General features: G+C 69.8%; 49 protein-coding genes and 7 tRNA genes (1 of these 56 cut by a window edge). 24 read left to right on the top strand and 32 right to left on the bottom strand.

Features of this window, described 5'->3' with window-relative positions:
* From C6V83_RS10010 to C6V83_RS09970, 9 genes are all read right to left on the bottom strand, one after another.
* Positions 1–528, bottom strand: the 5' portion of a protein-coding gene (locus C6V83_RS10010) for a PP2C family protein-serine/threonine phosphatase (protein WP_105942283.1). The gene continues 255 nt to the left of window position 1, outside the view; only the first 528 of its 783 coding nucleotides appear in the window; the start codon lies at positions 526–528; its stop codon lies off the left edge, out of view.
* Between the two features lie 26 nt (positions 529–554).
* On the bottom strand, positions 555–1,460 hold the full coding sequence (gene pdxS / locus C6V83_RS10005; protein WP_105942282.1) for a pyridoxal 5'-phosphate synthase lyase subunit PdxS: 906 nt from the start codon (positions 1,458–1,460) through the stop codon (positions 555–557).
* Positions 1,461–1,565: 105 nt separating this feature from the next.
* The gene (locus C6V83_RS10000) at positions 1,566–2,111 is read right to left on the bottom strand and encodes a LemA family protein (RefSeq protein WP_199832486.1); all 546 of its coding nucleotides are present in this window, start codon (positions 2,109–2,111) and stop codon (positions 1,566–1,568) included.
* Between the two features lie 10 nt (positions 2,112–2,121).
* Complete coding sequence (locus C6V83_RS09995) at positions 2,122–3,246, bottom strand: glycosyltransferase family 4 protein (RefSeq protein ID WP_105942281.1); 1,125 nt, start codon at positions 3,244–3,246, stop codon at positions 2,122–2,124.
* The gene (locus C6V83_RS09990) at positions 3,243–4,142 is read right to left on the bottom strand and encodes a phosphatidylinositol mannoside acyltransferase (protein WP_105942280.1); all 900 of its coding nucleotides are present in this window, start codon (positions 4,140–4,142) and stop codon (positions 3,243–3,245) included. The genes C6V83_RS09995 and C6V83_RS09990 overlap by 4 nt, the downstream gene beginning before the upstream one ends.
* A gap of 3 nt (positions 4,143–4,145) precedes the next feature.
* Complete coding sequence (gene pgsA, locus C6V83_RS09985) at positions 4,146–4,832, bottom strand: phosphatidylinositol phosphate synthase (protein WP_105942279.1); 687 nt, start codon at positions 4,830–4,832, stop codon at positions 4,146–4,148.
* A complete protein-coding gene (locus C6V83_RS09980) occupies positions 4,829–5,386 on the bottom strand; it encodes an HIT family protein (protein ID WP_105942278.1) in 558 nt (185 codons plus the stop codon). Before C6V83_RS09980 ends, pgsA begins: the two co-directional genes overlap by 4 nt.
* Entirely contained in the window at positions 5,383–7,461 is a 2,079-nt protein-coding gene (gene thrS, locus C6V83_RS09975; protein WP_234353671.1) for a threonine--tRNA ligase, read from the bottom strand. Before thrS ends, C6V83_RS09980 begins: the two co-directional genes overlap by 4 nt.
* Before the next feature lie 39 nt (positions 7,462–7,500).
* Complete coding sequence (locus tag C6V83_RS09970; protein WP_234353670.1) at positions 7,501–8,820, bottom strand: glycosyltransferase 87 family protein; 1,320 nt, start codon at positions 8,818–8,820, stop codon at positions 7,501–7,503.
* 127 nt (positions 8,821–8,947) lie between these two features.
* Here C6V83_RS09970 and C6V83_RS09965 point away from each other — a divergent pair, with 127 nt between their 5' ends.
* Positions 8,948–10,057, top strand: coding sequence for an alpha/beta hydrolase fold domain-containing protein (locus C6V83_RS09965; protein ID WP_105942277.1), 1,110 nt, complete (start codon positions 8,948–8,950; stop codon positions 10,055–10,057).
* Positions 10,058–10,093: 36 nt separating this feature from the next.
* On the opposite strand, the gene C6V83_RS09960 is transcribed toward C6V83_RS09965, so the two are convergent.
* Positions 10,094–10,525 (bottom strand): TIGR02611 family protein, encoded by a 432-nt coding sequence (locus tag C6V83_RS09960; protein WP_159067489.1) that lies wholly within the window; start codon positions 10,523–10,525, stop codon positions 10,094–10,096.
* A 127-nt stretch (positions 10,526–10,652) separates the two neighbouring features.
* On the opposite strand from C6V83_RS09960, the gene C6V83_RS09955 reads away from it, so the two are divergent.
* Both C6V83_RS09955 and C6V83_RS09950 read left to right on the top strand, forming a co-directional pair.
* Positions 10,653–11,744 carry an alpha/beta hydrolase gene (locus C6V83_RS09955; protein ID WP_105942275.1) on the top strand — a complete coding sequence of 364 codons (1,092 nt, stop codon included), beginning with the start codon at positions 10,653–10,655 and terminating at the stop codon, positions 11,742–11,744.
* Between the two features lie 90 nt (positions 11,745–11,834).
* Positions 11,835–12,860: a hypothetical protein gene (locus C6V83_RS09950; RefSeq protein WP_105942274.1), complete on the top strand. Its 1,026-nt coding sequence runs from the start codon at positions 11,835–11,837 to the stop codon at positions 12,858–12,860.
* On the opposite strand, the gene C6V83_RS09945 is transcribed toward C6V83_RS09950, so the two are convergent.
* The 7 genes from C6V83_RS09945 to C6V83_RS09915 all read right to left on the bottom strand — a co-directional run bounded on the left by C6V83_RS09945 (position 12,791) and on the right by C6V83_RS09915 (position 14,300).
* Entirely contained in the window at positions 12,791–13,417 is a 627-nt protein-coding gene (locus C6V83_RS09945) for a DUF1990 domain-containing protein (protein ID WP_105942273.1), read from the bottom strand. The genes C6V83_RS09950 and C6V83_RS09945 overlap by 70 nt on opposite strands.
* Positions 13,418–13,507: 90 nt before the next feature.
* Positions 13,508–13,582: transfer RNA gene (locus tag C6V83_RS09940), tRNA-Val, on the bottom strand.
* Positions 13,583–13,608: 26 nt separating this feature from the next.
* Positions 13,609–13,682, bottom strand: a tRNA-Cys gene (locus C6V83_RS09935).
* Positions 13,683–13,729: 47 nt separating this feature from the next.
* Positions 13,730–13,802, bottom strand: a tRNA-Gly gene (locus C6V83_RS09930).
* Positions 13,803–13,993: 191 nt separating this feature from the next.
* Positions 13,994–14,068: transfer RNA gene (locus tag C6V83_RS09925), tRNA-Val, on the bottom strand.
* Between the two features lie 37 nt (positions 14,069–14,105).
* Positions 14,106–14,179: transfer RNA gene (locus tag C6V83_RS09920), tRNA-Cys, on the bottom strand.
* A 48-nt stretch (positions 14,180–14,227) separates the two neighbouring features.
* Positions 14,228–14,300 (bottom strand) — tRNA-Gly (locus tag C6V83_RS09915).
* Between the two features lie 253 nt (positions 14,301–14,553).
* On the opposite strand from C6V83_RS09915, the gene C6V83_RS09910 reads away from it, so the two are divergent.
* A tRNA-Val gene (locus tag C6V83_RS09910) sits at positions 14,554–14,625 on the top strand.
* Between the two features lie 155 nt (positions 14,626–14,780).
* On the top strand, positions 14,781–16,010 hold the full coding sequence (locus C6V83_RS09905; protein WP_105942272.1) for an esterase/lipase family protein: 1,230 nt from the start codon (positions 14,781–14,783) through the stop codon (positions 16,008–16,010).
* 185 nt (positions 16,011–16,195) lie between these two features.
* Here the strand turns inward: C6V83_RS09905 and C6V83_RS09900 are convergent, their stop codons facing one another.
* Entirely contained in the window at positions 16,196–17,758 is a 1,563-nt protein-coding gene (locus C6V83_RS09900; RefSeq protein WP_325027148.1) for an HNH endonuclease signature motif containing protein, read from the bottom strand.
* A gap of 223 nt (positions 17,759–17,981) precedes the next feature.
* Between C6V83_RS09900 and C6V83_RS09895 the strand changes: the two genes are divergently transcribed.
* From C6V83_RS09895 to C6V83_RS09885, 3 genes are all read left to right on the top strand, one after another.
* A complete protein-coding gene (locus C6V83_RS09895) occupies positions 17,982–21,695 on the top strand; it encodes a helicase-related protein (protein WP_234353984.1) in 3,714 nt (1,237 codons plus the stop codon).
* Between the two features lie 136 nt (positions 21,696–21,831).
* Positions 21,832–24,603, top strand: a complete 2,772-nt coding sequence (locus C6V83_RS09890; RefSeq protein ID WP_105942270.1) for a DUF1156 domain-containing protein — start codon at positions 21,832–21,834, stop codon at positions 24,601–24,603.
* Between the two features lie 169 nt (positions 24,604–24,772).
* Positions 24,773–28,138 (top strand): DUF499 domain-containing protein, encoded by a 3,366-nt coding sequence (locus C6V83_RS09885; protein ID WP_105942269.1) that lies wholly within the window; start codon positions 24,773–24,775, stop codon positions 28,136–28,138.
* Positions 28,139–28,478: 340 nt separating this feature from the next.
* Here the strand turns inward: C6V83_RS09885 and C6V83_RS09880 are convergent, their stop codons facing one another.
* The gene (locus C6V83_RS09880) at positions 28,479–29,465 is read right to left on the bottom strand and encodes an NADP-dependent oxidoreductase (RefSeq protein ID WP_199832484.1); all 987 of its coding nucleotides are present in this window, start codon (positions 29,463–29,465) and stop codon (positions 28,479–28,481) included.
* 106 nt (positions 29,466–29,571) lie between these two features.
* On the opposite strand from C6V83_RS09880, the gene C6V83_RS09875 reads away from it, so the two are divergent.
* Both C6V83_RS09875 and C6V83_RS09870 read left to right on the top strand, forming a co-directional pair.
* Positions 29,572–30,531: a GlxA family transcriptional regulator gene (locus C6V83_RS09875; protein ID WP_105942268.1), complete on the top strand. Its 960-nt coding sequence runs from the start codon at positions 29,572–29,574 to the stop codon at positions 30,529–30,531.
* 46 nt (positions 30,532–30,577) lie between these two features.
* Positions 30,578–31,186, top strand: a complete 609-nt coding sequence (locus C6V83_RS09870; protein ID WP_105942267.1) for a GNAT family N-acetyltransferase — start codon at positions 30,578–30,580, stop codon at positions 31,184–31,186.
* A 224-nt stretch (positions 31,187–31,410) separates the two neighbouring features.
* Here C6V83_RS09870 and zapE read toward each other — a convergent pair whose 3' ends face one another.
* Entirely contained in the window at positions 31,411–32,427 is a 1,017-nt protein-coding gene (zapE, locus tag C6V83_RS09865; RefSeq protein ID WP_105942266.1) for a cell division protein ZapE, read from the bottom strand.
* A gap of 35 nt (positions 32,428–32,462) precedes the next feature.
* Here zapE and C6V83_RS09860 point away from each other — a divergent pair, with 35 nt between their 5' ends.
* Genes C6V83_RS09860 through C6V83_RS09850 form a run of 3 tightly spaced genes read left to right on the top strand, consistent with a single transcriptional unit; the run spans position 32,463 to position 36,064 of the window.
* The gene (locus C6V83_RS09860; protein ID WP_105942265.1) at positions 32,463–33,233 is read left to right on the top strand and encodes a dihydrofolate reductase family protein; all 771 of its coding nucleotides are present in this window, start codon (positions 32,463–32,465) and stop codon (positions 33,231–33,233) included.
* 10 nt (positions 33,234–33,243) lie between these two features.
* A complete protein-coding gene (locus C6V83_RS09855; RefSeq protein WP_105942264.1) occupies positions 33,244–34,800 on the top strand; it encodes an alpha/beta hydrolase in 1,557 nt (518 codons plus the stop codon).
* A gap of 31 nt (positions 34,801–34,831) precedes the next feature.
* Entirely contained in the window at positions 34,832–36,064 is a 1,233-nt protein-coding gene (locus tag C6V83_RS09850) for a glycosyltransferase family 87 protein (RefSeq protein WP_105942263.1), read from the top strand.
* A 34-nt stretch (positions 36,065–36,098) separates the two neighbouring features.
* On the opposite strand, the gene C6V83_RS09845 is transcribed toward C6V83_RS09850, so the two are convergent.
* Entirely contained in the window at positions 36,099–36,890 is a 792-nt protein-coding gene (locus C6V83_RS09845) for a thioesterase family protein (protein WP_105942262.1), read from the bottom strand.
* A 68-nt stretch (positions 36,891–36,958) separates the two neighbouring features.
* Here C6V83_RS09845 and msrB point away from each other — a divergent pair, with 68 nt between their 5' ends.
* On the top strand, positions 36,959–37,390 hold the full coding sequence (gene msrB / locus C6V83_RS09840) for a peptide-methionine (R)-S-oxide reductase MsrB (RefSeq protein WP_105942261.1): 432 nt from the start codon (positions 36,959–36,961) through the stop codon (positions 37,388–37,390).
* A gap of 124 nt (positions 37,391–37,514) precedes the next feature.
* On the opposite strand, the gene hemQ is transcribed toward msrB, so the two are convergent.
* From hemQ to hemE, 3 genes are all read right to left on the bottom strand, one after another.
* On the bottom strand, positions 37,515–38,210 hold the full coding sequence (hemQ, locus tag C6V83_RS09835; protein WP_105942260.1) for a hydrogen peroxide-dependent heme synthase: 696 nt from the start codon (positions 38,208–38,210) through the stop codon (positions 37,515–37,517).
* 406 nt (positions 38,211–38,616) lie between these two features.
* Complete coding sequence (gene hemG / locus C6V83_RS09830; RefSeq protein WP_105942259.1) at positions 38,617–39,987, bottom strand: protoporphyrinogen oxidase; 1,371 nt, start codon at positions 39,985–39,987, stop codon at positions 38,617–38,619.
* Positions 39,984–41,009: a uroporphyrinogen decarboxylase gene (gene hemE, locus C6V83_RS09825; RefSeq protein WP_105943852.1), complete on the bottom strand. Its 1,026-nt coding sequence runs from the start codon at positions 41,007–41,009 to the stop codon at positions 39,984–39,986. The genes hemG and hemE overlap by 4 nt, the downstream gene beginning before the upstream one ends.
* A 153-nt stretch (positions 41,010–41,162) precedes the next feature.
* Between hemE and C6V83_RS09820 the strand changes: the two genes are divergently transcribed.
* Both C6V83_RS09820 and C6V83_RS09815 read left to right on the top strand, forming a co-directional pair.
* Complete coding sequence (locus C6V83_RS09820) at positions 41,163–41,801, top strand: DUF3000 domain-containing protein (protein ID WP_105942258.1); 639 nt, start codon at positions 41,163–41,165, stop codon at positions 41,799–41,801.
* On the top strand, positions 41,798–43,066 hold the full coding sequence (locus C6V83_RS09815) for an HRDC domain-containing protein (RefSeq protein ID WP_105942257.1): 1,269 nt from the start codon (positions 41,798–41,800) through the stop codon (positions 43,064–43,066). Before C6V83_RS09820 ends, C6V83_RS09815 begins: the two co-directional genes overlap by 4 nt.
* Here the strand turns inward: C6V83_RS09815 and dxs are convergent.
* The 3 genes from dxs to C6V83_RS09800 all read right to left on the bottom strand — a co-directional run bounded on the left by dxs (position 43,032) and on the right by C6V83_RS09800 (position 48,288).
* On the bottom strand, positions 43,032–44,909 hold the full coding sequence (gene dxs, locus C6V83_RS09810; RefSeq protein WP_105942256.1) for a 1-deoxy-D-xylulose-5-phosphate synthase: 1,878 nt from the start codon (positions 44,907–44,909) through the stop codon (positions 43,032–43,034). The two genes, C6V83_RS09815 and dxs, sit on opposite strands and share 35 nt — an antisense overlap.
* 68 nt (positions 44,910–44,977) lie before the next feature.
* The gene (locus tag C6V83_RS09805; RefSeq protein WP_105942255.1) at positions 44,978–46,252 is read right to left on the bottom strand and encodes a class I SAM-dependent RNA methyltransferase; all 1,275 of its coding nucleotides are present in this window, start codon (positions 46,250–46,252) and stop codon (positions 44,978–44,980) included.
* Entirely contained in the window at positions 46,249–48,288 is a 2,040-nt protein-coding gene (locus C6V83_RS09800; RefSeq protein WP_407646147.1) for an APC family permease, read from the bottom strand. The genes C6V83_RS09805 and C6V83_RS09800 overlap by 4 nt, the downstream gene beginning before the upstream one ends.
* Positions 48,289–48,328: 40 nt before the next feature.
* Between C6V83_RS09800 and C6V83_RS09795 the strand changes: the two genes are divergently transcribed.
* The 5 genes from C6V83_RS09795 to C6V83_RS09775 all read left to right on the top strand — a co-directional run bounded on the left by C6V83_RS09795 (position 48,329) and on the right by C6V83_RS09775 (position 51,923).
* Positions 48,329–49,000: a potassium channel family protein gene (locus tag C6V83_RS09795; RefSeq protein ID WP_105942254.1), complete on the top strand. Its 672-nt coding sequence runs from the start codon at positions 48,329–48,331 to the stop codon at positions 48,998–49,000.
* A complete protein-coding gene (locus C6V83_RS09790) occupies positions 48,997–49,659 on the top strand; it encodes a potassium channel family protein (protein ID WP_105942253.1) in 663 nt (220 codons plus the stop codon). The genes C6V83_RS09795 and C6V83_RS09790 overlap by 4 nt, the downstream gene beginning before the upstream one ends.
* Positions 49,660–49,777: 118 nt before the next feature.
* Positions 49,778–50,317 (top strand): RrF2 family transcriptional regulator, encoded by a 540-nt coding sequence (locus tag C6V83_RS09785; protein ID WP_105942252.1) that lies wholly within the window; start codon positions 49,778–49,780, stop codon positions 50,315–50,317.
* Complete coding sequence (locus tag C6V83_RS09780; protein ID WP_105942251.1) at positions 50,314–51,492, top strand: globin domain-containing protein; 1,179 nt, start codon at positions 50,314–50,316, stop codon at positions 51,490–51,492. Before C6V83_RS09785 ends, C6V83_RS09780 begins: the two co-directional genes overlap by 4 nt.
* Complete coding sequence (locus C6V83_RS09775; protein WP_105942250.1) at positions 51,489–51,923, top strand: hypothetical protein; 435 nt, start codon at positions 51,489–51,491, stop codon at positions 51,921–51,923. The genes C6V83_RS09780 and C6V83_RS09775 overlap by 4 nt, the downstream gene beginning before the upstream one ends.
* Here the strand turns inward: C6V83_RS09775 and C6V83_RS09770 are convergent.
* Entirely contained in the window at positions 51,909–52,307 is a 399-nt protein-coding gene (locus C6V83_RS09770; RefSeq protein ID WP_105943850.1) for an OB-fold nucleic acid binding domain-containing protein, read from the bottom strand. The two genes, C6V83_RS09775 and C6V83_RS09770, sit on opposite strands and share 15 nt — an antisense overlap.
* 63 nt (positions 52,308–52,370) lie before the next feature.
* Here C6V83_RS09770 and C6V83_RS09765 point away from each other — a divergent pair, with 63 nt between their 5' ends.
* Positions 52,371–53,084, top strand: coding sequence for an alpha/beta fold hydrolase (locus tag C6V83_RS09765; protein WP_105942249.1), 714 nt, complete (start codon positions 52,371–52,373; stop codon positions 53,082–53,084).
* Positions 53,085–53,120: 36 nt separating this feature from the next.
* Here C6V83_RS09765 and C6V83_RS09760 read toward each other — a convergent pair whose 3' ends face one another.
* The gene (locus tag C6V83_RS09760) at positions 53,121–53,975 is read right to left on the bottom strand and encodes a DUF3710 domain-containing protein (protein WP_105942248.1); all 855 of its coding nucleotides are present in this window, start codon (positions 53,973–53,975) and stop codon (positions 53,121–53,123) included.
* A gap of 3 nt (positions 53,976–53,978) precedes the next feature.
* Complete coding sequence (dut, locus tag C6V83_RS09755; protein WP_105943849.1) at positions 53,979–54,494, bottom strand: dUTP diphosphatase; 516 nt, start codon at positions 54,492–54,494, stop codon at positions 53,979–53,981.
* Positions 54,495–54,605: 111 nt separating this feature from the next.
* On the opposite strand from dut, the gene C6V83_RS09750 reads away from it, so the two are divergent.
* On the top strand, positions 54,606–55,136 hold the full coding sequence (locus C6V83_RS09750) for a DUF3093 domain-containing protein (RefSeq protein WP_105942247.1): 531 nt from the start codon (positions 54,606–54,608) through the stop codon (positions 55,134–55,136).
* Between the two features lie 133 nt (positions 55,137–55,269).
* Here the strand turns inward: C6V83_RS09750 and C6V83_RS09745 are convergent, their stop codons facing one another.
* Positions 55,270–55,569 (bottom strand): DUF4193 domain-containing protein, encoded by a 300-nt coding sequence (locus C6V83_RS09745; protein ID WP_105942246.1) that lies wholly within the window; start codon positions 55,567–55,569, stop codon positions 55,270–55,272.
* A gap of 210 nt (positions 55,570–55,779) precedes the next feature.
* On the opposite strand from C6V83_RS09745, the gene cei reads away from it, so the two are divergent.
* Positions 55,780–56,436, top strand: a complete 657-nt coding sequence (gene cei / locus C6V83_RS09740) for an envelope integrity protein Cei (protein ID WP_105942245.1) — start codon at positions 55,780–55,782, stop codon at positions 56,434–56,436.
* A 41-nt stretch (positions 56,437–56,477) separates the two neighbouring features.
* Here the strand turns inward: cei and C6V83_RS09735 are convergent, their stop codons facing one another.
* A complete protein-coding gene (locus C6V83_RS09735; RefSeq protein ID WP_105942244.1) occupies positions 56,478–57,347 on the bottom strand; it encodes an inositol monophosphatase family protein in 870 nt (289 codons plus the stop codon).
* Between the last annotated feature and the right edge of the window lie 27 nt (positions 57,348–57,374).

Below are 57,374 nucleotides of genomic sequence, written 5' to 3'. Positions count from 1 at the left end.
GCGGCGCGGGTCGACACGAGCTTGTTCGGCGGTGAGGAAGCCGCCGTCGACCAGTTCCTGAACCTGCGAATGGTCGACGCTGACCGGACGCAGCCGACCGCCCGACACCAGGTAGGTGCGCGAGTCGCCGATGTTGAACGCCACCCAGTGCGGAGTACCGCTCTCGGCGGCGAGCACCACGCCCGTCGCGGTGGTGCCGGCCCGGCGCGCCGAATCGCCTTCCAGGGAACCGATCCGGTCCTGAGCTTCGACGAGCAGACCCTCCAGCGCGCCCGAGGTCTGCGCCAGAGACGCGCCGACCGGGGCGGCGGCGAGCGTCAGCAGGGCGGCCTCGCTGGCCAGTTCGCCGCTCTCGTGCCCGCCCATCCCGTCGGCGAGCAGATAGCGCCCGGGCTGGACGAGCGCCGCGTCCTCGTTGGCCGGTCGCACGTTGCCGACATGGCAGGCGACGGCCCACTGGACCGTCAGCCCCTCCACCTCGTCGCTGCCCGCGGTCAGGGTGTCTCGCAGAATCACCGACTCGCTCATGTGCGCCTCCTCGCCCGGCCGGGGAGTCACCAGCCGCGTTCTGCCAGCCGATGCGGCTGCGGGATGTCGTCGACGTTGATGCCGACCATCGCCTCGCCGAGCCCGCGTGAGACCGTGGCCAACACGTCGGGGTCGTCGTAGAAGGTCGTCGCCTTGACGATCGCAGCGGCACGCTGTGCCGGATTTCCCGACTTGAAGATACCCGATCCGACGAACACGCCCTCGGCACCGAGCTGCATCATCATCGCGGCGTCCGCCGGGGTGGCGATGCCGCCGGCGGTGAACAGCGTCACCGGCAGCTTGCCCTCCCGGGCCACCTCGACCACCAGGTCGTACGGCGCCTGCAATTCCTTGGCCGCGACGTACAGCTCATCCTCGGGCAGGGAACCGAGCCAGCGGATCTGATCGCGCAGCTTCCGCATGTGGGTGGTGGCGTTGGACACGTCCCCGGTGCCGGCTTCGCCCTTGGAGCGGATCATCGCCGCCCCCTCGGTGATCCGGCGCAGCGCCTCGCCCAGATTGGTCGCGCCGCACACGAAGGGCACGGTGAACGCCCACTTGTCGATGTGGTTGGTGTAGTCGGCCGGGGTCAGCACCTCGGACTCGTCGATGTAGTCGACGCCCAGGCTCTGCAGTACCTGCGCCTCGACGAAGTGGCCGATACGCGCCTTGGCCATCACCGGGATCGAGACGGCCTCGATGATGCCGTCGATCATGTCGGGATCGCTCATCCGGGAGACGCCGCCCTGCGCACGGATGTCGGCCGGGACGCGTTCGAGCGCCATGACGGCCACCGCGCCGGAATCCTCGGCGATCTTGGCCTGCTCGGGCGTCACGACGTCCATGATCACGCCACCCTTGAGCATCTCTGCCATGCCGCGCTTCACGCGTGCGGTGCCGGTGGTCGGACTGTTCGTGGACTCGCTGGTCACTCGGGTCTCCCTGGTATCGATGCTGCGGCCGCGGCGGCCCTGGCAGTGCTCACGAGGGCGCGGGTCTGCTACCCCCGTCAGCGTGAACGAGAACAGTATTCCCGATCAATCCCCCTCCGCTGGAGCCGGGTCGGAATTGGGGGGTTCTTGTGTCACACGTTCGCTGATCTCGAAGTAGTCCGGCGCACCGGCATGTCCGCCCAGGCGCAACCAGCGGACCATGCGGCGGGACCCGAGGGTCCGGGCGTCGCGCACCGAGTCGTTGTAGAAGCGTCGCGCGATGCTGACTCGGGCCTGCGCGTCGGCGAGTTCGGCGGTGAGCGCCGCGGGCCGGTCTGCCGTGTCGCTGCCGGCGAGGACCGTCGTCAGGTGGTTCTCGGCCGCCTCCCGTTCGTCCGGGTCCGCGTCCTCCGCGGCGGTGGCGGCCGAGGCCAGCGCCGCCGCGAAGGCCGGATCCGACGACGACGCCGCGATGGCCCGGGCCACCACGGCGCGCCGGTCCAGCGCAGCGAGCAGCGACGTGCGTGTGAGATCGACCCGGATGTGCAGACGATTCAAGCGGCTCGCCCGGGTGGCGGCCAGCACGGCCAGCCAGATCAAGGCGGCGCCGACGACGACGCCTGCCAGCACGGCCTCTTCGATGACAGTCATCTCCCGGGGCCTAATCGGAGACCACCACCGGGCCGGCGCCCAGTGTGACGGTCTCGTACACCTTGAGGATCTGGTCGGCGACCTGCGACCAGTCGTACCGTGCGGCCCGGCGGCGACCACGCGCCACCAGTTCCTCGCGCGCCTCGTCGTCGTCGAGCAGTTCGATCACCGCATCGGCGAGCGAGCCCGGCGATCCGGTCTCCACCAGCCGGCCGGCCGCGCCGTCGTCGAGCACCCGGGAGAAGGCGACCAAGTCGCTGGCCACCACCGCGGCGCCGGCGGCCATCGCCTCCACCAGCACGATGCCGAAGCTCTCCCCTCCCAGGTTCGGGGCGACGTAGACGTCCGCGCTGCGCAGCGCCCGGGCCTTGGTCTCGTCGTCGACCATGCCGAGGAAGCGGAGATGTCCGGCGAGATCGCCGGCCCGCCTGCGCAGGGCCGCCTCGTTGCCGCCGCCCACCACCAGCACGGTGAGGTCCGGATAGCACTCGACGATGCGCGGCAGCGCCCGCATGAGGATGTCGATGCCCTTGCGCGGCTCGTCGAACCGGCCGAGGAACACCAGGGTGCGGCCCGCCCGCGGGAATCCCGCCAGCGGCTCGGCCTGCGCGAACTGCGCCACGTTGATGCCGTTGGGGATCTCCACCGCGTCGTTCCCCAGCGACTCCATCTGCCAGCGCCGGGCGAGCTCAGAGACGGCGATCTTGCCCGCGATGCGTTCTCGGTACTGCCGCAGCATGCTGTCGAAGGTCGAGAGCCACAGCGACTTCGTGGTCGCGGTGTGGAACGTCGTCACGATCGGGCCGGTGGCGACCATCAGGGAGAGCATCGACAGGCTCGGCGAGTTCGGCTCGTGCACGTGCAGGACGTCGAACTCGTGATCGGCGATCCAACGGCGCAGGCGGCGCAGTCCCTTCGGCGAGAAGTTCACCCGCGACACCGAGCCGTTGTACGGGATCGCCAGCGCCGGGCCCGCCGAGTCGACGTAGTCGGCCAGGTCGGTGTCCAGCGCCGCGGGCGCGAGCACACGCACCTCGTGGCCGCGGCTGATGAAGACCTCGGCCAACTCGATCACGTGCGCCTGCACGCCCCCGGGCACGTCGAACGAGTAGGGGCAGATCATCCCGATCTTCATGCCAGGCGCTCCTTCCGTTCCTGCGACCAGTCTGCCTCCCAGAGCGGTTGGAGCATGTGCCAGTCCGCGGGCGCTCCGGCGATGCCCGCCTCGAAGGCGTCGGCGACCCGCTGGGTGGTGGCGGCGACGTCGTCGACCTCGACGTCGGTGACCCGGATGAGTGAACTGTCCGGACCGGTGTAACTGTGGTGGATCGCCAGGAGTGCGGCACCGGTCTCGAGCGCGAGTTTTGCCGGGCCGGCAGGCATCCGGGTCGGCTCGCCGAAGAAGGTGACCGGGACCCCGTGCCGCGACAGGTCGCGATCGCCGAGCAGGCACACCATGCCGCCCGATCGGAGCCGCTGCGCGAGCGCCGTGAACGGCGGCTCCTCTCCTCCGGTCAGCGGGAAGACCTCGAAACCGAGAGATTCGCGGTAGGCGACGAAGCGCTCGAACAGCGACTCCGGCTTCAATCGTTCGGCGACGGTGGCGAACTGCCCGTGGTGCGCCACCAGCCATACCCCGCAGGTGTCCCAGTTCCCCGAGTGCGGAAGCGTGAAGACGATGCCGCGCCCTTCCGCCACGAGTTCGGCGACCCGTTCGGCACCGCCCGGCGACAGCGTGGTCTGCTCCACGATCCGCGCCGGATCGGTCGCCGGGAGGCGGAAGGCCTCCCGCCAGTATCGCGCGTACGACCGCATCGCCTCGGCCATGAGCTCGTCCGGGACGTCGGCCGGACTGCACCCGAGGACGCGACCGAGGTTCTTGCGCAACTGCGCCGGTCCGCCGTTGCGGGTGCCGGCCACCGTCCCGACACCGTCGAACAGGGTGCGCGCCAGCGACTCGGGAGCCGCTTTGACCAGGCTCCAGCCCGCGCGGTAGCCGAGATCGGCTGCCGTCTCCTGCCAGCCGCCCATGCCTCAGCTTTCCGTCGCGGAATCGCCGGGGCGGCCGCCGGCGTTCCCGCCGGGTCTGGCCGGCGGCGGAATCAGGTCACGCGCACCCGGCGAGCAGTAGATGGACCACATGCGCTGACACACCGTGACGACCGACAGCACCGCCAGGGCCCACATCGCGACGTGAATCGCCCACCACCAGTGCAGACCCGGAAAGGTGGTGAAGCCGGCGCCGACCAGCACGATGATCAGCCGCTCCGGGCGCTCGATCAGGCCGCCGTCGCCGTGCAGTCCGGCCGCCTCCGCACGGGCCTTGGCGTAGGAGATCACCTGGGAGGTGACCAGGCAGATCAGTGTGGCGATCAGCAGCAGAGCGTGCGGGCGGGTCACCGCCGCCCAGTACGCCAGCGCGCCGAAGATCGCGCCGTCGGCGATCCGGTCGCACGTCGCGTCGAGCACCGATCCGAAACGGGTTCCTCCGCCTCGCGCCCGGGCCATGGCGCCGTCGACCATGTCGAACATCACGAAGGCCCAGCACACGAGGGCCCCGGCGAACAGGTATCCCTGGGAGAACAGGACGATCGCCGCCGCCACCGTCGCGACGGTGCCGAGAATCGTCATGATGTCCGGGGTCAGCCCGAGCTTGAGAAGCGCCCGTCCCAGCGGATCGGTGACCTTGGAGACCACCTCGCGGCCCTTGAAACTGATCATCGGTCCCGGCCCTCCGCCGGCGGGGGCCCGTCGACGGACTCCCACGCGTTCGCGAGCAGTTCCCGCGTGTCTCGCAGCAGTTGCGGAATCACCTTGGTGCCGCCGACGACGGTGATGAAGTTCGCGTCGCCGGTCCATCGCGGAACGATGTGCTGGTGCAGGTGCTCGCTGAGCGATCCGCCGCCGGCCGACCCGAGATTCAGGCCGACGTTGAAGGCGTCGGGGTTCGAGACGTGCTTGATGGTGCGGATCATCCGCTGCGTGAACGCCATCAGCTCGGCCGACTCCGCCGGCGCCAGGTCCTCCAGGTCGGCGACGCGGCGGTACGGCACCACCATGGTGTGACCGGGGTTGTACGGGTACAGGTTCAGGACCGCGTACACCTGCTCGCCACGAGCGACGATCAGGCCGTCCTCGTCGGACATCCGCGGAATGTCGAGGAACGGGTGCCCGGTCAGCTCCTCGCCGTCGGCCGCCGTGCGAGGCTGCTCGGCGGTGATGTAGCTCATCCGGTGCGGCGTCCACAGCCGCTGGAGCTGATCGGGCCCGCTCATCGGCGCTTCCGGGCGGCGTCGATCACGGCCTGCATGGTCTCCGCGGTCGGCGAATCGTTACGGCGCGACTCCTCCCACTCGTCGATCGCCACGACGGCGTCGTCGACCGGGATCCCGTTCAACTGGGTGCCGTCGCGGAAGCGGAAGCTGACCGCGCCGGCCTCCACGTCACGCTCCCCGGCGAGCAGCATGAACGGCACCTTGGCCGTGGTGTGGTTGCGGATCTTCTTCTGCATGCGATCGTCCGAGTAGTCCACCTCGGCACGCACCCGGCGTGATTTGAGCCGGTTGACCACCAACTGGAGGTGCGGCGCAAAGGCCTCGGCCACCGGGATGCCCACCACTTGGACGGGCGCCAGCCACACCGGGAACGCTCCGCCGTAGTGCTCGGTGAGCACGCCGAAGAACCGTTCGATGGAGCCGAAGAGCGCACGGTGAATCATCACCGGACGCTTCTTGGTGCCGTCCGACGCGGTGTACTCCAGGTCGAAGCGCTCAGGCAGGTTGAAATCGAGCTGAATGGTCGACATCTGCCAGGTCCGACCCAGCGCGTCCTTGGCCTGGACGGAGATCTTCGGGCCGTAGAAGGCGGCGCCCTCGGGGTCGGGCACCAGTTCCAGCCCGGATGCCTCGCCGACGCGCCGGAGCGTCTCGGTCGCCTCGTCCCAGACTTCGTCGGTGCCGACGTACTTCTCCGGGTCCTTGGTCGAGAGCTCGAGGTAGAAGTCGTCGAGGCCGTAGTCCTTGAGCAGTTGCAGGACGAACTGCAGGGTGGTCGTGAGCTCCTCGTCGACCTGCTCCTGCGTGCAGAAGATGTGCGCGTCGTCCTGGGTGAAGCCGCGCGCGCGGGTCAGGCCGTGGACCACTCCCGACTTCTCGTAGCGGTACACCGAGCCGAACTCGAACAGCCGCAGCGGAAGCTCCCGATAGCTGCGCCCGCGGGAGGCGTAGATCAGGTTGTGCATCGGGCAGTTCATCGGCTTGACGTAGTAGTTCTGGCCGGGCTTGCGCACGGTGCCGTCGTCGTTGTACTCCGCGTCCAGATGCATCGGCGGGAACATGCCTTCGGCGTACCAGTCGAGGTGGCCGGACAGCTCGAACAGGTCGCCCTTGGTGACGTGCGGCGTGTTCACGAACTCGTACCCGGCCGCGGCGTGCTGTTCGCGCGAGTAGTCCTCCATCTCGCGACGGATGATGCCGCCCTTCGGGTGGAACACCGGCAGACCCGAACCCAGCTCGTCGGGGAAGCTGAACAGGTCCAGTTCGCTGCCCAGCCGGCGATGGTCGCGTTTTTCGGCCTCGGCGAGCAGATCCAGATGCGCGTCCATCGCCTCGACGCTCTCCCAGGCGGTGCCGTACACGCGCTGGAGGTCGGCCAGGCTCTGATCACCGCGCCAATAGGCCGCCGAGCTCCGGGTGAGCTTGAACGCCGGGATGTACTTGGTGGTCGGCACGTGCGGGCCGCGACACAGGTCGCCCCAGATCCGCTCGCCCGTGCGCGGGTTCAGGTTGTCGTAGGCGGTCAGCTCGGCACCGCCGACCTCCATGATCTCGTCGTCGTCGGCGGCGCCCTTGTCGTCGATCAGCTCGAGCTTGAAGGGTTCGCCGGCCAGTTCCGCGCGCGCCTCGTCCTTGGACTCGTACACCCGGCGGGAGAACCGCTGGCCGGACTTGATGATCTGCTTCATTTTCTTCTCGAGGGCCTTGAGGTCCTCGGGGGTGAAGGGCTCGGCGACGTCGAAGTCGTAGTAGAAGCCGTCCTTGATCGGCGGCCCGATGCCGAGCTTGGCCTCGGGGTGCAGATCCTGGACGGCCTGCGCCAGGACGTGCGCGGCCGAGTGGCGGATCACGCTGCGGCCGGCCTCGGAGTCGGCGGGCACCGGGGCCACGTCGACGTCGGAGTCGGGCGACCAGGAGAGATCGCGCAGGGTGCCGTCGCTCTCGGCGACGACGACGACGGCCTGCGGCCCCTTGTTCGGCAGCCCGAGCTCGCGCATCGCCTCGCCCGCGGTAGTGCCGGCCGGTACCCGGAAGGACTCCGGCAGGACGGCTCGTTCGGGGGCGTGGTCGGACACGGTGCGGGCTCCTCGGGTGGGATCGGCGTGATTCACAGGTCAGCGCGCCGTCTCCGGAGGAAGGACGGCGCTCGCGTTGAATCGTATCGGGTCCCGCCGGCGGGTCCACCACAGCGTGATCGCGAGCGTCGTCAGGAACACGATGACGTAGTCGCCGGAGGCCAGCAACGAGCCGATCCACTGCCAGCCGTGCGGGTCGGCGTCCCAGAACACCCGAAAGGTGCCGAAGCGCCACCAGTAGCGGCCCTCGGGGTCGGCGTACCACTGCGGCCAGGCGAAGGTCGCCACGAAGACGCCGAGCGGCGCCAGCCACCAGCACCAACTGACCGGCCGGTCCCGGCGGCTCGCATCCGCCGCCTGGACCAGGGAGATCAGCAGCAGCGGAACCGTCCACACCCAATGGTGGCCCCAGGAGAACGGTGCGACAGCGCAGGTCGTGAGCCCGGTGAGGGTCACGGCGAGCATCGTCGCGCCGGCCAGGTACGCCTTCCGCACGACGTAGAGGGCGACGAGGGCGACCACCGTGCCGACCGGCACCCAGAGCCACGGCGGCGGTTGCCACACGCCGAGCACACCCGAGCGGACGAGGAAACCGTTGATCGACTGATTGGCGACGGCATCGATCGGGCCGATCCGCGTCGAGTCGAACAACGTGTGCGTCCAGAACTTCCAGGCCTGTCCGGGCAAGGCCGCCAGTCCGACGACCACGGTGACGCCGAAGGCGAGTACGGCCACCACCGCCGCGCGCCACTGGCGGGTGACCGCGAAGTAGCAGAAGAAGAAGATCGGGGTCAGCTTGATACCGGCCGCCAGGCCGACGCCGATGCCGCGCCAGCGGCCGAGCGGGAGCGTCAGGCAGCCCACCACCAGGACGGCCAGGATCAGGTTGATCTGGCCGTTCCACAGCGTCGTGCGGACCGGTTCCAGCACGCTGACCGCCAGCGCGGCCGCCACGGTGGCGGTCCAGAACCGCCAGTCGCGCCGAAATCCCAGCGCTCGCAGGGTCATCCCGATCAGCAGCAGCAAGCAGACGACGCTGGTCGCCTTGACGACGCCCACCGCGGCCGACATGCCCACCAGACCCAGCGGGATCATCAGGAGTGCCGCGAAGGGGGTGTACGTGAACTGCCAGATGCGGAACACCGGGCCGTCGTACAGGGGCGCGCCGGTGAGCACCGCCCGTCCGCCCCCGCGGTAGACCTTGGCGTCGATGCCGTTTCCCCACAGGCCGTATCCCTCCCAGAAGGGCCAGAGGGCGAACTGCCACACCGCGGCGCCGACCGCTGCGGCACACAGCACGATCATCACCGCGTCGGGGATCGTCCGGCTCCGCTCGACCGGCTGATCTGGAACGTGCACGAGGAGAGAGTACGTCTCCGGCGGCGCAGAATCGCTGAGGCTCGCAGTCGTGCCAGGATCAGCGCAGAACGGTGGTTCCCTGCCGTCCGCGGCCGTCGGCGAGCCGGCAACCACTAGGCTGCAGCACATGGTGATGGCGGACAGAGACGGTGTGAAGAGCGCGAGCGGGGCCGCGGCCTTCCTGACGATGTCGGGACTGGCGCACACGCTGGTCAACGGCGTCGCCCGGGTACCCTTCCGAAAGCCCTGGCAGGGACCGTCGGGTCTCCTCGACAACCTGGGTCATGCGGTCACCCGCCAGGCGGCCCGCACCGTCGCCGGCTACTCGCTCGGCCTCCCGATCAGCGAGTTCCGGTCGATGGAGCGCACCGTCGACCGCCTCGCCCGCGCCGTGCTGCCGCCGGTCGTCGGGCACTTCGGCCAGGTGGAGATCGAGACCGAGGTGATCGCCGGCGTCGAGGGGATCTGGTGCCGCGCCAAGGATCGGGTGCAGGTGGACGACGACGGAGATGCCCTGCCCGTGCGCGCCACCGTGCTCTACCTGCACGGCGGCAGCTTCTTCGGCTCGACTCCGATGATGTACTCGATGTTCGCCGCCGCACTGGTGCGGATCTCCGGATGCGAGGTGTTCATCCCCGACTTCCGCGAAGCACCTGAGTTCCCGTTCCCGGCGGGCATGCACGACGTCGCCGACGTCTACCGAGCGCTGCTCGACCGGGGCGTGCCCGCTGAGCACCTGATCCTCGCCGGCGACTCCAGCGGCGGCGGACTCGCGACCTCCCTGATCCAGTACCTGCACGACGAGGGCCTGCCCGCGCCGGCGGCGCTCGCGCTGTTCTCGCCCGAGGTCGACATGGACCTGAGCCGACCGTCGATCACCGAGAACGCCTCCACCGACATCCTGCCGTGGAGCCTGTCGGTGGCCCCCTATCTGCGCGGCATCCAGCCCCACGACGGACGGGTCTCGGCGGTCGATGCGGACATGGACCCCGCGTGGTATCCGCCGACGTTCGTGAGCTGGGGGTCGGCCGAGATGTTCCGCGACGGGATCGAGGCGTTCGCCGATCGGCTGCACGAGTCGGGTGTTCCGCTCAAGGCGATCGAGGAGGAGGGGATGTTCCACATCTTCCCGATCCTGATGCCGTGGGCCGAGGCCACCAAACGGGTCCTGCGTGGACTCGCCGACGTCGCCGGCGACCACGCTCAGCCGGTGCACCCCGACCGGACCGCGTCGTAACGCTCGGCCCGCGGCCGGTACCTCCCAGCCGCGGGGTCAGCGGCGGAACGGGCCGGACAGCCAGGCCGAGTCGTACCCGACCCATCCGCCGGCGGTCCCGAGCGACCCGGACAGCCACAGCGCGGTCACGACGACCACTGCCAGTGCCGTGACCATGCCGATCCGTTCGTTCGCCGACTGGCGCGCGAACCAGTGGCGCACCGCGTCGTACCCGCGACGTACGTGCCCGGTGAGCCACTTCGCCCAGGTGAACTCGGTCGAGAGCACGCCGAGCCCGAGGAAGATCAGGATCCATCCGAATCCCGGAGTCGGCAGCGGGACCATCACCATTCCGGCGAGAATCATCACGGTTCCGACGACGGCCACGGCGGCGCGATACAGGCGATCGAGCCGCGGATTCCGGCGGATCGCGTAGCGCTTCCTGCGCGCCCAGATCTTCCATCGCAGCCGACGGCTGCGTTCGTGCACGACCATGGTCCTCCCCTGCCTCCGGAATGCTCCGGCCCCGCCTCACATCATGCCCGGCCGGGTCCGTCCTGGGACGGCGACGCGGCAGGCGGCCGGCCGGACGCCCGGGATGACCTACCCTGAGGGCATGGTCATGGCTGACAGAGAAGGCGTCCGCAGCGCAACCGGCCCCATCGCCGCCCTCACCGTGGCGGGTTTCGTGGGCACCATGGCGAACGGGCTGGCCCGCGTGCCGTTCGCCCGCCCCTGGGAAGGCCCGGCGGGTCTGCTCGACAACGTGGGTCAGTCGATCACCCGGCAGGCGGTCCGCTCCTTCCTCGGCTACACGCTGAGCCTGCCGATCGAGGAGTACCGCGCCATGGAGAAGGTCCTGGACCGGATCTGCTCGGCCGTCCTGCCCCCGGTGGTCGGCGGCATCGGCCAGGTGGAGATCGAGCGAGACATGATCGGCGGCGTCGAGGGCATCTGGTGCCGGGCCAAGGCGGAGGCCCAGGTCGGCGAGGACGGTGAGCGCCTCCCGGTGCGCGGCACGATCCTGTACCTGCACGGCGGCGGATACGTCGCGACCACCCCGATGATGTACACCATGTTCGCCGCCGCGCTGGTCCGTATCAGCGGCTGCCAGATCTTCATCCCCGACTACCGGATGGCGCCGGAGTTCCCGTACCCGGCGGGCATGCACGACGCCGCCGCCGTCTACCGTGCGCTCCTGGTCGACGGGGTGCCCGCCGATCACCTCATCGTCGCGGGCGACTCCGGCGGCGGGGGGCTGGCGACGTCGCTCATCACCTACCTGCGGGAGGAGCACCTTCCCCGCCCGGCGGCGATGGCGCTCTTCTCGCCCGAGGTCGATCTGGACTTGAGCCAGGACTCGGTCACCGAGAACGCGCCGAAGGACGTGCTGCCGTGGAGCATTCCGGTCGCGCCCTACCTGCAGGGCGTGCAACCCGGGGACGACCGCGTGTCGGCGGTGTACACGCATCCGGATCCCGCCTGGTTCCCGCCGACGTTCATCTGCTGGGGTTCGGACGAGATGTTCCGGGACAGCTGCCGCGAGCTCGCCGAGCGGATCCGGGAGGCCGGGGTGCCGGTCAAGGCGATGGAGGAAGAGGGCATGTTCCACGTCTTCCCGCTGCTGCTGCCCGCATCGGAGGCTTCCAAGCGCGTGTTCGAGGCGCTGGGCGGACTCGCCGCGAAGTACGTGACCCCGGCCGACTGACCTGCCAGACGGCTGACGCGCCGCACGGGACGACGTGCCGTCGTCCCGTTCAGCACCCGACCGAAGCCGCGGTCGCGCACACTGACAGGCATGATACGGCGGTCCGACGGCGGCGTCCTGGTCGAGACGTTCGTGGTGCTCGGGATCCTGACGATCCTGGTGACCCGGGCTTATCTGGCCGCCACCGGCTATCCGCAGGTCGGCGGGGCCACGCTGCACATCGCGCACGCACTGTGGGGCGGCGCCGGGATGACGGCCGCCTTGGCGATCGGGTTCACGTTCACCGGTCGGCGGGCGCGCTGGGCCGCGGTACTCGTCGGCGGCATCGGATTCGGCCTCTTCCTCGACGAGGTGGGCAAGTTCGTCACCAAGACCAACGACTACTTCTACGCTCCGTCGGTAGCAATCATGTACGTGGTGATCGTCGTGCTGCTGCTGATCAACCGCGTGATCCAGGACTCGCACCGGCGGAGCCCGGCCGAGTGTCTGGTCGAGGCCGTCGAGACCACGGGGGACGCATTGGTCTCGGGAATCACCGCCGCGCACCGCAGGCATATCCGGGACCTGCTCGACACCGCCGCGCAGAACGGCGACGCGGTGGCGGCGACCCGGGTAGCGGCGCTGCTCGACTGTTGCCCGGCCGCACCGCCCACACCGGCGGAGCGTCTCCGGGCGGGTCTGGCGCACACGCAGGCCGGCATCCAGACCGGTTGGTGGACGACGGCCCTGTGCGCGGCGCTGCTGACTGCGTTCACTGTGAGCGGCCTGGTCTCCGCCGTGGCGACGATCGCGCGCGACATCGACGCCGGGGGCGGCGCGACGGTCGCTGCGGTCGGGCAGTTCTGCGGATCGCTCGTCGCGTCGGTGCTGTGCGTCGTCGCGGTGGCCATGGCGATCCTCCGGCGGGGTCGCCTGTGGCCGCTGCGTCTGCTGCGGACCGCGGCGCTGGTGACCATCCTGCTGACCGAGGTGTTCGATTTCGTGGCTGTCCAGTTCGGCGCGCTGATCAACGCCGCCGTCGGAGCGGTCGCGTTGGCCGTCTTCTCCTACCGATTACGGTTCCTGGAGCGGGAGAATGCCGGCGAGCCCGTCAGATCGCCGATCGCGCGCACGTAACGTCGCGCCATCGCCTGTTGGAGGCGGCGACCCAGCGGTCCGGCGATCCGGGTGATCGGCCGGCCGGGACGGGAGAACGCCACCACCTCCACGATGACCGCGTCGTCGTCGCCGAGCACAACGGAGAACCGTTCCTCGCCGCATTCGAGATGACCCGGAAGGGTGCCGTAGACGAGGTCGGCGCGCCGCGGCGTGTATTCGGCCACGAGCACCCGACACGGGGAGGCGGCTGCGCCGAGTCCGAACGGTCGCACCTCGACGCGCTCGCCCGGCTCTAGCTCGCGGGCCGCCGGGCGGTCCGATCGGCGGAGCGGCGCGCGGGCCGCTCGATGCGCGGCACCGCTGAGCAGCCGGGCCGCGGCATGCTCGAAGACGTGCCGACCGCCGCCGATCAGCTCACAGTGCGTGACCACGTGGAACCGGTTGTACGCCAAGAGCTTTCGTAGTTCGGCGTCGCCGGAGTGCACGTCCGGGCACTCGACCGGGTCTTCGGCGCTGCACAGGTGGACACTCGCTCCGTGAAGAGCGGTCGGGTAGGACAGGTCCTGATAGAGCATCGTCGTTCCTCGGTCGTGGACTTCGGCGCCTGGTGCGGGACTTCTCCCCCGGACGACGAAAGCCCGGAGTAGAGATCCGGGCTTTCGTGCTGGTGCGCGATACAAGGATTGAACTTGTGACCTCTTCCGTGTCAGGGAAGCGCTCTCCCACTGAGCTAATCGCGCGAGACTATGAAGATTTTCGAACTCGGTGGAGGTGGCGACGGGAATCGAACCCGTGTGCACGGCTTTGCAGGCCGTTGCCTCACCACTCGGCCACGCCACCCGGTGCGGAGGGACACGCGAAAGCTTGTGCGAGTCCGGCTCTCTCCGAGCGGATGACGGGATTCGAACCCGCGACCCTCACCTTGGCAAGGTGATGCGCTACCAGCTGCGCCACATCCGCATGTCGGTGAAGCGTCTTGTGGACACTGTCCTCACCGGCGAGAACAAACACTAGCCGTAGCGCGTCGCCGATTGCAAACCGGCTGGAACGGGCACTGAACACTCGCTAGCAAGGGCGCCGGCAGGCCCACTTCCGGGAGGGTCCGCCCGATGCAGTTCGGGACCCTTGCGGCGCCGGGTCCCGAACTCTTCTGGTGCGCGATACAAGGATTGAACTTGTGACCTCTTCCGTGTCAGGGAAGCGCTCTCCCACTGAGCTAATCGCGCGGGAAATGAAATTTTCCGCCGGCGAGCCGACGAATCGTGGAGGTGACGACGGGAATCGAACCCGTGTACACGGCTTTGCAGGCCGTTGCCTCACCACTCGGCCACGTCACCGCAGGCGAGTGAACGCGTGCAGATCGCGAACCGCTCGGGTCCGCTCAGAGCGGATGACGGGATTCGAACCCGCGACCCTCACCTTGGCAAGGTGATGCGCTACCAGCTGCGCCACATCCGCATGTCGGTGAACTTCCGTCTTGTGGACTACCGCTCACCAACGGAACAGAACATTAGCCACCCGACCGCGCCCGACACAAATCGACTGGTCAGCGAATCACACTGCTGTGTTTCCGCTGCGCATGGGCCAGACCGGCCGTGCCGCGGCCGCGCAGCACGCCCGACGTGCGTCCGGGGAGCCGATTTGGTCCCCGCCGGGATCGGTGTGTAATCTCGTTCCTCGTGTGAAGCGCAACCGCGCCCACACGGAACACGGTCCCGTGGCTCAGTGGAAGAGCGTCCCGTTCACACCGGGAAGGTCGCTGGTTCGATCCCAGCCGGGACCACCGGAAACACGCAGGCCCCCTTCGTTCGACGGAGGGGGCCTGTGTCGTTCGCGTATCTCCATCGCTACGCGGACGCGCACCCCCTCCAGCTCGCGGGCACACGATTCGGACGTCGGCGTCTTGAATTTCAGTGCACGACTGTGCACCATAGTGCAATGACGACCGACGTGGACCAGCGCCGCCGAGAGGTTCGGGCCCTCTCCGAACTGGGCCTGACCGAGCTGTCCAAAGCATCCGCCGGGATCCATCAGACCCACCGGGCGATCTCGGACCGGGCTTTCGCGATACTGCGGCGGGGTCTCGGGACATCGCTCTCGCCGGCCAAAGCGCTGCACGACGGGGTCGCCGACGGCGTGTACCGGGTGATCGGTGAGGCCACCGCCCGGGCCGGCGCGACCTCCGGGGAGTTCGCCGATCTCCCGCTGCGGTCGGCGCCCTCATCGACCACGGCGGGCGCGACTCTGATCGGCATCGTCAACGGGCTCATCGGCGACGAGCTCGACGGGATTCAGTCGGCACTGACCGACGACAACGTCTCGGTTCGGGTCGCGGGACGGCGCGTCGAGCCGACGTCGACCGGCCTCCGTGCCGCCTTTCCGCGGGCCGGACGGCGGATCGCCGTGTTCGTGCACGGCCTGGTCGAGACCGAGCATCACTGGCGGATCGGCCAACGCCGATCGGCGCCTTACGAGCACCGGCTGTGGGCCCAGGGCGTCACCTGCATCTTCGTTCGCTACAACACCGGCCGGCACATCTCCACCAACGGGCAGGACCTCGCCGAGCTGCTCGACGACCTGGTTCGCTTCTGGCCGGAGGACGTCGCCGACATCAACCTCATCGGTCACTCGATGGGCGGCCTTGTACTACGCAGCGCAGCCCACCACGGGCACGAGTCCGCCCAGGACTGGACCCGGCGGGTGCGCACCAGCATCAGCCTCGGCACACCGCACCTCGGCGCTCCCCTGGAGAATCTGGCGCACCATGCCGGGGCCGTGCTGGTGGCGCGGCCGGAGACCGATGCCTTCGGGAGACTCCTGCGACGCCGGTCCGCCGGAATCCGCGATCTGCGCGCCGGGTCGCTGGTCGACGCCGACTGGCAGGGCCGCGATCCCGACGATCTCGCCGCCGCCATGGCCTCCGAGGTCCCGCTCCTCCCCGGCGCTGACCATTACTGGGTGTCCGCCACTGTCGCCCGCGACCCGAGACATCCGCTGAGCCGGATCCTCGGCGACGGCCTGGTTCTGCACCACAGTGCGGGCGGGCACAACGCGACGCGCCGGATCGGACTCGACCCGGAGAACGGCCTCCACCTGGGCCGGACCCACCACTTCAACCTGCTCAACGACGCCCGAGTCGCCGATCGACTCGTCGCCTGGATCGGCTGACCGGATCGCCCACGACCCGACGTTTCCGCCGGACCCCCGCTGGTGCGGGTCTCGCATCACGTCCGGATGCCGCCGGACGACGCCACCGGCCCCTGTATGAAATTCTCAAACAACGCACCGCGCCGGAGCCTTCGTCCGACACGGTCTTCGACGGCTCACCGTGATGAGCCTTCGACGACTGACCGTCATGCAGCGCCTGGAAGGCAGGTCAGGGTCCGCCTGGCGTTCGACCGCATGGGCTCTCGATCCCGGTCGGGATGCTCCGGATCGACAGGCGGCACGAACCACGGATGCCGGTCTGCACCGATGTACACCTCCCATCCCAGTCGATGAATCCATCCGTGATGCCGACGGCAGAGCAGCACACCGTTGTCCAGGCTCGTCGGACCGCCGTCCTTCCACTCCACCGCGTGATGCGCATCGCAGTGCGAGACCGGAGCACCGCAGCCGGGGAAGGCGCACCCGCGGTCGCGGATCGCGAGCGCCTTCCGGATACCCGGCGTCATCAATCGAGCCTCCCTGCCGACGAACAGCGGCACGCCTTCCCCCGACACCAGCGATGCGCACACTGCCGCCTCGCACATCACCAGTTCAGCGGTCCGCGCTGAGACCGCACCGCAGAAGCCCAGTGTCGGCACCCGTGGAAGCCGACCGCGGCCGTCCCCGCCACTGGCGCCTGCTCGGCCCGCACGCTCCTCGGCAGTCCCCTCTGCACCGGACTCCTCTGAAACAGCCGTCACGTCGACCCTCTCTACGACAGCACCTGCCGTCCCCTCCGCCGCCCGGCGGGCCCCCTCGTCCCGAACGACGAGGCCCGTTGCCGCGACGGGAACGATCAGCGTGACGTGCGGCAGCACCCCACCCGATTCCGGACGGTTCGATCCCGACAAGTACGTCCGCACCACCTCTCCCAGTGCGTCCGCACGTCGCTGTGCCGCCGAGCGCGGGTCCGGTGACCCGTCGGCGTCGGGCACCGGCCGGCACAGCGGGTCGATCGCCGAGAACAGTTCCTCTCCGGCGAGCACGTCCAGGTCGAGTGTCGCCTCGACGCGGCCGTCGTCGCTGCGCCGCAAAGTCATCTCGTTCAGTTCCGCATCCTCGGCGACCGGCGGCCGTCCCTCGTCGGCCTCCTCCGGAGACATCGCGATGGCCCATTCCCGCGCCTTTGCCGCGACCTGCGCGGGCGTCGTCTGCACCATCAGCGACGTGATCACCGCCTCCCGTTCTGCATCGGAGATCCCGTCCACGCGGCGGTCGACATGCGACATGCCCCTGACCACCGCATCACCGAACTCGGCCGAGACCGCCCCGTCGCGCATACCCCGAGACACCACCTCGACGCGGTCGACTGCCGACCCCAGACGTGCAGCCCGCATCGCCACCGCGGGCGCGGCCCCCAATCCCATCAACAGGGCCGCACCGCTGCGTACACGTTTGCGCGCAGGAATCGCCATCCGCTCGGCGGCTGCCACCGCACACGCCAACCCGTGATCGACCACGTTGCGCAGCCGCAGGAGGGCGGCGGCGACCGCGAGCACTTCCCTGTCGTCGTCGACTGCTCTCGCCCGAGTGAGGAACTCGCCGAGACCGGACGGTTCAGCGTCCCCCGGCCGATCGCGGGCGACCCCTTCCGTGAGCTCATCAGACAATGCGTCGGCCATCGCGACCAGAGTGACGGCGTCCATCACCGCTCCCCTCCCGACTCGGGTTAGAACCTTCTTGCACCGGTCGAGCCCGATCCGCCCCACGGATCACGGCCACTCGGATTCGCTCAAGTGTTCTAACTAGAAATGACTCTATCGTCCCCCTCCGACAGAATTGCCACGGCGCAACTGCCTCGCACAGACCCTCCGAAGGAACGGGCGTCGCCGAGGTCCGTCGATGCGATCCGGCCTGACGTCTGGATGCCCACACGCGCAGCCCTGTCAGAGCCGCACATTATGGTGTGAACAGCTGAGACGAGGAGGGGTCATGGGGGAGCTGCATATCACCGACCTGAAGCCGGGCATGCTGCTGTCCGGCCGCTGGCCGACTCCGGTCACTCTCGTCGCCGTCACCCCGCAGAGCGAGACATCCGCGACAGTCGTCGTCCGCGGCGACGACGGCGCGTTCAGCGAGGAGATGCTCTTCGCCGACGACCTCGCCGCCGTTACCCTCGTCCAGGACGAAGGACGCCGCTGGACCTTCGGCGCAGACCCGCAGCAGTTCCGCCTCGCCACCGAGGCGCTGCGGATTTCCATGGCCGGCATCGGCGATCCGATGGTCGCGGTCGCCACCAGCGACATCTCGCCCCTGCCCCATCAGCTGCGAGCGGTCTACGGCGAATTGCTCCCGCGAACGCCGTTGCGCTTCCTGCTCGCCGACGACCCCGGCGCCGGCAAGACGATCATGGCCGGCCTGTACGCGAAGGAACTGCTGCTGCGCGGCGACCTCGCGCGAATGCTGATCGTCGCACCGGGAGGTCTCGTCGAACAGTGGCAGGACGAGCTCGGATCCAAGTTCGGTCTCCAGGCCACGGTGCTCAGCCGCGAGCTGATCGCCGCGAGCCCCCACGGCGACCCGTTTCCCGGGAACCCGCTGATGATCGCGCGGATGGACCAGCTCGCGCGGAACCCCGAACTGCTCGCTCACCTGGAGGATTCCGAGTGGGACCTGGTCGTCGTCGACGAGGCGCACAGAATGTCGGCGAGCTGGCATGGCCCCGGCGGCGACCTCCGCGAGACGCAGCGCTTCAGACTCGGTCGGCTGCTGGGGACCGTCACGCGGAACCTCCTGCTGATGACCGCCACCCCGCACGCGGGCAACGAGGACAACTTCCAGGTGTTCCTCTCCCTGCTCGACGAGGACCGGTTCGCCGGACGACAGCAGTCCAGCGGCACGGCAGACACCACCGGTCTCATGCGCCGCATGGTCAAGGAGGAACTCCTCACCTTCGAGGGCAAGCCCCTGTTTCCCGAACGGATCGCCGAGACCGTGCCGTACAAACTGTCGCACGACGAGCGGGAACTGTACGAGGAGGTGACCCACTACGTCCGGCATCAGATGAATCAGGTGATTCGCGACGGGGATTCGCCGCAGCGGCGCACCGTAGGATTCGCGCTGACCGTGCTGCAGCGACGTCTCGCCTCCAGCACCCACGCCGTGCTTCGCAGCCTCGAGCGGCGGCGCGACCGGCTCCGGAACAGACGAACCGATCTCGCCGCCGGGCGCGTCCGGGCAGACGGCCCGGTGGACGGCCCGGGGGTCCACTCCCTGCGGAATCTCGACGACTACGACGCCGACGAGTACTCCGCCGAGGAGTTCGAAACCCTCGAAGACGAGGTCCTGGATGCGGCGACGGCCGCGCGCACCGTCGCCGAACTCGACGCCGAGATCGTCGTGCTCGACCAGCTCGTCACCCTCGCCACGCGCGTCCGCGACCGCGGCATCGACGAGAAGTGGAGCCAGCTCCGGAGCCTCCTCACTGATCGGAACCTGCTGCGCGACGAGGACGGCCGCCCCCGAAAGCTCATCATCTTCACCGAACACCGCGACACGCTCGACTACCTCGCGCAACAGCTGCGGAACATCATCGGGAACGACGACGCCGTGCTCACCATCCACGGCGGAACGTCGCGCACTGATCGGATCGCCGTCCGCGAGCAGTTCACCAACGAGCCCACGCGCCAGATTCTGGTCGCCACCGACGCCGCCGGGGAGGGCCTCAATCTGCAGGCCGCGCACCTGATGATCAATTACGACCTCCCGTGGAATCCGAACAGGATCGAGCAGCGCTTCGGCAGGATCCATCGCATCGGTCAGCGGAACGTCTGCCGACTGTGGAACATCGTCGCCGACGAGACCCGCGAGGGGCACGTGTACGCCCGGCTGCTGGACAAGATGGAGCAGCAGCGGGCGGCGTACGGCGGCAAGCTGTTCGACGTCCTGGGCGAGGCCTTCGCCGACCGGCCGCTGCGTGACCTGCTGTGGAACGCGATCCTCTACGGCGACGACCCGCAGCGTCTCGAGGAGATCGAAAGGGTGGTCAACGCCGAGATCGCCGAGGGCTGCGAGACGCTGATCGCCGAACGCGCGCTGGCGCACGAGACGCTCAACCGCACTCAGCTCGACCGGCTGCGCCGCGAGATGGACGAGGCTCATGCCCGTCGCCTGCAGCCGCACTACATCGAGTGCTTCTTCCGCGCGGCGTTCAGCGAACTCGGCGGACGACTGTCCAGGCGCGAGCACGGCAGGTTCCAGATCTCCAATGTGCCCGCCGTCCTGCGGGCCAGGGACACGCGCAAGGCGCACGGCGGCCGTCCCGTCACCCGTGCGTACGAACGCGTCACCTTTGACCCGGCCGCGGTGTCCGGCACGGTCCGCGCGGATCTGCTGGCGCCCGGCCATCCGCTGATGGACGAGCTGCTCGACGTCGTCGTCGATACTCGCTCCGCCGCACTGCGCTCCGGTGCCACCTTGTTCGCACCCGAGGATCCGAGCACCGAGCCGTACGTGATCGTGGCGATGTCCGGCGAGGTGGTCGACGGTCACGGCGTCGCGGTGAGCAAGCGATTCGCCTTCGTGCGGGTCGACGCCGACGGCAGCGTCTCCGATGCCGGACCGGCTCCCCACCTCGACCTCGTCCCGCTGCCTGACGCCACCTCGGACAGCTCGGTGACGGTCCTTTCGACACGGGCTCGTACCTCGCCCGGCTCAAGGAGCGAAGGGGAACACTCGCTGGTCGGACCCTCGCTGGTTGAGCCGGTGAGGAACGCAGTGACGAACCGCGTCGAAGCCACCCCCTCGCCGATGGTTGAGCCGGTGAGGAACGCAGTGACGAACCGTGTCGAAACCACCCCCTCGCCGATGGTTGAGCCGGTGAGGAACGCAGTGACGAGCCGTGTCGAAGCCACCCGCCTGGAAGAGACCGCCACCGCGTGGGCCGCCACCGTCGCACAGCAGAACCATCTCCGCGACGTCCGCGACCGCCTCCTCCCGACCGTCGAGAAGACCCGGTCCGCCGTGCGGGAACGCCTCGTGGAGCAGATCAACCATCTCTCGTCACACGCCGCCCGGCTGCGGGAAGAGCGCGATGCCGGCAGTCGACGACGACGCCGCCAGAGCCCGGAGCGGCTCGAGCAGCTGGCGCAAGAGCTGGAGGTCCGCCTCGGACGCCGGATGGCCGAGCTCGACCGGGATGCATCGCTCAATGCCCGTCCGCCGGTGCTCCAGGCCGCGATGCTCGTGATCCCGGCCGGCGCGATCCACGGCCCGGTGGGAGACCGCGCACGCGACACCGCGGCGACCGATCGACGCGCCGTGGCGGCGGTGATCGCCGCCGAGATCGCCCTCGGTCGCCTCCCGGAGGAGATGCCGCACAACAACCCGGGTTACGACATCATCTCCGAGCATCCCGCGCCCGCGACCGCGGAGGGCACGCGTCGCCCGCCCGTCTTCATCGAGGTCAAGGGTCGCGTCGAGGGCGGCGCGACCTTCCACGTCAGTGCCAACCAGGTGCTCTACGCCAAGAACACCGGGCACGATCACCGGCTCGCGATGGTCCGAGTCAGCGACCGCGGGCCCGAGTACGACGAGGTGCGCTACCTCGCCGACTACTTCCACGATTTCGACACGGGCGGCGCCGATCTCGCCGGCGTCGAGATCGACTGGAACAGCGCCTGGTCCAAGGCGCGGCCGCCTCACTGAACCGGCGCCTCGCACGCCCGACGACCCCGACTTTCACATGCACACCATGATGTGTCATTCTGTTCTGTTCCGCGCGGCCTGAGTCCGGGGAACACCCGACCGCCGTTTCCGCCACCTGATCGATATGAGGACCTCCGTGACCAACGACGCACACCGTGTTGTGAACCGGCGCAAGCTGATCGAGACCAGCATTCCACTCCAGAAGATCAACGAGGAGTCGGCCCGCGAGAAGTCCATCCGGCACGGTCACCCGTCCACGCTCCATCTGTGGTGGGCACGACGACCGCTCGCCGCAGCTAGAGCGGTCCTCTTCGCACAGTTGGTGGACGACCCCGCCGGCCGTCCCGACCTCTATCCGACCGAGGACGAGCAGGACGCCGAGCGCAAGCGCCTCTTCGAGCTGATCGAACGCCTGGTGGTGTGGGAGAACTCGAACGACGAGGCCCTGCTCGACGAAGCACACCGGAAGATTCTCGAGTCGACCGACGGAAACCCTCCGCCGATCCTCGACCCCTTCGCCGGCGGCGGCTCTATCCCGCTCGAGGCACAACGCCTCGGCCTCGAAGCCCACGCATCCGATCTGAACCCGGTCGCTGTCCTGATCAACAAGGCGCTCATCGAGATCCCGCCGAAGTTCGCCGGACAGCGCCCCGTGTTCCCCGGCGCCGTCGACGAGACCATCCAGAACTGGCCGCGCGCCACCGGACTGGCCGAAGACGTCCGGCGCTACGGCCAGTGGATGCGCGACGAAGCCGAGAAGCGTATCGGTCACCTGTACCCGAAGGCTCAGCTGCCCGACGGCTCCGAAGCGACGGTGATCGCCTGGATCTGGGCGCGCACCGTCACCTGCCCCAACCCGGAGTGCCGGATCGACATGCCGCTGGTCCGCTCGTGGTGGCTGGGCAAGAAGAAGGGCAAAGAGGCCTACGTCGTGCCCGTCATCGAGGGCAAGACCGTGCGATACGAGATCGGCCACGACCCTGCTCACGCCCCGACTAAGGAGAACGACGGCACCGTCGGCCGTACGGGTGCGACGTGTATCCGATGTGAGATGGCAGTCGATTTGAAGTACGTCAGGGCTGAGGCGAAGAGCGGCCGAATGGGTGTGGAACTCATTGCGACTGTTGCCGAAGGCACCCGGCAGCGCGTATATCTGCCGCCAACCGCGGCCATGATCGATGCTGCCCATGTCCCCTCGCCGGATTCTGCGCCGCGGGGAGCCATCCCCGACAAGGCTCCAAGCTTTCGGGTCCAGGCGTACGGATTCGAGAACTACACAGACCTCTTCACCCCGCGCCAGCTGACGGCCCTCACCACGTTCAGCGACCTCGTCGGCGAGGCCCGGGAACGCGTCGAGCAGGACGCCCTTGCCGCCGGCCTGGAACTCGGCACCCGCCTCGACGAGGGCGGTACCGGTGCCGCTGCTTACGCCGACGCCGTCGCCACGTACCTCGGACTGGTCGTCAGCCGGTGCACTGACTATTGGTCCGCCTTATGCAGTTGGCACAACACCGGCGAGAAGATGCGAAACACGTTCGGGCGCCAAGCCATCCCCATGATCTGGGATTACGCTGAGTGCTTCCCATTCTCCTCATCGTCGGGCGGATTCCCCGGGCAGCTCGCCTGGACGGTGAAATCGCTGGCCCATACTCCGGCACGACCGCACGCGCTTGCGACAACGCAAAGCGCCCAATCTGCGGTGGGTGTCGGCGACCTGCTTTCCACGGATCCGCCCTACTACGACAACATCGGCTACTCGGACCTGTCCGACTTCTTCTACGTCTGGCTGCGTCGCTCCCTCGGAACGATCCACCCGTCGATCTTGTCGACCATGCTGGTCCCGAAGACCGAAGAGTTGGTCGCGAATCCGTATCGCCACGGAGGTAAGCAGGGTGCCCACGAGTTCTTCGAGGACGGCTTCCGCGAGGTCTTCCGCAAGGCTCGCGAGCACGCGTACGAGGACTTCCCCATCACCGTCTACTACGCCTTCAAGCAGCAGGACACCAGCAAGGACGGCCAGGCATCCACGGGCTGGGAGACCTTGCTGGAGGGCATGATCCGCTCCGGCTGGCAGATCACCGCTACGTGGCCGATGCGGTCTGAACTCGGCAATCGCATGCTGAGCCAGGGTACCAACGCGCTGGCCTCCTCCATCGTCCTCGCGCTCCGTCCGCGCCCGGACGGCGCACCCCGGATCGACCGCCGCGGATTCCTCTCCGCTCTCAAAGCCGAGCTTCCCGACGAGCTGCGGACCCTCCAGCAGGGGTCCATCGCCCCGGTCGACCTGCCCCAGGCCGCGATCGGCCCCGGTATGGCGGTGTTCTCCCGTTACAGCGGCGTCCTGGAGGACGACGGCACCAAGATGACCGTCCGCACCGCATTGCAGCGGATCAACACGATCCTCGACGAGGTGCTGACCGAATTGGAGAACGACTTCGACGCCCCGACCCGCTTCGCCCTCACCTGGTTCCGGCAGAACGGCTTCGCCAGCGGCGTGTTCGGCGAGGCGGAGTCGATCGCCAACGCGCGCGGCATCTCGCTCGACGCACTGGAGCGTTCCGGCATCCTCACCAAGGGCGGCGGCAAGGTCGCACTGATCGCCCCGAGCGACCTGCCCGCCGACTACGATCCCGCCACCGACCAGTCGATCAGCCACTGGGAGATCGTCATGCACCTCACACGCGTGCTCGACGACGGCGGCGTGCCCGCGGCCAGCGCGCTCCTCGGACAGGTGCCGTCGTCCGTCGACGCCGACCTGTGCCGGGAACTCGCCAGTCTGCTGTTCAAACTCGCCGAGGACCGCAAGCAGACCGCCCTCGCGGTGAGCTTCAACAACCTCGGCGCCGCCTGGAATCAGATCGCGCGCGGAGCGTCGTCGTCGAGCACCCAGGGCACGATCGAGTTCTGAAACACCGGCGAGCTCTGAAACACCGGCGCGAGCACCGGCAGCCCACCGAGCTCCGGTGCCGGCGCGAGCCTGCGCCGCGGTGTCGATCACGCACCAGAACTGTCCGACCACTTGGATACCCTTCTCTCATACTGCACACCATGGTGTGCACCCGAAGACAGGAGCAACTGTGGCGCTGAGCAATCGCGACCGGATCAACCAGGCGATGGACCTGCTGGGGCCGGCACTGAACCGCTTTCTCACCGAGACGATCGGCCCAGACCTGCCGCCCGAGTTCGACGGCGGCTGGATCGAGCTGCTTCGGCGCGCGAAGGACGCTCACCCGTCCAAGGAGTTCAACCCGGACGACCCCTACGACAGCCTCCGCATGCTGACCGACGGGGTCACCTGGAAGATCCAGCGGGGCTGGGACCCGATCGGCAAGAAGCTCTCGCGCGCCCAGTCCGGCATGGCCACCGAGCTCATCCAGGTCCGCAACGACCTCGCTCACGCCAAGGCCTTCAACAACGAGGACGCCCAGCGCGCCCTGGACACGATCAACCGGTTCCTCCTGGCCATCGGTGCTCCCCGCGACGCCGAGCACGTCGCCAAGCTGCGCGACGACGTGCGACGCATCGCCTACGACCGCGCCGACACCGGCACCGCCCGCCGGAGCCCCAAGCTCAACGCCGGCTCGGACACGCTGCCGCCGTGGCGCGAGATCCTCGCCCCGCACCCCGACGTGCAGAAGGATCAGTTCAACGCCGCCGAGTTCGCCGCCGACCTGTACACGGTCGCGATGAAGAGCGGCGGCCACAAGACGGAGTACACCGATCCTCGTGAGTTCTTCGCCCGCACCTACCTGACCGAAGGCCTGCGCGAACTGATCACGCGCAACGTCGCCCGCATGACCAGGGACGCGAACGCCTCGCCCGTCGTGAACCTCCAGACCAACTTCGGCGGCGGCAAGACGCACTCGATGCTCGCGCTCTGGCACATCGCCTCGGATGCCACGAGCGCCGACCTCGGTGGCGAGGTCGGCGAGCTCGCCTACCCGCTGGACGAGCTGAAGAAGACGATCGGGATCCGGCGCGCCGCTCTCGTCGGCAACCAGATGGAGCCGGCGAGCATCGACCACACCGACGGGCGGCCCGGCATCCGCACCATGTGGGGCGAGCTCGCCTGGCAGCTGGGCGGACAGGACGGCTACGACATCGTCGCCGAGGCCGACCGCGCCTCGACCAATCCGGGCGCAGCGCTCCGCGAGCTGTTCCAGCTGTACTCGCCCGCCGTGATCCTCATCGACGAATGGGTGGCCTACGCCCGGCAGCTGGTCAGCAACCCCGAACTCCCGGCTGGCGACTTCGACACACAGTTCACCTTCGCGCAGACGCTGACCGAGGCCGCGCGTGCGATTCCCGGCATCCAGGTGGTCATCTCGATCCCCGCGTCGTCGAAGTCGGGCGATGCTGACGAGGTCAGTGAAGAGGAGGTCGGCGGCGAACACGGACTTCTCGCTCTCGAACGCCTGAAGAAGGTGGTCAACCGGACCGCCGACCAGTGGCAGCCCGCGAACGCACAGGAGAGCTTCGAGATCGTCCGGCGACGGATCTTCTCGGTCCCCGATGCCGCCGCGCTCAGTGAGATCAGTGTCGCCGCCAAGACTCTCGTCGACTTCTACCGCAAGCATCACGCCGACTTCCCGAGCGAGACACGGGATCCGGAGTACATCAACCGGATCAAACAGTGCTATCCGATCCATCCGGAACTGTTCGACCGGCTCTACCAGGACTGGTCCACTCTCGAGAAGTTCCAGCGCACCCGCGGCGTCCTGCAGTTGATGAACCGTGTCGTCGGGACGCTGTGGCGCGATCAAGACCCCAACGCACTCGTCATGCCGGGCACCGTCCCCCTCGCCGACGCCGACGTGGTCTCCGAGGTCACCAAGTACCTCGACGACAACTTCAAACCCGTCATCACCACCGACGTCGCGGGCGCGGGTTCTGTTCCCTGGCAGGTAGATCGCGACAACGAATACTTCGGGCGACGAGGCACCGCCCAGCGGCTGGCGCGCGCGACCTTCATGGCGGCCACTCCGGGCCTGCACACCGCACACAAGGGCGCGGAGAAGAAGCGCATCTTCCTCGGCACCGCGCTGCCCGGTGACGTTCCCGGCAACTTCCATTCCGCCATGGACATGCTGGCCAACGAGTCCACGTACTTGTACACCGACGGCGGGCGCTACTGGTACGACACCCAAGCGAACACCACCCGCGCCGCTCGTGACCACGCGGCCGGCCTTCCGGAGGCCGATGTGTGGGCAGAAGTCCGGCGCCGTCTGGAAGCACTGCGCCGGGAGACCGGCGACAAGACTTTCACCGGACACCACCTGTGCCCGGAGTCGTCGGCCGACGTCCCCGACGAGCCGAGCACCCGCCTGGTAGTGGTGCCGATGAAGCACACGCACTCCGCGCGCAATACCGAGTCCGGCGCCCTCAAGTGGGCCGACGACGTCGTCCGGCACGTGGGCTCGTCGAATCGCCTGTACAAGAACTCGCTGGTCTTCCTCGCGGCAGACGACAAGCGAGCACGCGAACTCGACTCTGCGGTCCGCGACTATCTGGCCTGGAAATGGGTCGCCGAGAACGCCGACTCGCTCGGTTTGGGCGGCCAGCAGACCACCCAGGCCGGCGAACGACGGGCTGCCGCCGGCGAGATCGCCTCGGCGCGGCTGCTCGACGCGTTCACCTGGGGGATCTACCCCGTGCAGCCCGACGGCGCGCCGACCTTCTCGCTGGAGACCACGTCCACCGGCGGCAGCGGCACAGACCTGTTCGCGCGCACCGCGCGAAGGCTCAGCGAGGAGATCACCACCGTGCGGTCGTCGTCGTTGATCCGGATGGACCTGAGCGGACGTCTCGCACCGGCGTGGGAGGAGGGCCACGTCGAGGTCGGCCGGCTGTACCGCTACTACGCCACCTACCCGTATCTGCCGCGGCTGCGCGACGAGAACGTCCTGATCGACGGCCTGTACTCGGTGAAGGACGACGTGATCGGGTGGCGGCAGGACGGCTTCGCCTTCGCCGACGCATGGGACGCCGAGACCGGGCGATACCTCGGGATCCATCTGCCGAGTCACGAAGCGACGCTGCACCTCAGCGAAAGCACCCTGGTGGTGAAACCAGAGCTGGCCGAGGAACAGTACGAGCGCGACGTCGCCGAGGCCACGGATCACGACAACGGTGGCGCCGCACCGCAAGAGCCGAGCCCCGAGACGGGCACTGGCCAAACAACGAAGCCCCCGGAATCGTCTGCCCCGCAAGGTCATCGACGGTACTTTGGCTCTGTGGCACTGGACTCGCAGTTTCCGGCGCGAGACTTCAACGACGTGCAGCAGGAGGTGCTCCGCCATCTCATCAAGCCGGGTGTCCAGCTGGAGATCCGACTCGAGATTCAAGCGGTCGCCGCCGACGGGTTCGACGACGCCACCGAGCGCACTGTGCGCGAGAACTCGGCCACGCTCGGCTTCGATCCGCACAGCTTCGAGAAGGACTGACGGTACGCGTAGTGGAGACACACACGCCTCCACGAGTGCTGCACCTCTTCGACCGCCGCACTCGCGCGGCCGCGTCGGAGGCCGGCTCCCCCCGCTGCCGGCCTCCGACGCTTTCCCCCCGGATCGCGCAGTCGCCCCACATCCCCCGCGTGCGGCGACTGCGCGACCTCCCCCGAACGGCGAATCCACCATCCGCCCGGCTGGCGGATTCATACCGTCCCAGTCATTAGACGCGACGTGATCCGTTCTGGTTCCCGCTTTGAGAAATCTACTTACACGAACATACCCGCGTCAACCGGACACGACCGAGCAACGACGGGAATGCCGTCGGCCGTGAGCATCACGGCACCTGAAGCACCAGCTTTCCGGCGACGTGCCCGGCTTCGCCGCGGAGGTGCGCGGCCCGAACGGCCTCGATGTCGCCGAGCCGGTACCGGCCTGCGATCACCGGAGTCACCGCGCCGGAGGCGACGAGTCCGGCGACGGCCGTCATCCCGGCATGGTCCGCCTCCACGAGCATGGGCACATGCCGGACGCCCGCCGAGACGGCCGCGTCGCCGAGCATCGGAGTGTCGAGCAGGTTGAGCGAGACGATCGTGCCACCCGGGCGCGTCACCGCCAGCGACTGCACCGTGACCGCGCCGCCGACCGCGTCGAGCACGACGTCGACCGGCTCGAGCCCGTCGAGGAACCCGTCCACGGAGTAGTCGAGGACCTCGTCGGCGCCCAACCGGCGCACCAGATCGTGATTGGCGGGACTCGCCGTTCCGATGACGTACGCACCCAGCGATGCGGCGATCTGCACCGCGAAGTGCCCCACGCCCCCGGCTGCGGCGTGAATCAGCACCCTCCGGCCCGGTGCGACGCCCGCCGTGTCGACGAGTGCCTGCCACGCGGTCAGCGCGGTCAGCGGCACCGCACCGGCCACGTCGAGATCGAGGTCGTCGGGCACCGGAACCACCGACCGTGCCGGCACGACCACGTACTCAGCCGCCGAGCCGACGCCGAACGGATACGGCAGCATGCCGAAGACCCGGTCTCCGGGTCGGTGGACGGCGACGCCGAGACCCACTTGTTCCACCACTCCGGCCACCTCCCACCCCAGCACCCGGGGACTCGGATCCCCCGCGGGATCACCGAGGAACCCCGGAATCCGCCGGTGCCCCCAATCGGTGGGATTCAGCCCGGTGGAGACCACCCGGATCAGCACGTGCGACGGCCCCGGCACGGGCCGCTCTACCTCGCGCAGTTCGAGCACTCCGGCATCGCCGAGCCGGGTCTGCACGATCGCCTTCATAGTGGTCGCGGGGGCGGTGGTGACAGTCATCGAGACACTCCTCATCTGTGGTTCGCCAAGGGGGCCAATACAGCGTCTCCCCAGCGCCTGCGCCGCCGAAAGTGGCCCGGAGGTCGATATATGAGAAGATCGGGCCATGCCTGGATCCGTCGTCGTCCTCGCCGACCACGGGGTGATGCCCTTCGAGATGAGCCTGCCCGGCCGCGTGTTCGGGACGGCGAACGACTCCGCCGGCGCACCCCTCTACGACGTCCAGATCTGCACGCTCGACGGTCGGCCGGTCACCGCGGCCGGCGGATTCGACGTAGCGCCCCGGCACGACGCGTCCGTGGTCCGGACCGCGGACGTGGTCGTCGTCGCACCCTCGGCTCACCACGCAGAACTCACTCCCGACGGACCGCCGCCCGACCTCGCGACAGTCCTCGACGAGGCTCCTCCGCACGCCAGGATCGCCTCGGTGTGCCTCGCCTCGTACGTGCTCGCCGCCGCCGGGCACCTCGACGGCCGATCGGCGACGACCCACTGGATCGCCGCCGAGCAGTTCGCCCGCACCTTCCCCGCGGTACACGTGCGCGCCGACGCCCTCTACGTCGACGAGGGTCGCTTCCTGACCTCGGCGGGCGCCACCAGCGGGATCGACATGATGCTGCACATGCTCCGCACCGAACACGGCAGCGCCGTCGCCAACGACGTCGCCCGCCGGTGCGTCGTGCCCTCGTGGCGCGACGGCGGTCAACTGCAGTACATCGCCCAGCAGATCCCCGACGTCGACGCCGACGACCTCGCCGCCACCCTCGAATGGGCCCGCGACCGCCTCGGCGACCCGCTCACCGTCGACGACCTGGCACGGCACGCCCGCATGTCGCGGCGGACCTTCACCCGCCGCTTCCGGACGGCCACCGGAACCAGCCCCATCGCGTGGCTCCTCGCCCAGCGCACCGAGTACGCCAAGCTGCTCTTGGAGAGCACCGACCGCACCGTGGACGACGTCGCCCACCGCGCCGGATTCGGTTCGGCGAGCGCGCTCCGCAAACACCTGCGGCACCGCTTCGGCGTCTCCCCGACCGACCACCGGCGCGCCTTCGGCACCCGGTAGAGCACGGGCGATTGAGCCGGAGCCGGCGACACGGTACAACGGCATCATGCTCGACGACACCGCACGCGATTCCGCGGCCCGCTCGGTAGGCGACACCGTGATCGAACTCGCCGACGATCCCTCGGAAGCCTCCGCGATCGCCGTCGTCGCCGCCGCGACGTTCCCGCTCGCATGTCCACCGCACTCGACGCCCGACGACGTCGCGGCGCACATCGCGATGCATCTCGCGCCGGCGAACGTCGCGGCCTGGATCGCCGACGATGCCTACGACGTGGTCGTCGCACGGCACCACGACGACGGCGTGATCGGCTACACGCTGCTGGTCCACTCCGCGCCGTCCGACGACGACGTCCGGACCGCACTGGGCCTCGAGGGCACCTCCGGCCCGGCACGGATCACAGAGATCTCCAAGATGTACGTGCTGCCGGAGCACCACGGCACCACACGGAGCGACCGCCCGTCGCACCGCCTCATGGCGGCCGCCCTCGACGTCGCCCGCGCGAAGGGCTCCACCCGCGCCTGGCTCGGCGTGAACCAGGAGAACCGCCGAGCTCTGCGCTACTACGCGAAGATGGGCTTCACCCGTGCGGGCACCAAGACCTTCGACATGAACGGCGCCGTCGAGCACGACTACGTGCTGGTCCGCGATCTCTGAAGCACCGGCCGCCGCGGCAGCCGGCGGCCACCTGTCCGGTATCGGCGGGACGATCCGCCCGAGCACCTCGAAGCAGGGGTGCCGGGCACCCTCGATTCGTTCTGAGCACCCTCAGTCGAAGGTGCCAGACCGAGACCGAGGTGCCGGGCACCCTCGTCTCGGATCACCGGCGGCGGTCGTCGCCTGATCGAGCGGCCCCGGGGCGAACGAGGAGGCGGGCGAACTCAGGACGCAGCGGTCTCGGCGAACCGCGACAGCGCCAGCAGGCGCGACGTGGCGCGCAGGTACTTCTTGCGGTAGCCGCCGGCCACCATCTCCGGCGTGAACAGCTCGTCGAGCTTGGCGCCGGAGACGACGACGGGGATGTCCGCGTCGTACAGGCGATCGGCGAGGGCGACGAGGCGCAGCGCCACCGCCTGGTCCGGTGCCGGGCGCACATCGCTGATGCAGACCAGGCTCACACCGTCGACCAGCGCCTTGTACTTGGAAGGATGCAGCTTGGCCAGGTGCGCCGTGAGGTCGTCGAAACTGTCCAGCGTCGCACCCGGCGTGGCCTCGGCCTGCGCCACCAGGTCGGCGTTCGACGCCGGCTCGGGCGCCGGGGGCAAGTCGCGGTGGCGGTAGTCGGGACCGTCGACGCGCAGGGTCTCGAAGATCGACGACAGCTTCTGGATCTCGCGCAGGAAATCCTGCGCGGCGAAGCGACCCTCACCGAGCTGACCCGGCAGCGTGTTCGACGTCGCCACGATGGAGACGCCGCGGGCGCTGAGCTCGGTGAGCAGCCGCGAAACCACCATGGTGTCGCCCGGATCGTCCAGCTCGAACTCGTCGATGCACAGCACACTGTGGTCCGAGAGTCGGGCCAGAGTGTCGGCATAGCCGAGCGCGCCGACCATGTTGGTCACCTCGCCGAAGGTCGCGAACGCCTTGGGACCGGGCATCGAGTGGTACACCGACGCGAGCAGGTGGGTCTTGCCGACGCCGAAGCCGCCGTCGAGGTAGAGGCCGATCCCCTGCGGCGGCGCGGACTTGCGGAAGAACCCCCGCTTGCCGCCACGCACCTTGGACGCGCGCTCCACGAAGTTGCGCGCGGCCGCGACCGCCGCAGCCTGACTGGGCTCGTTCGGATCCGGAATGTACGAGTCGAAACTGACCTCGTCGAACATCGACGGTGGAACCAGCTCCCCGATCAGCGTGTCCGCATCGATCACAGGATTCTTGTCGGAGAGTCGTGCCACCATGCGAGGAGCCTATCGAGTCGGGTACCACTGGAAGCATGTTCCTTCTGCAGAAAGCGACACAGGTCACAAACGGATCCGCAGCACCGGAACCCGAGGACGTCGAGTCGTGGCTGCGGGAGCACTACGCCTACCCGGCCGCGCGCAGCGACGGCGGCCCGTTCATCCGGGCCAACTTCGTCGCCTCGATCGACGGGGCCGCCACCGCCGAGGGCCGGTCCGGCGCGCTGGGCTCGGAGGGCGACCGAATGCTGTTCGGCATCCTCCGGGAACTGTCCGACGCGGTGCTCGTCGGTGCCAGCACCGCTCTGACCGAGGACTACGGCATCCCGTCCGCCCGGGCCGACGGGAGCCGACCCACCCTCGTGCTCGCTTCCCGCTCCCTGCGCATACCCGACGACTACACACTCGCGTTCGATGCCGGAACGCTGATCGCCACGTGCACCGCGGCGCCCCGCGACCGGCGCGAGCGGCTGATCGCCGGCGGCGCCACCCTGATCGACTGCGGTGCCGAGACCGTCGAGCCCGCCGCCCTGCGCGCCGCGCTCGGCGAGCGGGAACTGCACCGGGTGATCTGCGAAGGAGGGCCGCGTCTGCACGGCGATCTGATCGCCGCCGGCGTCCTCGACCAGCTGGCGCTGACGGTCAGCCCCCACGTCGCGTCCGGCGAGGGGCCGCGCATCGCCCACGGCGCCGCACCGCGAGACGGTCTGGCTCCGGCCCGGCTGACTCAGCTGATCGGCGACGACGAAGGCTACCTCTACTTCCTCTGGGACCTTCCCTCGGGACCTGCCGGCGACTCTCGGTAGGCTCGCGACCATGCCCCTGCGCCCTCCGCGATTCCGCTTGCTCACGGTGCTGGCGACCGCGCTGCTGTTGGCCACCGGCTGCACCGCCGGACCGGTCGCCGGCCCGGACATCGTCCGCGGCGACGACTCCGGAGGCGGCGATCAGCCCGACGACACCCTGCCCGGGCTGTCGGCGCCGCAGCGCGACCTGGACTACCGGTCGTGCGGCGATCAGCTGGCCCGGACCTACGGTGCACCCGCGCCGGACGGCGTGGAGCTGGAGTGCGCGAGCTACGACTCCCCCGTCGACCCGGCCGCCCCCGACGGCGCGACGATCTCGATCGCCGTAGTGCGCGTCAAGCTGGACTCCACGCCCGCCGACGCGGCGCCTTTGGTCCTGACCACCGGCAATGACCTGCCCACGTCGCGCCTGGCCCTGAACCTGGGCGGCGACGCGGCCAAGCCCCTGCTCGAGAAGCACCCCCTCGTCCTGGTCGACAGCCGCGGTCTCGGCGAATCCGGCACCGTCGACTGCCTGACGCGGGCCCAGCGCGCCGTGTTCGCCGACGACGCGGCATCCGGCACCCGGGACGTCGCCGCCCGCACCACGGTCCTGGCGACCGCCGCGCGGCAGGGCGCCGACATCTGCAATGACACGCTGAGTCCGCATCAGCTCAACTTCGCCAGCCGCGACGCAGCCGCCGACCTCGAGCAGCTGCGCAGCCGCTGGGAGGTCGACCGGATCGGCCTGGTCGGCGTCGGTTCCGGGTCGTCGGTGGCGCTGGCCTATCTCGGCGCACACCCCGATCGGGTGGGGCGATTGATCCTGGACTCGCCGACGGGCTTCAACGTGCAGGCACCCCAGGCTGCGGCGGCGCGCGCCGCGGGCGTGCAGAACTCGCTGGCGGCCTTCGCCGATCGCTGTGCGAACCTGGGCTGCTCCCTCGGCCCGGACGGTGCTGCGACCCTCGACCGGGTGGTCGGCGCCGGCGCCTCCGGTTCTCTTCCCGGACTCTCCGACACGTCCATCCTGACCGCGATCACCACTACCCTCGCCCTCGGCGACACCGACCCGGACGGCCTCAAGCGACTCTCCACCGCGATCACCGAAGCAGACGAGGGCAACTCCGCCCCGCTTACCCGCATGCTGCGCGAATCGTCGCCGCTGCGGAACTCCGACGGCCAACAGGTGGCGCACTGCAACAACATGGTCGGGCGGCCCGGAATCAGCGAGGTTCCCGACTTGGCGCGCAAATGGGCGGCCGATGCGCCGATGACGGCCAACACCGCGGCGTTGAGCCTGGCACGCTGCGACGGCTGGGGCGTCGCGGAGACCGCCGCCGCCCCGTCGTCGTTCCCCGTCCCACCGCTGGTCCTGCTGGGCCAGAACGATCCGATCAACGGACTCAAGTCGGCCGAAGGCATCATCCCGCTGCTGATCACCGCGGGCGCCGAGCAGACCACGGTCAGTTGGGACGGCCTCGGCTATTCGGTGCTCAGCCGCAGCGACTGCGCAGCCGCCCTGGTGGTCGAGTATCTCGGCGACCGGAAGCTCGGCAGCCCCGCGGAGCGCGCGTGCCCCGCCTGAGCTCGTCCGGCGATGTAGTAGTTTCGCTCAGGTGAGCGCTCTCGACCGGTACCTGTATCCGCGCGTGGACACCCCGCGCATCCTGACGATGATCCTCTGGCCGATCAGCATCATGATGATCCTCCAGCGTTCGGTGATCATGGCGGTCAACGGCGCCCGGACCGACGACTTCACCACCGTCTACAACGCCTCGCTGAACTTTCTCAACCGGCGCCCGGTGTACGCGGAGAACTACACGACGGTCGATCCGCACTATCTCTACCCGCCGTCGGGGACCTTGATGATGTCGCCGCTGGCCGTTCTGCAGCCCGACCACGCGCGCTGGCTGTTCATCGCCGCGAGCGTAGTGGCCCTGGTTCTGAGCGCGTACCTCCTGGTGCGGATGTTCGGCTACCGCGCCGACAGTTGGGTGTTCCCGGCCGTGCTGCTGTTCTTCTTCAGCACCGAGACCGTCTCGAACACGCTGATCTTCACCAACTTCAACGGTTTCGTGCTGCTCGGCATGATCGCCTTCCTGATGCTGCTGCGCAGCGACTCGACGGTCCGGGGCGGCGACTGGTGGGCGGGCGTCTTCATCGGCCTGACCATCGCGGTCAAGCCCGTGCTGGCGCCGCTGATGCTGCTGCCGCTGCTGCAACTGCGCTGGAAGGTCTTCGTCACCGCGATCGGCGTGCCGCTGCTGCTCAACGTTCTCGCCTGGCCGCTGATCGTCGACTCGCGGAGCTTCCTCGACCGGACCCTGCCGTATCTGTTCGAGGCGCGCGACTACTACAACAGCTCGGTCACCGGCAACGCCCTCTACTTCGGCGTCGCGGACTGGCTGACCCTGGTGCTGCGGATCGCCTTCGTCGCGATGGCGATCTTCTCCCTGTGGTTCCTGTACCGCTACTACGCCGACACCGACGAACTGCTGTGGCTGACCACCTCGTCGGGAGTGCTGCTCGGCACCACGTTCCTGATCAGTTCGCTGGGTCAGGGGTACTACTCCATGCTGCTGTTCCCGCTGGTGATGTCGGTGTTCCTCACCGGGTCGGTGATGCGCAACTGGCCGGCCTGGCTCGGCGTGTACGGCTGCATGACGTTCGACGTCTTCGCCTCACGCGAGTGGGAGCCCTTCGGCCGGTACCTGGAGTACAACAAGGTGCCGCTGGGCTGGTCGCTGCTGATGATCGCGACCTTCTGCGTGCTCCTGTTCCGCTGGCTCGACATCCGCAAGGCCGGGCTGGACGACGCGCCGAAGGCGGAGCAGGCCGCGGCCGCCTGACCTCCGGTCCCGTCGTCCGGCGGAGCAGGCCGGGTCAGCCGTCGAGGCGCCGCAGCGTCAGGGACTGCGCCAGCGTGCCGACGGGGCCGTCCTCGTCGTGGAGGACGCTGGTGGTGAGGCCGATGCCACCGGGCCCGAACGCGACGCGGGTGTCGAGCCCGAGCCGCCTGCCGGTCGGCTGCCGGAACAGATGCGCGGTGAGATCGACGTTCGGGTACATCCACTCGTCCGGATCGCGGCGCAACGAGACGCCGTTGGCGTAGTCGAAGAACTTGGCGAACTCGCCCAGCACCGTGGACTCTTCGCCCGCCACCAGGTCGGCGTCGGCGGTGACCCACGCCCGCGCACGACCGCGCCGGGTGTCGCCGGACTGCACCGCCGTCACGCTGTCGATCGCCTTGCCACGCCAGCGCTTGAGCCAGGACTCCTCGGTGAGCTCCGCGGGACTGGGCAGCGGCGCGAACTCGTGCTCGTGGACGTCGGCGGTGTCGGAGGACTGCAGGAGCCACCCGCGTGCCCGGATCGTGGTGCGGCCCCCGATCTGCGCGACGGCCTCGACCAGTTCGATGGTGCGGCCGGGCCGGACCACCTCGATGCTCAAGTCGATCCGCTCGCGCGCGATCTGACCGAGCACCTCCAGGCTGAACCGGCTGAACGCCAGCTCCGGAGCGTGCGCCAGCCGCCACCGTTCCAGGTAGTCGATCACCAGGCCCGCAACCGGGGCGAGATGCAGGTCGTCGTCGTGCCAGGTGCCGCCTGCCAGTTCGGTCGGGAGGAACGAGCCGGTATCGATCCGGGTGAAGTAACTCGGCTTCTGCTGGTCCACCCGACCAATCTAACGCGGCGCGGTTCGGACTCCGACACCCGACTCATGCGCGGGCTACCGTGGATGCCATGACCGAATCATCGCGCGAATACCCCGCCGACCCGGCGGCCCTGACCGACGACGAGTGGCGGGCCAGACTCACCCCCCAGGAGTTCCGCGTGCTGCGCCGGGCGGGCACCGAGGCGCCGTTCGTCGGCGAGTACACCGACACCAAGACCACCGGCGTGTACCGCTGCCGTGCGTGCGGCGCCGAGCTCTTCCGCTCAGACACCAAGTTCGACTCGCACTGTGGCTGGCCCTCGTTCTTCACGCCTCTGGCGGGTGACGCGGTGATCGAACGGCGCGACGACTCGCTGGGCATGACGCGGACCGAGGTGCTGTGCGCCAACTGCCACAGCCACCTGGGACACGTCTTCGCCGGCGAAGGCTACGACACCCCCACCGACCTGCGGTACTGCATCAACTCGATCAGCCTCGACCTGGAGCCTGCCGACGACTGAGCGGCCCGCGACGGCGCGCCCCGCACGTCGGTTCCGCGCATCGGCGCGCTCCGCGAGCGAATCCGCGGAACGCACAGTCGTGACCGCGCCGATCCGCGGTATGTTCAGCGGCCCGAACCGCCGATCACGGCAGGGCGGTGACGAGCGCCTCCGGGGTCACGCGCGGGCCGGTGAAGAAGGGGATCTCGACGCGCACGTGGTAGCGAGCCTCGGTGGCGCGCAGGTCGCGCATCAGGTCGACGATCCGGTGCAGCTCGGGGGCCTCGAAGGCCAGCAGCCACTCGTAGTCGCCGAGGGCGAACGCCGGCACGGTGTTGGCGCGGACGTCCTTGTAGCCGCGCGCCGCCTTGCCGTGATCGGCGAGCATCTTGCGACGTTCGTCGTCGGGCAGCAGGTACCACTCGTACGACCGCACGAACGGATACACGCACACGTAGGCGCCGGGGTCCTCACCGGCCAGGAACGCGGGAATGTGGCTCTTGTTGAACTCCGCCGGCCGATGCAGCGCGGACGCGCTCCACACCGGATCGCTGAGCGTGCCCAGGACGGTGGTGCGGCGGAACGACGAGTACGCGTCCTGCAACTGCTCGATGGTCTCGGCGTGCCACCAGAACATGAAGTCCGCATCGCCGCGCATGCCGGCGACGTCGTAGATCCCGCGGACCACGACGCCCTTGGCCTCGAGTCCGGCGACGAACTCCTCCAGGTCGGCGATCGCCGCGGAGCGGTCCTGCGGCAGTTCCCCGGCCCGGATCTTGAAGACCGAGAACATCAGGTAGCGGACGGTGGCGTTGAGTTCGTCGTAATCCAAGCGAGCCATGACTCTCATAGTGCCACCCCGGTCCGCGAGGCCTGCCTCACAGTCCCGCCACACCGGACCGGGTGCAGGAATCCGGACAGTCTGGCTTCGACACGGCCGTCGTCGCTGCGCTCCTCCGCCCGGCTCAACCAGCGACTACCGAGCGGCCAGGGTCTCAACGCCGCCCAGCTCAACCAGCGACTACCGAGCGGCCAGGGGTCTCAACTCCGCCCGGCTCAACCAGCGACTACCGAGCGGCCAGGGTCTCAACGCCGCCCAGCTCAACCAGCGACTACCGAGCGGCCAGGGTCTCAACGCCGCCCAGCTCAACCAGCGACGGCCGCGGGGCTCGACTCCGCTCGACCAACGAGGACGGTCGGCCGGGGGTCGCGACTCTGCTCGACCGACACGGACGACGGTCGAGGCTCTAGCGCGTCAGATGCTCGACGACCCGTACCGCGGCACGGCGTGCCGAGGCGATGCACGCGGGAACGCCGACACCGCCGAACGCCGCGCCGGCGAGGGCGACACCCGCGGGGAGACCGCGCTGAGCCGCGCGCATGGCGGCCAGGTGCCCGGGCGCATACTGCGGGAGCCCCTCGGGCCAGCGCTGCACCACGGCGTCCTTGATCACCGCAGACGCGACGCCTGCCGCTTCGAAGTACAGCCCGAGGTCGCGCGCCGCCCAGTCGAGGAGGGTGCGGTCGTCGGCGGGGACCGGCTCACCGAGCCGTCCGAACGAGACCCGCAGCACCGGCGGCCCGGACTCCGTCAGGTGCGGCCACTTCTGTGACGAGAACGTCACTGCTTTGCTCCGCATCCCGGCATCGGTGGCGACCAGGATCCCCGAGTGCTCCGGCAGCACGCTGCCGGGCGCCAGCACGCAGCCGACCACCGCGGAGCCGGCCGGCATCACCTGAGCGAGCAACCCGGCCGCCTCCGGCGCCACCGCGGCGAGCAGCCCCTCGGCCCGCCACGGCGGCACCGCGATCACCACGCCGTCGTACTCGGCCGACCGGCCCTCGTAGTCGAGCGCGAATCCGCCCGGCCCGCCGTCGACCGCTCGCACGGGAGAACCGGCCACGACACGGGGCGCACCTGCGTCGAGGAGCGCGTCGACGAGTGCCTGGTAGCCGCCCCGCAGGGCCCCGAACACCGGACCGTTCACCGCCGCCGACGCACTGCTCAACGACTGCACCGCAGCGGTCAGCGAACCCGCTCCGTCGTCGAGCGCCTGTGCCAGAGCGGGAACCGCGTCGGCCACGCCGAGGTCGTCGGCCACGGCCGAGTAGACGCCGCCGAGCATCGGGTCCACGCTGCGGCTCACCGTGAGCGAGCCGAAACGCTCGCGCACCAGCGCGCCCACCGACACCGGCTTCCCCGGGGTCCAGTCCAGCGGGCGGTGCGGTTCGTCGTCGATCCGGGCCCGCGTCTCGTCGTCGATCAGACCGCCGAGGACCGCCGAATCGCCGGGTATGCCCATCACCGCAGGCGCGGGCAATCGATGCAGCGCTCCCCCGGACCAGATCGCCGGGCGCCGCGGACCGGGCGACACCACTTGGCCGGCCAGCCCCAGCTCGGTCACCAGACCGAGCGCCTCCGGCCGGCGCACGATGAACGCCTCGGCACCCAGGTCCATCGGCGTCGCTCCCACCGGACGGGTGCGGAGCAGGCCGCCGGGACGCTCGTCCTGCTCGTAGACGTCGATGACCGCGTCGTCACCGAGCTCCCGGCGCAACGCATACGCGGCCGTGAGCCCCGAGACTCCCCCGCCGACGACGGCGACCCGCGTCCTCACAGCGTGTGGATCAGCTCGACCGCCCGCGTGATGGCCTCGGGATCGGTGTCGGGCAGGACGCCGTGACCGAGGTTCAGGATGTGCCCGAGCGCACCGGCATCGACGGCCCGCTCGCCCTCGCGGATGATGCGGGCCAGTTCACGCTCGATCACCGCGTGACCCGCCATCAGCACGGTCGGGTCCAGATTGCCCTGGATCGCGACACCGTAACCCACGCGTTCGGCCGCGACGTCCAACGGCACCCGCCAGTCGACACCGATCACGTCCGCGCCGACCTCGGTCATGGCCGCCAACAGCTCGCCGGTGCCGACGCCGAAGTGGATCCGCGGCACGCCGTACCCGGCCACCTCGGCCATCACCCGCGCCGAGTGCGGCGCGACGTAAGTCTCGTAGGTCGCCGCCGACAGGGCACCGGCCCATGAGTCGAACAGTTGCACCGCGTCGACGCCGGCGTCCAGCTGGGCGTGCAGAAAGCCGATGGTGATGTCGGTCAGGGCGCCCATCAGCTCGTGCCAGAGCGCCGGCTCGGCGAGCATCATCGTCTTGGTCCGCTGGTACGTGCGGCTCGGACCGCCCTCGATCAGGTACGACGCCAACGTGAACGGCGCACCGGCGAAGCCGATGAGCGCGGTGGTGTCAGGCAGTTCGTCGAGGATGAGACCGATCGCCGCGGTGATCGCCCCGACCTCGCCCCGCTCGAGCCTCGGCAGTGCCGCCACGTCGGCGGCGGTGCGCACCGGATCGGCGATCACCGGTCCCGTTCCGGCGACGATGTCCAGATCGATCCCGGCCGCCTTCAACGGAACGACGATGTCGGAGAACAGGATCGCGCCGTCGGTGTCGTGGCGCCGCACCGGCTGCATGGTGATCTCGCACACGAGTGCCGGGTCGAAGCACGACTCCAGCATGCCGCGGTTGGCGCGGATCGCCCGGTACTCGGGCAGCGACCGGCCCGCTTGTCGCATGAACCACACCGGCCGCCGGGACGGGGTCTTCCCGGTGGCCGCCGCGATCAGCGGCATCCGGTCGTTGTTGCGGCGTCGGTTCACCTGGGTCATGGGTTCCACTGTGCCATGAGGGCGCCCGCGGACCCGAAACGCGAGCCCGGTCCGGCCGGCGGATCTGCGCGGCGCGCCTCCGGCACGAACGGAGACTGAGAGTTTACTGTGACGCGTGTGACAACAGGAGCACATACCGAGCCCGCCGACTTCACCGAGGCGGTGCAATCCCTGCACGCCGCCGTCGTGCGGCCGGAACTCGAGGTGGGCTCGATCCGCCCGCCGCAGCGTCTCGCGCCGTACAGCTACGCGCTCGGGGTGGAGGTGTCCCCGCCCGACGTCGACGATCCCGCGCTGGTACCCGCGGAGTCGGCCGGCAGTGCCTTCGGCCGACTGGTGCTGCTGTACGACCCCGCGGGCCACGACGCGTGGAACGGCACCTTCCGTCTGGTCGCCTTCATCCAAGCCGAGGTCGAGGCCGATCTGGCCGGTGATCCGCTGCTGCCGGAGGTCGCCTGGGAATGGCTCACCGAAGCCCTGGGGATCCCGCGGGGCAGCACGGAATCTCTGCCGCCGCTGGGGACCGACGTGCCCGCCGTGCTGGCCCTGGGCGGCACCGTCACCGCGACCACCTCCGTCCGCTACGGCGACATCGCCGGTCCGCCACGGGCCCATCAGCTGGAACTGCGCGCCTCGTGGACGTCGAGCAGCAGCTCGCTCACCGGGCATCTCGAGGCGTTCTGCGAAGTCCTCGCCAGCGTCGCCGGCCTGCCGCCGGCCGGAGTGGCCGCCCTCGGCCGTCCGGCCACGACATGACCGCCGACCGGCCGGACGAGGCGGCGGCGGCGGACGACGGCGCCGACGAGGTCACCCCGTTGCTCGCGCCGGCCGACGGCGTCCCGCCCGTTCTCAGCAGTCCGGTCGAGTTCGGCGACGCCGCGCAGGCCCTCACCGAGGGTTCAGGCCCCGTCGCGCTCGACACCGAACGCGCCTCCGGCTATCGCTACTCTCAACGTGCCTACCTGATTCAGTTGCGCCGCAACGGCTCCGGCAGCTTTCTGATCGACCCGATCGAGCACCCGGAGGCCCTATCCGAGGTGATCGATGCCCTCGACGGCCCCGAGTGGATCCTGCACTCGGCCGAGGACGATCTGCCCTGTCTCCGAGAGCTCGGTTTCCGCGGCGCACGCCTTTTCGACACCGCGGTGGCCGGCCGACTGCTCGGCCTGCCGAAGGTGAACCTCGCCGCGATGGTCGCCCACTTCCTGCACCTCGGGCTGGTGAAGGGCCACGGCGCCGCCGACTGGTCGCACCGACCGCTCCCCGACGAGTGGCTCAACTATGCCGCGCTCGACGTCGAGGTTCTGGTGGAACTGCGCCACGCGATGCACCAGGCCCTGACCGACGCCGACCGGCTGGAGTGGGCGCTCCAGGAGTTCGACTACGTGCTGCACCGCCCGCCTAACCCGCCGCGCGCCGATCGCTGGCGACGGACGTCGAACCTGCACACGCTGCGCACGCCGCGGCAGCTCGCGATCGTCCGCGAACTGTGGACCGCACGCGAGGAGGTCGCCGCCCGGCGGGACGTCGCCCCCGGCCGGGTTCTGCCCGATTCGGCGATCATCACCGCGGCCACCGCGGCGCCGACCACCGAGGCGGCCCTGACCCGCCTACCGGTGTTCGGCGGACCCCGGCAGCGCCGCCAGGCCCGGACGTGGCTGTCGGCCGTCACGCGCGCACTGGAACTCGACGACCGTGATCTGCCGCCCCGTAAGCAACAGTCCTCCGGACCGCCGCCGATCAACCGGTGGGAGCAGCGGAATCCCGCCGCTGCGCGCCGGATTCACGAGGTCCGGCCTGCGGTCAAGGAATGCGCCGAAGGCCTCGGGCTGACCCCCGAGGTCTTGCTCGCTCCCGACCTGGTGCGCGAACTGTGCTGGGAGGGAATCGATCACACTTCCGTCGCCGATGTAGAGGATTGGCTCCGGAGCCGTGGTGCACGGCCGTGGCAGACCGAGATCACCGGCCCGGTGATCGCCGAGGGCCTCAGCCGAGCGTCGGGTCCGCGGCGATCCGCTTGACCAGGTCCGCACTGGTCAGACCGAAGTCGGCGAGCAGTTCGTCGCGCGTGGCATGAGTGACGAACTCCTGCGGAATGCCCAGCTGACGCACCGGGACGTCCACCGCGACCGATGAGAGCGCCTCGTGCACGGCCGCACCGACGCCGCCGTGCACGCCGCCGTCCTCCAACGTCACCACCAGCCGGTGATCACCGGCCAGCGCGACGAGCGACGAGCCTACGGGAAGCACCCAGCGCGGATCGACGACGGTTGCGCCGATCCCCTGACCGGCGAGGTCCCGCGCCACCTCGACGCCGAGCTGCGCGAAGGCCCCGATCACGACGATGAGCACGTCGGCGTCGTCGCCCGTCTCGGGCCGGAACAGCACGTCGCCACCGTCGTCCAGCCGTTGCAGGGCCGGAATATCCTGCGGCACTGCGCCTTTCGAGAATCGCAGCGCGGTCGGTCCGTCATTGACCGAGAGCGCCTCGTCGAGCAGCTCGCGGAGCCGCCCGGCGTCGCGCGGCGCGGCGACCCGCATGCCGGGAACGATGGACATCAGCGACAGGTCCCACATGCCGTGGTGGCTGGGGCCGTCCGGCCCGGTGATGCCGGCGCGGTCGAGCACCAGGGTCACCGGCAGATTCAGCAGCGCCACGTCCATCAGCAGCTGGTCGAAGGCCCGGTTGAGGAAGGTCGAATAGATCGCCAGCACCGGGTGCAGGCCGCCCAGGGCGAGCCCGGCCGCCGAGGTCATCCCGTGCTGTTCGGCGATTCCGACGTCGAACATCCGGTCCGGATACTCCTCGCCGAACGCACGGAGTCCCGTCGGTCCCGGCATGGCCGCGGTGAGAGCCACCACCTCGGGACGGGCCGCGCCCTGCTTGACCAGTTCCTCGGAGAACACCGAGGTCCAGTCCGGCGCAGCCGAGCCGTGCGCCACCCCCGTCGCCGGATCCATCTTGCCGGTGGCGTGCATCTGCTCGGCGACGTCGTTCTCGGCGGGTGCGTAGCCCATGCCCTTGCGCGTGACGGTGTGCACGATCACCGGGCCTCCGAAGGACTTCGCCTGGGCGAACGCCTCTTCCAGTGACTCCAGGTCGTGACCGTCGACCGGGCCGACGTACTTGATGCCCAGATCGGAGAACATCGCCTGCGGAGCGACCAGGTCCTTGACCCCGCTCTTGAGTCCGTGGAGCACCGCATAGGCCGCATCTCCGAGTACCGGCGTGTTCTGCAGCACTTTCCGGCCCCCGGCCAGGAACTTCTCGTACCCGGGCTGCAGTCGCAGTCCGGACAGGTGCCGGGCCAGGCCGCCGATGGTCGGTGCGTACGAGCGGCCGTTGTCGTTCACCACGATCACCACCGGACGGTGGCCGTCGGCGATGTTGTTCAGCGCCTCCCAGCACATGCCTCCGGTGAGCGCCCCGTCGCCGACCACGGCGACCACCGTACGGTCCTGTCCGGTCAGCTCGAAGGCCTTGGCCAGACCGTCGGCGTTGGAGAGCGCGGCCGACGCGTGCGAGGACTCGATCCAGTCGTGCGGGCTCTCGTGCCGGTCCTGGTAGCCCGTCAGCCCGTCGCGCTGCCGCAGCGTGTCGAAGCGGTCCTTGCGCCCGGTCACGATCTTGTGCACGTAGCACTGGTGCCCGGTGTCGAACAGGATCGGGTCGCTCGGCGAATCGAAGACCCGGTGCAGCGCCAGCGTCAGCTCCACCACACCGAGATTAGGTCCGAGGTGGCCGCCGGTCGCGGCGACCTTCTCGATCAGGAAGCGACGGATCTCCGCGGCCAGCTCCGCCATCTCGGCCTCACTGAGTCCCCGCAGGTCCGCCGGTGAATCCACCCTGTCGAGCACGCTCATTCGTCTCTCCTCGCCGCCCGCGGCCGCCTCGCACAAGCGCCGGGGCTTCGGCGCTGATGAAGGACAGTCTACGGACTCACCAGAAGCGCGATCGCCTCCACATGGTGCGTCAGCGGGAAGGCGTCGAACGCACGCCAGTCGAGCATCCGGTAGCCGCGGTCGACGTAGTCGCGCAGATCCCGGGCGAAGGCCGCGGCATCGCATCCGACATGCACGACCGCCCGGGGCCGGGCCGCCGTGACCGCCTCGATCACCGCGGCGCCGGCGCCGGCGCGCGGAGGATCAGCGATCACCACGTCGGGCGCCGGCAGACCGGGCACGACGGCGCCGGTGTCGCCGCGGTGCCGCCGGACCGGCTCGCCGGTCAACGCGCGTTCGGCGGCCGCCAGCGCGCCCGGATCGGTCTCCACCAGTTCGATCGACTCGACCGCCGGCCCCCCGGCCGCGGCCCCGTCGAGCAGTGCTGCCCCGAGTACCCCGGCACCGCCGTAGAGGTCCCAGATGCGCAACGGGCGCGACGACGGATCAGCGCGGGCGACGAAGTCCCGCACGGTCTGCGCATAGGCGTGCGGTGCGCACCGGTGGGCCTGCCAGAAGCCGGTGACCGGCACCCGCCAGAGGTGTCCTCCGACCTCCTGGGTCACCAGCTCGTCGCCGTCGAGCAGGCGCGACCGTCGCGGCGCGGACCGGCGGCCACGAGCGCTCTGAGCCGCACGGCGCCCGCTCGCTCCGCGCCGGTTACCCGGCACCGGGGCGAGCTCGGCGACGTGCCGGCCGCCGTCGGTCCCCTGTGCCAGCACGAGTTCGGCGCCCGGGGTCGGCGCGAGCCGGTCCAGTCCATCGAACAGGGCCGGTGCGGGACCGATGCACGCCGCGGTGACCAGCTCGGCCGAGCCGCGCACGCGCAGCCCGATCGCGCCGTCGGCGCCCACGGCGGGCCGGGTCCGCACCCGCCAGCCGGCCGGGTCCGGATCCAGCTCGGCCACCGCAGGAGCCTCGGGCACACCGGCGTCACCGGGTGTCAGGCGGCCGATCCGCCGTAGCACGTCCTCCAGCGCCGCGGTACGCAGCCGCGCCGCGTAGCCGGGTTCGGCATACGAGAGGTCGCAGCACCCGGCACCGGCCGCCGCCGCCGGACACAACGGGGCGACGCGGTGCACAGAGGGTTGCAGGACCGCTGTCACGTGGGCCTTGGCGAAGGCGGCGCGCCGATCGTCGTAGGACACCGAGACCCGTTCGCCGGGCAGCGCCCCGCGGACGAAGACCACCCGGCCGTCGTCGTCGCGGGCGACGCCCGCACCCCCGTTGGCGAAACCGGTGACCGTCAGTTCCGCGGCCGTCATCGCCCGACGCCCCGGTCGTCGTTGCGGCCGGCGCCCCCGAACCCGCGTCGGGTGTCGCCCGGCGCGGTGAAGTCGGCCTCGCTCCGCTGGGAGGCCTGCCGCGACGAGTCGAGTTGCCACGGCACCGAGGTGACCATGACGCCCGGTTCGAAGAGCAGCCGGGTCTTCAGGCGCAGGGCCGACTGATTGTGCAGGATCTGTTCCCACCAGTGACCGACGACGTACTCCGGGATGAACACGGTGACCACATCGCGTGGCGACTCCCGGCGCATCCGCCGGACGTAATTGATGACCGGCCGGGTCACATCGCGGTAGGGCGAGGCGATCACCTTGAGGGGGATGTCGATGTCGCTGTCCTCCCAGTTGGCGACCAGAGTCCGAGTGGCTCTTTCGTCGACGTTCACCGTCACGGCCTCCAGGACGTCCGGCCGGGTCGCACGCGCGTACCGCAGTGCTCGCAGAGTCGGCAGCAGCAACGACGACACGAGCACGATCGAGTGGGTGCGGCTCGGCAGCAGGCCGTCATCTGACTCGGCGGCCAGCGCGAGCTCGCGCTGCACCAGGCGGTAGTGGCGGTGGATCAGCTTCATGATGCCGTACAGCAACACCATCGCGACCACCGCGATCCAGGCGCCCGAGGTGAACTTGGTCACCAGCACCACCACCAGCACCGTTCCGGTCATCACCATGGCGACGACGCTGATCACCCGCGCGCGCTGCATCCGGGAACGCGCGTCCGGGTCGGTCTCGGTCCGCAGCAGGCGGGTCCAATGCCGCATCATGCCCGTCTGGCCGAGGGTGAAGGAGACGAACACCCCGACGATGTACAGCTGGATCAGGGCGGTGATCTCGGCGTCGAACGCGACGACGAAGGCCATCGCCGCGACCGCCAGGAACACGATGCCGTTGCTGAAGGCGAGCCGATCGCCCCGCGTGTGCAACTGCCGGGGCAGGTAGCGGTCCTGGGCCAGCACAGAACCGAGCACCGGGAAACCGTTGAAGGCGGTGTTGGCCGCCAGCAGCAGGATGAGCGCGGTCACCACGGTCACGAAGTAGAAGCCGGCCGGGAAGCCGCTGAAGACGGTCTCGGCGAGCTGCGCCAGGATCGACTTCTGCTGGTAACCGGCGGGCAGGCCGGTCAGCTCCGCACCCGGGTCGATCACGTACTTGGCGTGCAGCCGCTGGGCGAGCACGACGATGCCCATCAGCAGGACCACCGCGATGGCCCCCAGCATCACCAGCGTGCGGGCGGCGTTGCGGGACTTCGGCTTCTGGAACGCCGGCACCCCGTTGCTGATGGCCTCCACCCCGGTCAGCGCCGCGCACCCCGACGAGAACGAGCGGGCCACCAGGAACACCAGCGCGAGCATGGTGAGGTCGGACTGCTCGGCCACCAGCTCGTAGGCGGCCGTCTCCGCCTGCAGGTCGCGACCGAGCACCAAGATCTGCGCGAAGCCCCAGGTGAGCATCACGAACACGCCGAGGACGAAGGCGTACGTCGGGATCGCCATCAGGAAGCCCGACTCGCGCACGCCCCGCAGGTTCACCGCCGCCACCAGACCGATGCCCACCAGACAGAAGACCAGTTTGTGGTCGTGCACAAAGGGCACCGCCGAACCGATGTTCTCCGCGGCCGCCGTCACCGAGACCGCCACGGTCAGGACGTAGTCGACCAGGAGCGCGGCCCCCACCGTCACGCCGGCGTTGGGACCGAGATTGACCGTCGCCACCTCGTAGTCGCCGCCGCCGGAGGGATAGGCGTACACGTTCTGGCGGTAGGCCGCGACCACCACCAGCAGCACCACCGCAACGGCCAAGCCCACCCAGGGCGCGAACGAGTAGGCGCTGATCCCGGCGACCGAGAGCATCAGGAAGATCTCCTGCGGCGCATAGGCGACCGAGCTCATCGCGTCGGAGGCGAAGACCGGAAGCGCGATCCGCTTGGGGAGCAGCGTGTCGCGCATGCGGTCGCTGCGGAACGGGCGGCCGAGGAGCAGGCGTTTGACCGCCGTCGTCGCCGTGGATCTACCGGACACTCCGCCACAGTAGGCGCACTCTGCGAGTAACGTCCATCGGGTGCGCGTAATCATCATGGGCTGCGGCCGCGTGGGGGCGGGCCTGGCCACTGCGATGTCGCGGCGCGGCCACCACGTCGTGGTCGTCGACCGCGACCCGGCCTCGTTCACCCGGCTCGGCGACGACTTCACCGGATCCACGATCTGCGGCATGGGCTTCGACCGCGACGTGCTGATCAGCGCGGGCGTCCAGACCGCCGATGCCTTCGCCGCGGTGTCGTCCGGCGACAACTCGAACATCATCGCCGCGCGCGTGGCCAGCGAGATCTTCGGCGTCCGGCGCGTGGTCGCGCGGATCTACGATGCGAAGCGCGCCGCTGTGTACGAGCGGCTCGGCATCCCGACGGTGGCGACGGTCCCGTGGACCACCGAGCGATTCATCACCATGCTCGGCGAGACCCCGCGGACGCCCCTCTGGAACGACCCCAGCGGTTCCCTGGTGATCGCGCAGTTGGCTCTCCACGAGGAGTGGTACGGCGTCAGCTGCAGCAAGTTCCAGGAACTCACCGGCGCGCGGATCGCCTTTCTGCACCGGATGGGCGCGCCCGTGCTGCCCGAACCGCGCAGCGTGCTGCAGGCCGGCGACGAGGTGTTCGCCGCCGCCCTGGCCGCGCATCTGGACCAGGCACGCGCGGCCGCCGCGCTGCCTCCGGCCGAAGGAGCCGACTCGTGAAGGTGGCCATCGCCGGTGCCGGCGCCGTGGGCCGGGCCATCGCCCGGGAACTGACCGGGGCCGGACATCAGGTGACGCTCTTCGAGCGCAACCCTCGCTCGATCGACGCCGACGCCCTGCCTCAGGTGGACTGGATCCACGCCGACGCCTGCGAGCTGCAGGACCTCGAGCGGGCCGAACTGCAGACCTTCGACGTGATGATCGCCGCCACCGGCGACGACAAGGTCAACCTGGTGGTCAGCCTGCTCGCCACCACCGAGTTCGCGGTCAACCGCGTCGTCGCCCGCGTCAACGATCCCCGGAACGAATGGCTGTTCAACGAGGACTGGGGCGTCGACGTCGCGGTCTCCACACCGCGGCTGATGGCCGCCCTCGTCGAGGAGGCGGTGAGCGTCGGCGATCTGGTCCGCCTGATGACGTTCCGGCAGGGGCAGGCCAATCTGGTGGAGTTGACCCTGCCCGACGACACCCCGCTGGCAGGCAAGGCGGTCCGGCGGCTGCAACTGCCCCGCGACGTCGCCCTGGTGACGATCATCCGCGGCAAGCGGGTGATCGTCCCGCTCCCCGACGACCCGATCGAGGGCGGCGACGAGCTCGTGTTCATCGCCCCGGAAGAAGCCGAGAAGGAATTGCAGCGCGTGATGCGCATGCCGTCCTGACCGGCGCACTCGCCCCCGAATCCAGGCCTGAAAACCCTGCCCCACAAGGACTTTCGTCCTGTGAGAGCTTGCCCACTCAAATGCGCATCGGCGATACCGATTATGTTCTGATCGATGCATGCAGCTGACCCGCTTCACCGACATCGGCCTCCGCGTGCTGATGCGCCTGGCGGCCGGTTCCGGCGACCGGACGCACACGAGCTGCGGCCTCGCCGAGGAGCTGGCTGTGCCGCACACCCACGTTGCGAAGGTCGTCAGTCGGCTGTCCGAGATCGGCGTGGTGCACGCGCGGCGCGGGCGCGGCGGCGGCCTCAGCATCACCGCTCTCGGCCGTACCGCGGGCGTCGGCTGGGTCACCCGCGAACTGGAGGGCGCCGGCCCCGTCGTCGACTGCGACGGCGGCGCCGGCCCGGCCGGCCGGCCGTGTCCGCTCCGGGCCGACTGCCGCCTCCGCGGTGCGCTGGCCCGCGCCCAGCAGGCGTTCTTCGAGAGCCTGGACGCGCTCACCGTCGCCGATCTCGCCGAGGACTCCGCAGCGCTCCTGCTGTACCCGGCCTTTCCGGCCGCCACCGACTCCCGTGCCGAACGGGCACGGGCCGACGCGACCGTCACCGGCCGCGATCGCAGCCCCACCGCAGAGAACAGGAATCCACGATGATCTCCGACCAGACCCGCGACGTGCTCGCGGCGACCCTGCCCGCCGTCGAAGGCGCCCTCGACGACATCACGCCGAACTTCTACCACCGGATGTTCACCGCGCACCCGGAGTTGCTCGACGATCTGTTCAACCGGACCAACCAGCAGATCGGCACGCAGCCCAAGGTGCTGGCCGGATCGATCGCCGCCTTCGCCCGCCTGCAGTTGCATCCCGACCCCGAGGAGCAGCGGATCATCATCGAGCGCGTGGCGCACAAGCACGCCTCGCTGGGCGTCGTCGCCGAGCAGTACCCGATTGTGCACGAGCACCTGTTCGCCGCGATCGTCGAGGTCCTCGGCCCGGCGGTGACCCCCGAGGTGGCGGCCGCATGGGACGAGCTCTACTGGGAGATGGCCCACGTGCTGATCGGCCGCGAGTCCGAGCTGTACGCCGCGGCCGGGGTGGCGCCCGGCGATGTCTGGCGCACCGCCCGGGTCGTCGCCCGCGAACAGGTCAGCCCGGATGCGGTGTCGTTCACCCTGACCGGCGACGGTGACCCGCTGCCGTCGTTCGCCCCGGGCCAGTACGTCTCGGTGCAGGTCCCGCTGGACGACGGCGCTCGACAGATCCGCCAGTACAGTCTCACCGGCTCGCCCGACGATGCGCGCTGGCGGTTCTCCGTCAAGCGGGACGGCGAGGTCTCGACCCATCTGCACGAGCGGGTCTTCGAAGGCGACGAACTGCGAGTCAGCACCCCGTTCGGCGATCTCTCGCTGCCGGACGGCGATGCGCCGCTGCTGCTGGCCTCCGCCGGGATCGGCTGCACCCCGGTGATCGGCCTGCTGCACCACCTGGTCCAGACCGGAGACCCGCGGCCGGTCCAGGTCCTGCACGCCGACCGCTCCCGCTCGCGCCAGCCGCACCGCGGCGAGCTGGCCGAACTCGTCGGCCAACTGCCCACCGCGACCCTGCAGCAGTGGTATGAGAACGGCTACGACGCCGGCGACGGAGCGCGGGTGGGCCAGATGTCCCTGGACGAGATCAGCATCGACCCGGCCACCGTCGCACTGCTGTGCGGCCCGGCGGGCTTCCTCAGTTCCGTCCGCGGCGCCCTGTTGGACAAGGACCTCCCCGAGGACCGGATCCACTACGAGACCTTCGGCCCGGAACTGATCCGGGTGGGCGGGCGCAAGTGAGCACCGCTGTCGCGGTCGGCTCGGCGCTGGTCTTCCTCTGGCTCGGCATGGTGGTGGCGATCTCGTTCATCGAGGCGCCGCTGAAGTTCCGCGCACCGCACATCACGATTCCGCTGGGACTCGGGATCGGGCGCCTGGTGTTCCGGGCGCTGAACTCGGTGGAGGCGGTGATCGCGATCGCCCTGATCGCGATCGCCGCGGCCGGCGGCGGCTGGCCGACCGGCGCGACGGCCGGACTCGGCGTCGCGGTCGGCGCACTGGTGATTCAGGTCGCCGGGGTGCGCCCGGCGCTGTCCAGACGCACCGACGCCGTCCTCGCCGATCCTGACAACGTGCCCGAGCACCGCAGCACGGCGCATCTCTGGTACGTGGCGTTCGAAGTGGTGAAGGTGGCCGCCCTCGTCACGGCGGGCGTGTCACTCCTGAGTTGAGTGCAGTTCGTAGTACGGGTTGTAGATGACCTTCATCCCGTCGACGGTGGCGACGCGTCCGCGCACGGTGATCCGGCGACCGGGTTCGATACCCGGAATCCGGCTCCGCCCGAGCCATTTGAGCAGAACCGTGTCGCTGCCGTCGAAGAACTCGGCGACTACGCCACCGCCTCCGCGTCCCCCGGACTGCCGCAGCGCGCTCTTGGCACAGGTCTGCACCGCACGGAGTTCGCCGACCATCGTGACTTCGTCGCCGCGGCGGCAGTCCTTGGCCCGCTGTGCGCCTTCGGTGTGGCATTCGCGCTCGATCCGGTCGGAGTCGAGCGCGTCCAGATCCTCGGTGAGCAGTCGGCCCAGGCGCTTCATCAGTCCCGGCGTGCCCATGACGTCCTCCCGCGTATCGATGTGGTCGACCTCCACACTCTACGCCGCGCCGCCGAGGCTCTCATGCGCACCGTGATCATGATGGCCGGCACCGGCTCGGACGACGACTACCTGCGGAGATCGTTCGGTCCCGCGGTCGCCGCGGCCGGCGGCGCGTTGCGCGCGCTGCCCCCCACGGCTCGATTGATCGAGGACTACACGACCGCACTCGACGACGCAGCCGCCCAGGCTCGGGCGGACGGCCAGCAGATCGTCGTCGGCGGGGTCTCGATCGGGGCCGTCGTCGCAGTGCGCTGGGTGCTCGATCGGCGCGGCGCCGACTGCGCCGGAGTGCTCGCCGCGCTCCCCCCGTGGTCAGGACCGGCCGGCGACTCGCTGGCGGCGCTGTCGGCCCGGCTCACCGCGGACGCGATCGAGCGCGACGGACTGGAGCCGACCGTCGCCGCGATGGCGGCGAGCAGTCCCGAATGGCTCGCCGCCGAACTGAGCCGCTCATGGCGAGCTCTCGCCGCCCGGGACCTGGTCGGGCAGCTGAGGACGGCCGCACGTTACCCCGCACCGACGCCGGACCAGATCGCCCACCTGACCGTCCCGATGGCCGTCGTCGGGGCCCCGGACGATCCGCTGCACCCGATCGCGGTGGCCCGCTCGTGGGCCGAAGCCGCACCGCGCGCCGCACTCGTGGAGTCGCCGCTGACCGAGTGGGGTCCCCGAGAACACCGCCTGGGCCGGGCGTGCCTGAGCGCGTGGCGCTCGCTCACCGGCGACGGCGGGTAGAGCGAGCGACCGGTCAGGGGCAGGTGCCCGGCCCGCTCAGCGCCGCCGGCGACGCCGGCCGCGCAGGCGCTGCATCGCCGATCCGGTCGAGCGCGCCGGAGCCGGGTCGGCCTCGTCGTCCCCGGACTCGGTCGCGGAGCCGGCCAGTTCGTCGGGGTCGACCGTCTCGTCGCCGCTGAGCGCTTCGTCGTCGGTGAACACGGTGGCCGCGGCCGCCTGATCCACCGCGCCTCCGGGGATCACCTCGTCCCGGACCGGCGCGTCGGCCAGCGAGGACGCCGCGGCCGATCCCTCGGGCGAGATCCCCGCCTGCTCGGCCATCTGCTGCTGGGCCGCGGCGACCTGCTCGGCGAGTACCGGCGGCAGCACGAGCGGAAGCACCTCGCGCGGCGGGTAGGGCTCCTTGCCCCGGCGCACGACGGTCTCGGCCAGCACCGCGCGGGCGAGCTGGGCCAGCTGGGCGCTGTCGCCGTCCGGACCGCTGGCGACACAGCGGACCATCCACCGGGGACCGTCGACGCCGATGAACCGGTGCTCGCCGCCGGGCACCTTCGCGATCACCTCGCGACCCCAGTGCCCGTCCTCGATGGACGTGTCGGCGCCCTCCGCGGTGAGCGAGTCGGCCAACTCGCGGACCACCTCCCGCCAGAGGCCGTCGCTGCGCGGCGCCGCGAACGCCAGCACGCCGATGCGGCCGACCGGCGTCACCAGATAGACCGCCTCCGGCTCGTGCGAGGCCGACATCTCGACGGTGACCTGACCGCCCTCGACGACCGGCACCAGCACCGATCCGAGGTCCAGATGCGAGTTCGCCAGATCTGCGGCGGGAGTCTCCAGGTCGTTCAGATCGTAGGGTCCGGCGGTGTCGCCGATCCGATGCTTAGTCGCCATGGTTCAGCCTTCCGTGTCGTCGCCGGTGGGCGTGGTCAGAAGCGCATGTCCGCCGCTGGAGCCGTAGCCTCCGGACCCGCGCGCGGTCTCGTCGAGCTCGTCCACCTCGACCACCTCGGGCAGTTCGACCCGCTGCACCAGGAACTGGGCGATGCGGTCCCCGCGCGCGATCACGATGGGCGACTCGGGGTCGGTGTTCAGCAGGCACACCTTGATCTCTCCGCGGTACCCGGCGTCGACGGTGCCGGGAGCATTGACGATCGACAGTCCGGCCCGAGCCGCGAGGCCCGAGCGCGGGTGCACCAGGCCGACGGTGCCGTGCGGCAGTGCGACGGCGATGCCCGTGCCCACCAGCTGGCGGCGGCCCGGAGCGAGCTCCAGGTCCGTGGTGGAGTACAGGTCGATGCCCGCATCACCGTCGTGCGCGCGAGCGGGCAACGGGAGGTCGCGGTCGAGTCGGACCACGCGCAGCGGAGGGCAGGTGTGCAGCGGAGCGCAGGAGTTCTGGGCGGAAGTCACACCCGCAGCGTACTCGGCGCGCGCCGGACCCCGACCGACCCCGGCGCGCGTGGTGCCACCGGGCCCCTCCGCGTGGCCGGTGACGCTCGCCACGTCAGTAGGCTGTCCGATGTGAGCGACTCCGAATCCACCTCTGCATCCGCCGCCGACAGGTATTCCGAACGCCTGACCGTGCCCCTGTGGTGGTGGCTCTTCGGCGCGGGCCTGGTCGCCCTGCTCGGCTATCAGGCGCAGCTCGCGGCCTACCTTCAGTCCTGGAGCTTCGCCTTCTACCCGGTCCTCGGGGTGCTCGTCGCCTGGCTGCTCTTCTCGATGAGCCGCATGCGGATCCGGGTCGACGCCGACGGCACCCTCCACGCACACAAGGCGCTGCTGCCGGCCGACGTGGTGGCCCGCGGCGCCTCCGTTCCGCCGTCGGCGCGCAGCGCGGCGATGGGCCGCCAGCTCGACCCGGCCGCGTTCCTCGTGTACCGCTCGTGGATCAAACCGATGGTCCTGTTGGTGCTCGACGACCCCGATGATCCGACTCCGTACTGGCTGGTCTCCACCCGGCACCCGGAGAAGGTCCTGGCCGCGATGGGATTGACCGACGCCGCCGCCGCGGATGCGACCCAGCCCGCCGACGAGAATGGAGATGCGTGAGCGTCCGCGACGCGTGAGCCCCGCCCCGCCCGACACCTGCACCACACCGCGTGCGGTACACGGAGCCGAGTGCGCCCCACACACGACGACGGCCGGCCCCGATCCGAGGCCGGCCGTTGTCGTGTGTTCGCGGTCAGACGCAGTCGACGCAGATCAGCTGTCCGCCGCGCTCCTCGCCGAGCCGGTTGCGGTGGTACACCAGGAAACAGCTCGAGCAGGTGAACTCGTCGTCCTGCTTCGGGACCACCCGCACCGACAGTTCCTCACCCGAGAGATCGGCTCCGGGCAGCTCGAACGACTCGGCGGTGTCGGTCTCGTCGACGTCCACGTCGGCGGCGGCGGCCTCGTTGCGGCGGGCCTTCAGCTCTTCCAGCGAATCCGTCGCCAGGTCGTCGTCGTTGGTCCGCCGTGGAGCGTCGTAATCAGTCGCCATGATTTGCCTCACCCTGGTGTCGTCGTGCGTGTCAAAGTCTCTGCGGAGGCTCAGCTTGTGGCCGTCCCCCAAGCCCGATCCGCATTCGCGCAACGCGCCGGGCGCCCGAATTCTAGGTGAGTGTCACCACTGAGTCAAGGACGAGTGCTGTACGGCGCGCGCGCCGGTCGTTGACCGGGATCGCCGTGCCTCTGCCCTAGGCTTGGGCTCATGGTCTCCAAGTTCGCCACCGGGTATGCGACCGATGCGCAGGGACGCCCGTTCCGACGGCGCAATTACACACCGGCGATCGTCATCGTCACCGTGCTCGCGGTGCTCGCGATCGCCGCCTGGACTTTCGCGGCGGTGGGCGGCGACGAGAAGTCGTACCCGACCGACTGCAACCTCCCGACTGCCGCGGACGCCCCCCAGTTCCAGGTCGCCTCCCGCGCGGAAATGCTCAGCGTGGCTCCCGCCGCACAGTCGACCTTCAAGGTGACCGTCCTCAACTCCGGCGCTGCGCGCGGGCAGGCGCGGTCGGTGTCCGAGGATCTGGTGGCGCAGGGATTCGCCGCCGCCGATCCCGCCTACTCCGACGACACCGCGTACGGAGACGACCGACTGCACTGCGTGGCGCAGATCCGGTTCGGTCCCGGCGGACAGGGTGCGGCCGCGGCGGTGTGGCTCGCCGTCCCGTGCGCACAACTGGTGAACGACGGACGGGGCGGCACCGACATCGACGTCGCGCTCGGCGAGTTCTATCACGGCACCACACCCAGCCAGGATGCCCAGGCCGCGCTGGAAGCACTGCGCACGGTGGACCCGCGAAACCCGAAGTCCGGCGTCGATCGCACGCTGATCGACGCAGTCCACGCACAGTCCTGCTGATCGCTCCGCCCCCCGGCGCGCAGCGACTTCGGCCGCGCACGTCAGTTCGGGAGGCGCTCCAGGCCGCCCAGCCCGGCGAGCAGGGCGGTGAACTCCCCGGCGATCCCGGGTGCCACGGCCACCGTGGGATACCCGTCCGCAGCGCGCGAGGTGGCCGGCGGCACGGACACGTGCGCCCCGGCCTCCGCGGCGATCAGGGCGCCCGCCGCCCAGTCCCAGGGCGAGAGCCCGTGTTCGAAGTGCACGTCGACCGCCCCCGAGGCGACCATGCAGAGGTCCAGCGCCGCAGCCCCCACCCGGCGCACGTCGCGCACCTGCGGAAGCAGCTCGGCCAGCAGCGCCCCCTGGGCCCGGCGACGCACCGGAGAGTAGCCGAATCCGGTCGCCACCAGAGCCAGCGACACGTCGTCGATCGGGTTGGCGCGCAGCCGGCGAGCGTCGCCGTCACCGTTGCGGCACCACGCGCCACCGCCGGCAGCCGCCCAATAGGTGGTGCGGCGGGCAACGTCGACCACGGCCCCCGCTCGCGAGACCCCGTCGACCTGGGCCGCCACCGACACCGCGTACGCCGGGATGCCGTACAGGAAGTTCACGGTGCCGTCGATCGGATCGACCACCCACCGCACCCCTTCGGGCACCGTGTCCGAGCCGCCGGCCTCCTCGCCGAGGATCGCGTCCGACGGCCTGCACTCACGCAGCAGCCCGCGGATGAGGTGCTCGGTCTCGGTGTCGGCGACGGTGACCGGATCGGTCGGCGTCGACTTGGTGGTGACCGCCGACGTCCCGCCGTCGTGCCCGGAATCGGGGAACAGGTCGGGCCTGCGGGCCCGAACGTGTGCGGCGGCCTCCTCGGCGACGTGGACGGCGATCTGGGCCAGTTCCTCCGGCGCGGTCTCGGGTTCTCGGGTCACGACTCGAGTCTAGAGTCCCGAACGGAC

This window comes from Gordonia iterans (assembly GCF_002993285.1).
Classification (GTDB): Bacteria; Actinomycetota; Actinomycetes; order Mycobacteriales; family Mycobacteriaceae; genus Gordonia; species Gordonia iterans.
The sequence above is the reverse complement of the archived record's forward strand: the minus strand, read 5'-3'. Positions and strand labels throughout refer to the sequence as shown.

What these genes read in the sequence shown, in the direction of transcription:
- cei (WP_105942245.1), top strand. Translation starts at nt 55,780, where the DNA reads ATGGTCTCCAAGTTCGCCACCGGGTATGCGACCGATGCGCAGGGACGC.
- msrB (WP_105942261.1), top strand. Translation starts at nt 36,959, where the DNA reads ATGACCGAATCATCGCGCGAATACCCCGCCGACCCGGCGGCCCTGACC.
- hemE (WP_105943852.1), bottom strand. Translation starts at nt 41,009, where the DNA reads ATGCCGCTGATCGCGGCGGCCACCGGGAAGACCCCGTCCCGGCGGCCG.
- zapE (WP_105942266.1), bottom strand. Translation starts at nt 32,427, where the DNA reads ATGGTGGCACGACTCTCCGACAAGAATCCTGTGATCGATGCGGACACG.
- C6V83_RS09780 (WP_105942251.1), top strand. Translation starts at nt 50,314, where the DNA reads ATGATCTCCGACCAGACCCGCGACGTGCTCGCGGCGACCCTGCCCGCC.
- C6V83_RS09895 (WP_234353984.1), top strand. Translation starts at nt 17,982, where the DNA reads ATGGGGGAGCTGCATATCACCGACCTGAAGCCGGGCATGCTGCTGTCC.
- C6V83_RS09990 (WP_105942280.1), bottom strand. Translation starts at nt 4,142, where the DNA reads ATGGGCGGCTGGCAGGAGACGGCAGCCGATCTCGGCTACCGCGCGGGC.
- C6V83_RS09965 (WP_105942277.1), top strand. Translation starts at nt 8,948, where the DNA reads ATGGTGATGGCGGACAGAGACGGTGTGAAGAGCGCGAGCGGGGCCGCG.
- C6V83_RS09815 (WP_105942257.1), top strand. Translation starts at nt 41,798, where the DNA reads ATGACCGCCGACCGGCCGGACGAGGCGGCGGCGGCGGACGACGGCGCC.
- C6V83_RS09745 (WP_105942246.1), bottom strand. Translation starts at nt 55,569, where the DNA reads ATGGCGACTGATTACGACGCTCCACGGCGGACCAACGACGACGACCTG.
- C6V83_RS09875 (WP_105942268.1), top strand. Translation starts at nt 29,572, where the DNA reads ATGCCTGGATCCGTCGTCGTCCTCGCCGACCACGGGGTGATGCCCTTC.
- C6V83_RS09860 (WP_105942265.1), top strand. Translation starts at nt 32,463, where the DNA reads ATGTTCCTTCTGCAGAAAGCGACACAGGTCACAAACGGATCCGCAGCA.
- C6V83_RS09805 (WP_105942255.1), bottom strand. Translation starts at nt 46,252, where the DNA reads ATGACGGCCGCGGAACTGACGGTCACCGGTTTCGCCAACGGGGGTGCG.
- C6V83_RS09945 (WP_105942273.1), bottom strand. Translation starts at nt 13,417, where the DNA reads ATGCTCTATCAGGACCTGTCCTACCCGACCGCTCTTCACGGAGCGAGT.
- C6V83_RS09870 (WP_105942267.1), top strand. Translation starts at nt 30,578, where the DNA reads ATGCTCGACGACACCGCACGCGATTCCGCGGCCCGCTCGGTAGGCGAC.
- C6V83_RS09980 (WP_105942278.1), bottom strand. Translation starts at nt 5,386, where the DNA reads ATGAGCGGGCCCGATCAGCTCCAGCGGCTGTGGACGCCGCACCGGATG.
- dxs (WP_105942256.1), bottom strand. Translation starts at nt 44,909, where the DNA reads ATGAGCGTGCTCGACAGGGTGGATTCACCGGCGGACCTGCGGGGACTC.
- C6V83_RS09785 (WP_105942252.1), top strand. Translation starts at nt 49,778, where the DNA reads ATGCAGCTGACCCGCTTCACCGACATCGGCCTCCGCGTGCTGATGCGC.
- C6V83_RS09955 (WP_105942275.1), top strand. Translation starts at nt 10,653, where the DNA reads ATGGTCATGGCTGACAGAGAAGGCGTCCGCAGCGCAACCGGCCCCATC.
- hemQ (WP_105942260.1), bottom strand. Translation starts at nt 38,210, where the DNA reads ATGGCTCGCTTGGATTACGACGAACTCAACGCCACCGTCCGCTACCTG.
- C6V83_RS09880 (WP_199832484.1), bottom strand. Translation starts at nt 29,465, where the DNA reads ATGACTGTCACCACCGCCCCCGCGACCACTATGAAGGCGATCGTGCAG.
- C6V83_RS09770 (WP_105943850.1), bottom strand. Translation starts at nt 52,307, where the DNA reads ATGGGCACGCCGGGACTGATGAAGCGCCTGGGCCGACTGCTCACCGAG.
- C6V83_RS09855 (WP_105942264.1), top strand. Translation starts at nt 33,244, where the DNA reads ATGCCCCTGCGCCCTCCGCGATTCCGCTTGCTCACGGTGCTGGCGACC.
- pgsA (WP_105942279.1), bottom strand. Translation starts at nt 4,832, where the DNA reads ATGATCAGTTTCAAGGGCCGCGAGGTGGTCTCCAAGGTCACCGATCCG.
- C6V83_RS09950 (WP_105942274.1), top strand. Translation starts at nt 11,835, where the DNA reads ATGATACGGCGGTCCGACGGCGGCGTCCTGGTCGAGACGTTCGTGGTG.
- C6V83_RS09995 (WP_105942281.1), bottom strand. Translation starts at nt 3,246, where the DNA reads ATGAAGATCGGGATGATCTGCCCCTACTCGTTCGACGTGCCCGGGGGC.
- C6V83_RS09760 (WP_105942248.1), bottom strand. Translation starts at nt 53,975, where the DNA reads ATGGCGACTAAGCATCGGATCGGCGACACCGCCGGACCCTACGATCTG.
- C6V83_RS10000 (WP_199832486.1), bottom strand. Translation starts at nt 2,111, where the DNA reads ATGACTGTCATCGAAGAGGCCGTGCTGGCAGGCGTCGTCGTCGGCGCC.
- C6V83_RS09765 (WP_105942249.1), top strand. Translation starts at nt 52,371, where the DNA reads ATGCGCACCGTGATCATGATGGCCGGCACCGGCTCGGACGACGACTAC.
- C6V83_RS09905 (WP_105942272.1), top strand. Translation starts at nt 14,781, where the DNA reads ATGACGACCGACGTGGACCAGCGCCGCCGAGAGGTTCGGGCCCTCTCC.